Origin of the sequence: Marinobacter gelidimuriae, assembly GCF_000372805.1 — a bacterium.
Lineage (GTDB): Bacteria > Pseudomonadota > Gammaproteobacteria > Pseudomonadales > Oleiphilaceae > Marinobacter > Marinobacter gelidimuriae.
The window spans coordinates 1-52,502 of record NZ_KB889878.1 but is presented as its reverse complement, the minus strand read 5'-3'; the positions used below and the strand labels follow the sequence as shown (position 1 = coordinate 52,502).

At 54.4% G+C, this 52,502-nt stretch carries 61 protein-coding genes and 1 pseudogene; 55 read left to right on the top strand and 7 right to left on the bottom strand.

The annotated features are described in order from the left end of the window. The 29 genes from tuf to rplQ form a co-directional block, all read left to right on the top strand. Positions 1 to 1,196: elongation factor Tu (tuf, locus tag A3OI_RS0107925; RefSeq protein ID WP_018403750.1), on the top strand; the 1,196-nt coding region annotated here is incomplete at its 5' end. A gap of 185 nt (positions 1,197 to 1,381) precedes the next feature. Further along, positions 1,382 to 1,693, top strand: a complete 312-nt coding sequence (gene rpsJ, locus A3OI_RS0107920) for a 30S ribosomal protein S10 (RefSeq protein WP_007350503.1) — start codon at positions 1,382 to 1,384, stop codon at positions 1,691 to 1,693. A 75-nt stretch (positions 1,694 to 1,768) separates the two neighbouring features. Beyond that, positions 1,769 to 2,407, top strand: coding sequence for a 50S ribosomal protein L3 (gene rplC, locus A3OI_RS0107915; protein ID WP_018403749.1), 639 nt, complete (start codon positions 1,769 to 1,771; stop codon positions 2,405 to 2,407). 11 nt (positions 2,408 to 2,418) lie between these two features. Further along, complete coding sequence (gene rplD / locus A3OI_RS0107910) at positions 2,419 to 3,024, top strand: 50S ribosomal protein L4 (RefSeq protein WP_018403748.1); 606 nt, start codon at positions 2,419 to 2,421, stop codon at positions 3,022 to 3,024. Further along, the gene (gene rplW / locus A3OI_RS0107905; RefSeq protein ID WP_007350500.1) at positions 3,021 to 3,314 is read left to right on the top strand and encodes a 50S ribosomal protein L23; all 294 of its coding nucleotides are present in this window, start codon (positions 3,021 to 3,023) and stop codon (positions 3,312 to 3,314) included. Before rplD ends, rplW begins: the two co-directional genes overlap by 4 nt. 17 nt (positions 3,315 to 3,331) lie before the next feature. Next, positions 3,332 to 4,159, top strand: coding sequence for a 50S ribosomal protein L2 (rplB, locus tag A3OI_RS0107900; RefSeq protein ID WP_018403747.1), 828 nt, complete (start codon positions 3,332 to 3,334; stop codon positions 4,157 to 4,159). A 23-nt stretch (positions 4,160 to 4,182) separates the two neighbouring features. Beyond that, positions 4,183 to 4,458 (top strand): 30S ribosomal protein S19, encoded by a 276-nt coding sequence (rpsS, locus tag A3OI_RS0107895; protein WP_007350498.1) that lies wholly within the window; start codon positions 4,183 to 4,185, stop codon positions 4,456 to 4,458. Positions 4,459 to 4,475: 17 nt separating this feature from the next. Next, positions 4,476 to 4,808 (top strand): 50S ribosomal protein L22, encoded by a 333-nt coding sequence (rplV, locus tag A3OI_RS0107890; protein ID WP_007350497.1) that lies wholly within the window; start codon positions 4,476 to 4,478, stop codon positions 4,806 to 4,808. Between the two features lie 11 nt (positions 4,809 to 4,819). Continuing rightward, the gene (rpsC, locus tag A3OI_RS0107885) at positions 4,820 to 5,503 is read left to right on the top strand and encodes a 30S ribosomal protein S3 (protein WP_007350496.1); all 684 of its coding nucleotides are present in this window, start codon (positions 4,820 to 4,822) and stop codon (positions 5,501 to 5,503) included. A 12-nt stretch (positions 5,504 to 5,515) separates the two neighbouring features. After that, positions 5,516 to 5,929: a 50S ribosomal protein L16 gene (gene rplP / locus A3OI_RS0107880; protein ID WP_007350495.1), complete on the top strand. Its 414-nt coding sequence runs from the start codon at positions 5,516 to 5,518 to the stop codon at positions 5,927 to 5,929. Further along, entirely contained in the window at positions 5,929 to 6,120 is a 192-nt protein-coding gene (rpmC, locus tag A3OI_RS0107875; protein ID WP_007350494.1) for a 50S ribosomal protein L29, read from the top strand. Before rplP ends, rpmC begins: the two co-directional genes overlap by 1 nt. Position 6,121: 1 nt before the next feature. Further along, the gene (gene rpsQ / locus A3OI_RS0107870; RefSeq protein ID WP_007350493.1) at positions 6,122 to 6,388 is read left to right on the top strand and encodes a 30S ribosomal protein S17; all 267 of its coding nucleotides are present in this window, start codon (positions 6,122 to 6,124) and stop codon (positions 6,386 to 6,388) included. Positions 6,389 to 6,406: 18 nt separating this feature from the next. Further along, positions 6,407 to 6,775 carry a 50S ribosomal protein L14 gene (gene rplN / locus A3OI_RS0107865; RefSeq protein WP_007350492.1) on the top strand — a complete coding sequence of 123 codons (369 nt, stop codon included), beginning with the start codon at positions 6,407 to 6,409 and terminating at the stop codon, positions 6,773 to 6,775. 17 nt (positions 6,776 to 6,792) lie between these two features. Continuing rightward, on the top strand, positions 6,793 to 7,113 hold the full coding sequence (rplX, locus tag A3OI_RS0107860; RefSeq protein WP_018403746.1) for a 50S ribosomal protein L24: 321 nt from the start codon (positions 6,793 to 6,795) through the stop codon (positions 7,111 to 7,113). A gap of 15 nt (positions 7,114 to 7,128) precedes the next feature. Then, positions 7,129 to 7,668, top strand: coding sequence for a 50S ribosomal protein L5 (rplE, locus tag A3OI_RS0107855; RefSeq protein ID WP_018403745.1), 540 nt, complete (start codon positions 7,129 to 7,131; stop codon positions 7,666 to 7,668). Positions 7,669 to 7,680: 12 nt separating this feature from the next. After that, positions 7,681 to 7,986, top strand: a complete 306-nt coding sequence (rpsN, locus tag A3OI_RS0107850; protein ID WP_018403744.1) for a 30S ribosomal protein S14 — start codon at positions 7,681 to 7,683, stop codon at positions 7,984 to 7,986. 88 nt (positions 7,987 to 8,074) lie between these two features. Continuing rightward, positions 8,075 to 8,467: a 30S ribosomal protein S8 gene (rpsH, locus tag A3OI_RS0107845; protein ID WP_018403743.1), complete on the top strand. Its 393-nt coding sequence runs from the start codon at positions 8,075 to 8,077 to the stop codon at positions 8,465 to 8,467. 9 nt (positions 8,468 to 8,476) lie between these two features. Continuing rightward, on the top strand, positions 8,477 to 9,010 hold the full coding sequence (gene rplF, locus A3OI_RS0107840) for a 50S ribosomal protein L6 (protein WP_018403742.1): 534 nt from the start codon (positions 8,477 to 8,479) through the stop codon (positions 9,008 to 9,010). Positions 9,011 to 9,019: 9 nt separating this feature from the next. Beyond that, positions 9,020 to 9,367, top strand: coding sequence for a 50S ribosomal protein L18 (rplR, locus tag A3OI_RS0107835; RefSeq protein ID WP_007350486.1), 348 nt, complete (start codon positions 9,020 to 9,022; stop codon positions 9,365 to 9,367). 12 nt (positions 9,368 to 9,379) lie between these two features. After that, positions 9,380 to 9,880, top strand: a complete 501-nt coding sequence (gene rpsE, locus A3OI_RS0107830) for a 30S ribosomal protein S5 (RefSeq protein ID WP_018403741.1) — start codon at positions 9,380 to 9,382, stop codon at positions 9,878 to 9,880. Between the two features lie 4 nt (positions 9,881 to 9,884). Next, a complete protein-coding gene (rpmD, locus tag A3OI_RS0107825) occupies positions 9,885 to 10,073 on the top strand; it encodes a 50S ribosomal protein L30 (protein WP_007350484.1) in 189 nt (62 codons plus the stop codon). Between the two features lies 1 nt (position 10,074). Further along, positions 10,075 to 10,509: a 50S ribosomal protein L15 gene (gene rplO, locus A3OI_RS0107820; protein ID WP_018403740.1), complete on the top strand. Its 435-nt coding sequence runs from the start codon at positions 10,075 to 10,077 to the stop codon at positions 10,507 to 10,509. A 17-nt stretch (positions 10,510 to 10,526) separates the two neighbouring features. Next, positions 10,527 to 11,849, top strand: coding sequence for a preprotein translocase subunit SecY (secY, locus tag A3OI_RS0107815; protein WP_018403739.1), 1,323 nt, complete (start codon positions 10,527 to 10,529; stop codon positions 11,847 to 11,849). 30 nt (positions 11,850 to 11,879) lie between these two features. Continuing rightward, on the top strand, positions 11,880 to 11,993 hold the full coding sequence (gene rpmJ, locus A3OI_RS21760; RefSeq protein ID WP_007350481.1) for a 50S ribosomal protein L36: 114 nt from the start codon (positions 11,880 to 11,882) through the stop codon (positions 11,991 to 11,993). Positions 11,994 to 12,132: 139 nt separating this feature from the next. After that, positions 12,133 to 12,489 (top strand): 30S ribosomal protein S13, encoded by a 357-nt coding sequence (gene rpsM / locus A3OI_RS0107810; protein ID WP_018403738.1) that lies wholly within the window; start codon positions 12,133 to 12,135, stop codon positions 12,487 to 12,489. Between the two features lie 13 nt (positions 12,490 to 12,502). After that, on the top strand, positions 12,503 to 12,892 hold the full coding sequence (rpsK, locus tag A3OI_RS0107805; RefSeq protein WP_018403737.1) for a 30S ribosomal protein S11: 390 nt from the start codon (positions 12,503 to 12,505) through the stop codon (positions 12,890 to 12,892). Positions 12,893 to 12,909: 17 nt separating this feature from the next. After that, on the top strand, positions 12,910 to 13,530 hold the full coding sequence (rpsD, locus tag A3OI_RS0107800; RefSeq protein WP_018403736.1) for a 30S ribosomal protein S4: 621 nt from the start codon (positions 12,910 to 12,912) through the stop codon (positions 13,528 to 13,530). A 35-nt stretch (positions 13,531 to 13,565) separates the two neighbouring features. Continuing rightward, positions 13,566 to 14,570, top strand: a complete 1,005-nt coding sequence (locus A3OI_RS0107795; protein WP_018403735.1) for a DNA-directed RNA polymerase subunit alpha — start codon at positions 13,566 to 13,568, stop codon at positions 14,568 to 14,570. 32 nt (positions 14,571 to 14,602) lie between these two features. Then, the gene (gene rplQ / locus A3OI_RS0107790) at positions 14,603 to 14,992 is read left to right on the top strand and encodes a 50S ribosomal protein L17 (RefSeq protein WP_018403734.1); all 390 of its coding nucleotides are present in this window, start codon (positions 14,603 to 14,605) and stop codon (positions 14,990 to 14,992) included. 206 nt (positions 14,993 to 15,198) lie between these two features. Here rplQ and uvrA read toward each other — a convergent pair whose 3' ends face one another. After that, positions 15,199 to 18,042 (bottom strand): excinuclease ABC subunit UvrA, encoded by a 2,844-nt coding sequence (gene uvrA, locus A3OI_RS0107785; RefSeq protein ID WP_018403733.1) that lies wholly within the window; start codon positions 18,040 to 18,042, stop codon positions 15,199 to 15,201. Between the two features lie 153 nt (positions 18,043 to 18,195). Here uvrA and A3OI_RS0107780 point away from each other — a divergent pair, with 153 nt between their 5' ends. The 19 genes from A3OI_RS0107780 (at position 18,196) to A3OI_RS0107685 (ending at position 37,793) form a co-directional block, all read left to right on the top strand. Next, a complete protein-coding gene (locus tag A3OI_RS0107780; protein WP_018403732.1) occupies positions 18,196 to 19,566 on the top strand; it encodes an MFS transporter in 1,371 nt (456 codons plus the stop codon). Between the two features lie 58 nt (positions 19,567 to 19,624). Then, on the top strand, positions 19,625 to 20,206 hold the full coding sequence (gene ssb / locus A3OI_RS0107775; protein WP_026224070.1) for a single-stranded DNA-binding protein: 582 nt from the start codon (positions 19,625 to 19,627) through the stop codon (positions 20,204 to 20,206). Next, the gene (locus tag A3OI_RS23765; RefSeq protein WP_018403730.1) at positions 20,206 to 21,720 is read left to right on the top strand and encodes a PilN domain-containing protein; all 1,515 of its coding nucleotides are present in this window, start codon (positions 20,206 to 20,208) and stop codon (positions 21,718 to 21,720) included. Before ssb ends, A3OI_RS23765 begins: the two co-directional genes overlap by 1 nt. Then, positions 21,717 to 22,427 (top strand): type II secretion system protein GspM, encoded by a 711-nt coding sequence (gene gspM, locus A3OI_RS0107760; protein ID WP_018403729.1) that lies wholly within the window; start codon positions 21,717 to 21,719, stop codon positions 22,425 to 22,427. The genes A3OI_RS23765 and gspM overlap by 4 nt, the downstream gene beginning before the upstream one ends. Before the next feature lie 15 nt (positions 22,428 to 22,442). Further along, positions 22,443 to 22,757: a hypothetical protein gene (locus A3OI_RS0107755; RefSeq protein WP_018403728.1), complete on the top strand. Its 315-nt coding sequence runs from the start codon at positions 22,443 to 22,445 to the stop codon at positions 22,755 to 22,757. Between the two features lie 17 nt (positions 22,758 to 22,774). After that, complete coding sequence (mshL, locus tag A3OI_RS0107750; RefSeq protein ID WP_018403727.1) at positions 22,775 to 24,484, top strand: pilus (MSHA type) biogenesis protein MshL; 1,710 nt, start codon at positions 22,775 to 22,777, stop codon at positions 24,482 to 24,484. Position 24,485: 1 nt separating this feature from the next. Continuing rightward, positions 24,486 to 25,325, top strand: coding sequence for an ExeA family protein (locus A3OI_RS0107745; protein ID WP_018403726.1), 840 nt, complete (start codon positions 24,486 to 24,488; stop codon positions 25,323 to 25,325). After that, complete coding sequence (locus tag A3OI_RS0107740) at positions 25,322 to 26,374, top strand: tetratricopeptide repeat protein (RefSeq protein ID WP_018403725.1); 1,053 nt, start codon at positions 25,322 to 25,324, stop codon at positions 26,372 to 26,374. The genes A3OI_RS0107745 and A3OI_RS0107740 overlap by 4 nt, the downstream gene beginning before the upstream one ends. A gap of 3 nt (positions 26,375 to 26,377) precedes the next feature. Continuing rightward, complete coding sequence (locus A3OI_RS0107735; protein ID WP_018403724.1) at positions 26,378 to 28,171, top strand: GspE/PulE family protein; 1,794 nt, start codon at positions 26,378 to 26,380, stop codon at positions 28,169 to 28,171. Next, positions 28,171 to 29,400, top strand: coding sequence for a type II secretion system F family protein (locus A3OI_RS0107730; RefSeq protein ID WP_018403723.1), 1,230 nt, complete (start codon positions 28,171 to 28,173; stop codon positions 29,398 to 29,400). Before A3OI_RS0107735 ends, A3OI_RS0107730 begins: the two co-directional genes overlap by 1 nt. A gap of 32 nt (positions 29,401 to 29,432) precedes the next feature. Continuing rightward, the gene (locus tag A3OI_RS0107725) at positions 29,433 to 29,939 is read left to right on the top strand and encodes a type II secretion system protein (protein ID WP_018403722.1); all 507 of its coding nucleotides are present in this window, start codon (positions 29,433 to 29,435) and stop codon (positions 29,937 to 29,939) included. A 43-nt stretch (positions 29,940 to 29,982) separates the two neighbouring features. Further along, complete coding sequence (locus A3OI_RS24425) at positions 29,983 to 30,429, top strand: prepilin-type N-terminal cleavage/methylation domain-containing protein (RefSeq protein WP_040474973.1); 447 nt, start codon at positions 29,983 to 29,985, stop codon at positions 30,427 to 30,429. Positions 30,430 to 30,577: 148 nt separating this feature from the next. After that, positions 30,578 to 31,066, top strand: a complete 489-nt coding sequence (locus A3OI_RS0107715) for a type IV pilin protein (RefSeq protein ID WP_018403720.1) — start codon at positions 30,578 to 30,580, stop codon at positions 31,064 to 31,066. Beyond that, positions 31,059 to 31,526 (top strand): type IV pilus modification PilV family protein, encoded by a 468-nt coding sequence (locus A3OI_RS0107710; protein ID WP_018403719.1) that lies wholly within the window; start codon positions 31,059 to 31,061, stop codon positions 31,524 to 31,526. Before A3OI_RS0107715 ends, A3OI_RS0107710 begins: the two co-directional genes overlap by 8 nt. Then, positions 31,526 to 32,335, top strand: coding sequence for a PulJ/GspJ family protein (locus A3OI_RS0107705; RefSeq protein ID WP_018403718.1), 810 nt, complete (start codon positions 31,526 to 31,528; stop codon positions 32,333 to 32,335). Before A3OI_RS0107710 ends, A3OI_RS0107705 begins: the two co-directional genes overlap by 1 nt. Then, positions 32,325 to 32,741, top strand: a complete 417-nt coding sequence (locus A3OI_RS0107700) for a pilus assembly PilX N-terminal domain-containing protein (RefSeq protein ID WP_018403717.1) — start codon at positions 32,325 to 32,327, stop codon at positions 32,739 to 32,741. Before A3OI_RS0107705 ends, A3OI_RS0107700 begins: the two co-directional genes overlap by 11 nt. Then, positions 32,738 to 33,253 (top strand): ice-binding family protein, encoded by a 516-nt coding sequence (locus tag A3OI_RS0107695; RefSeq protein WP_018403716.1) that lies wholly within the window; start codon positions 32,738 to 32,740, stop codon positions 33,251 to 33,253. The genes A3OI_RS0107700 and A3OI_RS0107695 overlap by 4 nt, the downstream gene beginning before the upstream one ends. Further along, positions 33,190 to 33,882 (top strand): DUF6701 domain-containing protein, encoded by a 693-nt coding sequence (locus A3OI_RS0107690; protein WP_177313691.1) that lies wholly within the window; start codon positions 33,190 to 33,192, stop codon positions 33,880 to 33,882. The genes A3OI_RS0107695 and A3OI_RS0107690 overlap by 64 nt, the downstream gene beginning before the upstream one ends. A gap of 407 nt (positions 33,883 to 34,289) precedes the next feature. Continuing rightward, positions 34,290 to 37,793: a DUF6701 domain-containing protein gene (locus A3OI_RS0107685; protein WP_018403714.1), complete on the top strand. Its 3,504-nt coding sequence runs from the start codon at positions 34,290 to 34,292 to the stop codon at positions 37,791 to 37,793. Positions 37,794 to 38,364: 571 nt separating this feature from the next. On the opposite strand, the gene glnG is transcribed toward A3OI_RS0107685, so the two are convergent. From glnG to glnA, 4 genes are all read right to left on the bottom strand, one after another. After that, positions 38,365 to 39,810, bottom strand: coding sequence for a nitrogen regulation protein NR(I) (glnG, locus tag A3OI_RS0107670; protein WP_018403711.1), 1,446 nt, complete (start codon positions 39,808 to 39,810; stop codon positions 38,365 to 38,367). Next, positions 39,807 to 40,949: a nitrogen regulation protein NR(II) gene (gene glnL / locus A3OI_RS0107665; RefSeq protein ID WP_018403710.1), complete on the bottom strand. Its 1,143-nt coding sequence runs from the start codon at positions 40,947 to 40,949 to the stop codon at positions 39,807 to 39,809. The genes glnG and glnL overlap by 4 nt, the downstream gene beginning before the upstream one ends. A gap of 117 nt (positions 40,950 to 41,066) precedes the next feature. Next, on the bottom strand, positions 41,067 to 41,588 hold the full coding sequence (locus A3OI_RS0107660; protein ID WP_018403709.1) for a DUF4124 domain-containing protein: 522 nt from the start codon (positions 41,586 to 41,588) through the stop codon (positions 41,067 to 41,069). A 294-nt stretch (positions 41,589 to 41,882) separates the two neighbouring features. Next, positions 41,883 to 43,286, bottom strand: a complete 1,404-nt coding sequence (glnA, locus tag A3OI_RS0107655; protein WP_018403708.1) for a glutamate--ammonia ligase — start codon at positions 43,284 to 43,286, stop codon at positions 41,883 to 41,885. A gap of 522 nt (positions 43,287 to 43,808) precedes the next feature. Between glnA and typA the strand changes: the two genes are divergently transcribed. The 5 genes and pseudogenes from typA to A3OI_RS0107630 all read left to right on the top strand — a co-directional run bounded on the left by typA (position 43,809) and on the right by A3OI_RS0107630 (position 49,243). After that, positions 43,809 to 45,620 (top strand): translational GTPase TypA, encoded by a 1,812-nt coding sequence (gene typA / locus A3OI_RS0107650; protein WP_018403707.1) that lies wholly within the window; start codon positions 43,809 to 43,811, stop codon positions 45,618 to 45,620. A 135-nt stretch (positions 45,621 to 45,755) separates the two neighbouring features. After that, positions 45,756 to 46,715: a prolyl aminopeptidase gene (gene pip / locus A3OI_RS0107645; RefSeq protein WP_018403706.1), complete on the top strand. Its 960-nt coding sequence runs from the start codon at positions 45,756 to 45,758 to the stop codon at positions 46,713 to 46,715. Positions 46,716 to 46,842: 127 nt separating this feature from the next. Continuing rightward, positions 46,843 to 47,082: pseudogene (locus A3OI_RS19590) on the top strand (D-aminoacyl-tRNA deacylase); the annotation flags it as partial. Between the two features lie 376 nt (positions 47,083 to 47,458). Beyond that, complete coding sequence (locus A3OI_RS19585) at positions 47,459 to 48,598, top strand: porin (RefSeq protein WP_081622896.1); 1,140 nt, start codon at positions 47,459 to 47,461, stop codon at positions 48,596 to 48,598. A 345-nt stretch (positions 48,599 to 48,943) separates the two neighbouring features. Then, on the top strand, positions 48,944 to 49,243 hold the full coding sequence (locus A3OI_RS0107630; protein ID WP_018403703.1) for a CYTH domain-containing protein: 300 nt from the start codon (positions 48,944 to 48,946) through the stop codon (positions 49,241 to 49,243). Here A3OI_RS0107630 and A3OI_RS0107625 read toward each other — a convergent pair. Next, positions 49,235 to 50,569 (bottom strand): ATP-binding protein, encoded by a 1,335-nt coding sequence (locus tag A3OI_RS0107625; protein WP_018403702.1) that lies wholly within the window; start codon positions 50,567 to 50,569, stop codon positions 49,235 to 49,237. The two genes, A3OI_RS0107630 and A3OI_RS0107625, sit on opposite strands and share 9 nt — an antisense overlap. Further along, the gene (locus A3OI_RS0107620) at positions 50,556 to 51,221 is read right to left on the bottom strand and encodes a response regulator transcription factor (protein WP_018403701.1); all 666 of its coding nucleotides are present in this window, start codon (positions 51,219 to 51,221) and stop codon (positions 50,556 to 50,558) included. The genes A3OI_RS0107625 and A3OI_RS0107620 overlap by 14 nt, the downstream gene beginning before the upstream one ends. 207 nt (positions 51,222 to 51,428) lie before the next feature. On the opposite strand from A3OI_RS0107620, the gene A3OI_RS0107615 reads away from it, so the two are divergent. Both A3OI_RS0107615 and A3OI_RS19580 read left to right on the top strand, forming a co-directional pair. Next, positions 51,429 to 51,992, top strand: coding sequence for a cupredoxin domain-containing protein (locus tag A3OI_RS0107615; protein ID WP_018403700.1), 564 nt, complete (start codon positions 51,429 to 51,431; stop codon positions 51,990 to 51,992). Positions 51,993 to 52,080: 88 nt separating this feature from the next. Beyond that, positions 52,081 to 52,502: multicopper oxidase domain-containing protein (locus tag A3OI_RS19580; RefSeq protein ID WP_040474970.1), on the top strand; the 422-nt coding region annotated here is incomplete at its 3' end.

The window sequence follows — 52,502 nt, the reverse complement described above, 5'->3', positions numbered from 1 at the left end:
TGTCTAAATCTAAATTCGAACGTAAGAAGCCACACTTGAACGTGGGCACCATTGGTCACGTTGACCATGGTAAGACCACTCTGACAGCTGCCCTGACGCGTGTATGTCACGACGTATGGGGAACAGGTTCTGCGAGCGCCTTCGATTCGATCGATAACGCTCCGGAAGAACGGGCGCGTGGTATTACCATCGCCACGTCTCACGTTGAGTACGATTCCCCGAACCGTCACTACGCACACGTAGATTGCCCGGGCCACGCTGACTATGTGAAAAACATGATCACCGGTGCGGCGCAGATGGACGGCGCTATCCTGGTTTGCTCCGCTGCTGACGGCCCCATGCCGCAGACCCGCGAGCACATCCTGCTGTCACGTCAGGTAGGCGTTCCTTACATCGTTGTGTTCCTGAACAAAGCGGACATGGTTGACGATGAAGAGCTGCTTGAGCTGGTAGAAATGGAAGTACGCGATCTGCTGGAAATGTACGACTTCCCGGCTGACGACACTCCGATCATCACCGGTTCTGCGTTGATGGCTCTGGAAGGTCGTGATGACAACGAAATGGGCACTACCGCTGTTCGTAAGCTGGTAGAAGCGCTGGATTCGTACATCCCCGAGCCTGAGCGTGCGATTAATCTGCCGTTCCTGATGCCTATCGAAGACGTATTCTCTATCTCTGGCCGTGGTACAGTTGTAACCGGTCGTGTAGAGCGTGGTGTTGTCAAGATTGGCGGAGAAGTGGAAATCGTTGGTCTCAAAGACACGGTCAAAACGGTTTGCACCGGCGTTGAAATGTTCCGCAAGCTGCTCGACGAAGGTCGTGCAGGCGAGAACGTTGGCGTACTGTTGCGCGGCACCAAGCGTGACGACGTTGAGCGTGGTCAGGTTCTGTGTAAGCCAGGCAGCATGAAGCCGCACACCAAGTTTGAGTGCGAAGTGTACGTACTGAGCAAAAACGAAGGCGGTCGTCATACGCCGTTCTTCAAGGGCTATCGCCCGCAGTTCTACTTCCGTACCACCGATGTCACCGGTGCTTGTGAGTTGCCAGAAGGCGTAGAAATGGTTATGCCAGGTGATAACGTGAAGATGGAAGTGACGTTGATTGCTCCGATCGCCATGGAAGATGGTCTGCGCTTCGCGATTCGCGAAGGCGGCCGTACCGTAGGCGCCGGTGTTGTTGCCAAGATTCTCGAGTAATCTACTCGTAGGGTCTGGAAAAGGGGCTGACTTGATCAGCCCCTTTTCCTATTTCAGTTGCAATGTATGCGTCGGCCGAGCCAATCAGCATAGCTGTTGACAGGGTTGTTTATTATGCATACAATGCGGCTCCTTTTTTGAAGGTCAGCGACGGGTTCGCTGCTACGAGTGGAGTTTGGTGCAACATGCAAAGCCAAAAGATTCGGATTCGGTTGAAGGCGTTCGATTACCGCCTGATCGACCAGTCTACGCAAGAGATTGTCGACACCGCTAAGCGGACCGGCGCTCAGGTGCGCGGACCTATTCCATTGCCTACGCGCAAGGAAAAGTTCACGATTCTGGTTTCACCGCACGTCAACAAAGACGCGCGCGACCAGTATGAAATTCGTACCCATAAGCGTTTGCTCGACATTGTTGAGCCGACGGAAAAGACAGTAGATGCTTTGATGAAACTAGACCTGGCAGCAGGTGTAGACGTTCAGATCAGCCTCGGTTAATACCGCCCGGTATTAACCTGTGTAACTGTCATAAGGCCATAGAGGGTGCAAGCCCCGTACACTTAGAGGTGAAACATGGCAATTGGTATCGTCGGTCGTAAGGCCGGTATGACCCGTATATTTACGGAAGACGGGCAAGCGTTGCCCGTAACGGTGATCGAGGTTGATTCTAACCGCATCACCCAACTTAAAACTCTTGAAAACGACGGCTACCGTGCGGTTCAGATAACCGTGGGTTCGCGTCGTTCCTCTCGTGTTAACAAGAGTGCGGCAGGCCATTTCGCAAAAGCCGGTGTAGAAGCGGGCCGTAGCGTATGGGAATTTCGTTTGGCAGACGGCGAAGGTGAAGACCTGGTTGCCGGCGGCGAAATTACTGCGTCAGTCTTTGAAGACGGTCAGGCCGTTGACACCACAGGTACATCTAAAGGTAAAGGTTTCCAGGGTGGCGTAAAGCGCTGGAACTTCGCCATGCAGGATGCTACCCACGGTAACTCCCTGTCTCACCGTGCTCCGGGTTCCATTGGTCAAAACCAGACTCCGGGCAAGGTATTCAAAGGCAAAAAGATGGCGGGCCAGATGGGTAATGCGCAGGTTACTGTGCAGAACCTGAAAATTGTCCGTGTCGACGCTGAGCGCAATCTTCTGCTGGTTAGTGGTGCCGTCCCCGGCGCGACTGGTGGCGATGTTGTCATCAAGCCTGCTGTTAAAGCCTGAGGAGCGGTTCGATGGAATTGACAATTACAGGTAGCGGTCAGGGAATTACGGTTTCCGAGGCTACTTTCGCAAAAGATTTTAATGAAGCACTGGTTCACCAGGTAGTTGTAGCCTATATGGCTGCTGGCCGTCAGGGTACCAAGGCTCAGAAGACCCGTTCAGAAGTCAGGGGTGGTGGTAAGAAGCCTTGGCGTCAGAAGGGTACTGGTCGTGCCCGTGCTGGTACTATCCGCAGCCCAATTTGGCGCTCCGGTGGTGTTACCTTTGCAGCGAAGCCTCGCAGCTACGCGCAAAAGGTAAACCGTAAAATGTACCGCGCTGCAATGCGCTCCATTTTGTCCGAGCTGGTCCGTCAGGAGCGCCTGATTGTGGTTGACGATTTTTCAATCGACACCCCCAAGACCAAGGCCTTTACTGCCAAATTGGCTGACATGGGTTTAAGCAACGTGCTGATCCTGTCGGAAAATCTTGATCAGAACCTGCACCTGGCCTCGCGCAACGTGCCTCACGTCGATGTGCGTGATGTTGCTGGTCTGGATCCGGTTAGCCTGGTTGCTCACGAGAAAATCGTGGTGACTGTTCCCGCTCTGAAGAAAATCGAGGAGATGCTGGGATGAATCAGGAACGTATCTATAAGGTTCTTTTAGGGCCTCACGTATCGGAGAAAGCATCTCGTGTGGCCGAACACGGTCAGGTAGTGTTTCGGGTCGCCCCGGACGCCACCAAGCCCGAGATAAAAAAAGCCGTTGAGCAATTGTTCAACGTCACCGTCGAAGGTGTTCAGGTTCTGAATCGTAAGGGCAAGCTTAAACGCACAGCTCGCGGGTTCGGCAAGCGTAATGACATTCGTAAGGCTTATGTAAAGCTGGCTGAAGGTCAGGACATCGATTTTCTGGATGTGGAATAAGGTAAAGGGGTCGTAATATGCCGATCGTCAAAACCAAGCCAACATCTCCCGGACGCCGTCACGTTGTAAAGCTGTACAACCCGGATTTACACAAAGGGCGCCCTTACGAACCGTTGGTCGAATCGCAAAGCAAGTCGGGTGGCCGTAATAATAATGGCCGTATCACTACCCGTCACATCGGTGGTGGCCATAAACAGCACTACCGCATAATAGACTTCAAGCGGATTAAAGATGGTATTCCTGCGACAATCGAGCGCATTGAATACGATCCTAACCGCTCGGCGCACATCGCGCTGATCAAGTACGCCGATGGCGAGCGCCGTTACATTATCGCTCCCAAGGGCATGCAGATCGGTGAGCCTGTGCGCTCAGGAATCGACGCGCCTATCAAGGTGGGAAGTACATTGCCGCTGCGGAATATCCCGGTTGGTTCTGTGATCCATTGCGTTGAGCTCAAGCCTGGTAAAGGTGCACAGTTGGCTCGCTCTGCGGGCGCATCCGTACAGCTGGTTGCTCGGGAAGGCGCTTACGCGACTATCCGCCTGCGCTCAGGTGAAATGCGAAAGGTGCTTGTTGATTGCCGTGCTACGTTGGGTGAAGTATCCAACAGTGAACACAGTCTCAAGCGGCTTGGTAAAGCGGGTGCATCACGTTGGCGCGGAAAGCGTCCAACGGTACGCGGTGTGGCTATGAACCCAGTTGACCACCCACACGGTGGTGGTGAAGGGCGTACCTCTGGCGGGCGTCACCCAGTTACTCCATGGGGTGTTCCGACCAAAGGGCATAAGACTCGTAAGAACAAGCGTACTGATAAGATGATAGTACGTCGTCGTTCAGCCAAGTAAACGACTACATAGAGGTAAATGCTGTGCCACGTTCTTTAAAGAAAGGTCCTTTCATAGACCTGCATCTGTTGAAGAAGGTCGAGGCAGCTCTGGAAGTGAACGACAAGCGACCAATTAAGACCTGGTCGCGCCGTTCCACGATTTTCCCAGAGTTCGTAGGCTTGACCATCGCAGTCCACAACGGTAAGCAACACGTGCCGGTTTATGTCACCGAAGATATGGTCGGTCATAAACTAGGTGAGTTCGCAGCAACGCGTACTTATCGTGGCCATTCGGCCGACAAGAAAGCGAAACGCTGATTGTGAGGGGAAATGAAATGGAAGTAGCAGCCAAGTATAAGGGCGCTCGCCTCTCAGCTCAGAAAGCTCGTCTTGTTGCCGATCAGGTTCGCGGCAAGGCTGTTGAGGACGCTCTGAATATTTTGACTTTCAGCCCTAAGAAAGCAGCTGGGATTCTCAAGAAAGCTCTTGAGTCCGCAATTGCTAACGCTGAGCATAACGAAGGTCTGGACGTAGATGATCTGCGGGTCTCCACTGTTATGGTGGATGAGGGCCCAACGCTCAAGCGAATTAAAGCTCGAGCCAAGGGGCGCGCTGACAGAATTATGAAGCGCACCTGCCATATCACCGTCAAGGTCGCCGACAAGTAGGAGATGCTCAGATGGGTCATAAAGTAAATCCGATCGGCTTTCGCCTGGGTGTGATCAAAGAGCACAACTCAGTATGGTACGCCGATAAAAAGGACTACGCGAAAAACCTGTTGAACGACATTCAGGTTCGTGAATTCCTCGACAAGCGTCTGGTAAAGGCGTCTGTCAGCAAGATTGTGATCGAGCGCCCTGCTCAGAACGCCCGTATCACGATCCATACCGCCCGCCCGGGTATTGTTATCGGGAAGAAGGGTGAAGATGTTGACCGTCTTCGTCGTGAAGTCAGCGACATGATGGGTGTGCCTGTGCACATCAACATCGAAGAAGTCCGCAAGCCGGACCTGGATGCCCGTTTGGTAGCGCAAAACGTTGCCGGTCAGCTGGAGCGCCGTGTGATGTTCCGTCGTGCTATGAAGCGCGCGGTACAGAACGCTATGCGTCAAGGCGCCAAGGGTATCAAGATTCAGGTTGGCGGTCGTCTCGGGGGAGCTGAAATTGCCCGTTCCGAGTGGTATCGCGAAGGTCGTGTTCCGCTGCACACATTACGTGCAGATATTGATTACGGAACCTACGAAGCGCATACCACTTACGGCGTAATCGGCGTCAAGGTATGGATCTTCAAAGGTGAGATTCTTGGTGGTATGGAACAGGTCCGTGCTGACAAGAAAGCCTCTGGGAAGAAAGGTTCTAAGTAAAGGGGCACTCTTATGCTGCAACCAAAACGCACCAAATTTCGCAAGGTAATGAAGGGCCGCAACACCGGCCTTGCTCACCGCGCTAACAAGGTGAGCTTCGGTGAATACGGATTGAAGGCGGTTACTCGCGGGCGTATAACTGCTCGCCAGATTGAAGCCGCACGTCGTACCATGACCCGTAAGATCAAGCGGGGTGGTAAGATTTGGATTCGCGTCTTCCCGGACAAGCCGATTACTGGCAAGCCGCTGGAAGTTCGTATGGGTAAAGGTAAAGGTTCTGTCGAGTACTGGGTGGCTGAAATTCAGCCGGGCCGTATGCTCTATGAGATGGAAGGTGTGACTGAAGAAATCGCACGCGAAGCTTTCACTCTGGCGGCTGCGAAGCTGCCGGTACAGACCACCTTCGTAACGAGGACGGTGATGTGATGAAAGCAACAGAGCTGCGTGCAAAGTCAGCCGAGGAGCTGAACAAAGAGCTGATCGGTCTCCTGAAGGAGCAGTTTAACCTGCGCATGCGTAAGGCGACAGGTCAGCTGAATCAGTCTCATCTTCTCCCTGGGGTGAAGCGTGATATTGCTCGCGTGAAAACAGTATTGAACGAAAAGGCAGGACAGTGACATGACCGAAACTACCCAAACTGCCAGAACTCTGAGCGGCAAGGTCGTGAGCAACAAGATGGAGAAGTCCATCGTGGTGTTGGTCGAGCGTCAGGTAAAGCACCCTCTGTACGGTAAGTACATGAAGCGTTCAACCAAGATCCATGCTCACGATGAGAGCAACCAGTGCAATATCGGTGACACTGTGATCATTAAGGAAACCCGCCCGGTCTCCAAGACCAAAAGCTGGGCCTTAGTGGAAGTCACTGAACATGCATCCAAGGTGTAAATCGCCCGGAGAACAACCATGATTCAGACTCAAACAATGCTTGAAGTCGCGGATAACAGCGGTGCGCGTCAGGTGATGTGCATCAAGGTCCTGGGCGGTTCACACAGGCGTTATGCTGCAATCGGGGACATTATAAAGGTAACCGTTAAGGAAGCCATTCCCCGCGGTAAAGTAAAAAAAGGCCAGGTACTGAAGGCTGTCGTAGTGCGCACCCGTAAAGGTGTGCGTCGTCCAGATGGATCTCTGATCCGTTTTGACGGCAACGCGGCCGTACTTCTGAACGCCCAGGACGCACCCATTGGTACCCGTATCTTCGGACCGGTTACCCGTGAACTGCGAAATGAGAAGTTCATGAAGATTATCTCACTGGCACCCGAAGTACTTTAAAGGACCAGAGGCCGGACATGAAAAAGATCAAACGAGATGACGAAGTAATCGTCACTACGGGGAAAGACAAAGGCAAACGTGGTAAAGTCCTGAAAGTTCAGGACGATGGTAAGGTGGTTGTTTCTGGCATCAACATGATGAAGAAGCACACCAAACCAAACCCGGCGCTGAGCACCCCTGGTGGCATCGTCGAAAAAGAAGCGCCTATCCAGGCTTCTAACGTGGCTATTTTTAATCCGCAGACCGGCAAAGCCGATCGTGTTGGCTTCCAGATTAAGGAAGACGGCGCAAAACAGCGGATCTTCAAAGCGACGAAAGAAGCTGTCGATAACCAGTAAGCGGTGGTGGTTACGATGCTGAACATGAAAGAGCAGTACAGTACGGAAGTGATACCCGCCCTGCAGCAGGAGTTCGGCTACAAGAACATCATGCAGGTGCCGCGTATTCAGAAAATCACCCTGAACATGGGTGTTGGTGAAGCTATCGGTGACAAAAAGCTGATTGATAACGCAGTCGCTGATCTTGAGCGCCTGGCGGGTCAGAAAGTGGTTGTGACCAAGGCGCGCAAATCGGTTGCGGGTTTTAAAGTCCGTGAAGGTTGGCCAATTGGTTGCAAGGTTACTCTGCGTGGCGAGCGTATGTGGGAATTTTTTGATCGTCTGGTGCACATTGCGGTTCCCCGCATTCGTGACTTCCGCGGTCTGAACCCAAAGTCGTTCGACGGCCGTGGTAACTACAGCATGGGTGTGCGTGAGCAGATCATCTTCCCTGAGATTGAATACGACAGGGTTGATAAGATTCGTGGTCTGGATATTACCATTACCACCTCTGCCGGTACCGACGATGAAGGTCGTGAACTGTTGAAAGCGTTTGGCTTTCCGTTCAAGAAATAAGGAACGAGAGTAATGGCAAAGGTTTCCATGAAAAACCGTGAGCTCAAGCGCGAGCTAACCGTTGCGAAATATGCAGCGAAGCGTGCTGGGATCAAGGCAATTATCAAGAACCCCAATACCAGCGATGATGACCGCTGGAATGCACAGATGAAGCTACAACAGCTTCCTCGCGATGCATCTCCTTCGCGTCTTCGTAATCGTTGCCAGATAACGGGTCGCCCACACGGCGTCTTGCGTAAGTTCGAACTTTCACGGATTAAACTCCGCGAGTACGGCATGCGCGGTGACGTTCCGGGTCTGACCAAAGCAAGCTGGTAAGATAGGCTTCCTGACTGCGGTCGGGAGCCTGTTGGTAAGCGGTGCGGCGCGCCGCTGCACAACTAAAAAGATCAGGAGCCTCATACCAATGAGCATGCAAGACACGCTTGCGGATATGTTCACACGTATCCGTAATGCCCAGATGGCATTGAAAGCAGACGTTAAGATGCCGTCCTCGAAGATGAAAATCTCCGTGGCACAAGTCCTGAAGGACGAAGGTTACGTTGCAGATTTTGTTGTTACGGCTGACATCAAGCCTGAGCTGACGATTACTCTGAAGTACTTTGGTGGCAAGCCGGTTATTGAATCTATCGACCGTGTTAGCCGTCCGAGTTTGCGCCAGTACAAAGGCGCTGCGAAGCTACCGAAAGTATCCGGTGGTTTGGGAGTCGCGATTGTTTCTACGTCTCAGGGCGTAATGACAGACCGCGCCGCACGTGCTGCCGGCGTAGGTGGCGAAGTCATCTGCACCGTATTCTAGGAGAAACACATGTCCAGGGTTGCCAATAATCCTGTCGTGCTGCCTCCCGGTGTTGAAGTGGAGCTGAACGGTCAGGAAATCAACGTAAAGGGCTCCAAAGGAGCGCTTCAGTTTTCAATCCACCAAGCGGTTGAAGTAAAGCAGGAAGAAAATCTCCTACGCTTTGCAGCCCGTGATGGTGCTAAACAGTCCCGCGCTCTTGCTGGTACAACCCGCGCTTTGGTCAGTAATATGGTGACCGGCGTTACCGCAGGCTTCGAGCGTAAGCTCCAGCTGATCGGTGTGGGTTACCGGGCTCAGGCGCAAGGTACGAAGCTCAATCTGACACTGGGTTTTTCTCACCCCGTTGCGTACGAGCTGCCCGAGGGAATTACCGTTGAAACTCCGTCAAACACGGAAGTGATTATTCGCGGTATCGACAAGCAACAGGTTGGCCAAGTCGCCGCTGAAATCCGCGCCTTCCGTCCGCCCGAGCCTTATAAAGGCAAAGGTGTACGTTATGCGGATGAGCAGGTAAGACGCAAAGAAGCCAAGAAGAAATAGGGCGGGACTATGAGCGCGAATAACGAAAGATTACGTCGCGCACGTAAAGTGCGCATGAAAATTCGTGAGCTGGGTACAAACCGTCTGTGCGTTCACCGCACACCGCGTCATATGTACGCCCAGGTTACGACAGCAGATGGCAGCCAAGTGCTGGCCACTGCCTCCACGTTGGATAAGGAACTGCGCCAGGGTGCGACCGGTAACGTGGATGCTGCTAAAAAGGTCGGTCAGCTGATTGCTGAACGCGCCAAGGCGGCGGGTGTTGAGCAGGTTGCTTTTGACCGCTCCGGTTACCGTTATCACGGCCGTGTGCAGGCTCTGGCCGACGCAGCCCGCGAAGCTGGCTTGCAATTCTAAGAGGTGGGGAAGATGAGCGTTAACGAACAGAAGGCGCCTGAGCTCCAGGAAAAGCTGGTTCAGGTAAACCGCGTTGCCAAGGTAGTAAAAGGCGGGCGCGTTTTTGCTTTTACCGCATTGACTGTAGTGGGTGATGGTAAAGGGCGTGTTGGTTTTGGTCGTGGCAAGGCGCGTGAAGTGCCGGTTGCGATACAGAAAGCCATGGAAGCTGCGCGCAGAAATATGGTTGACGTGCCGCTGGACGGCACCACCCTGCAGTACCCGGTTCGGGCACAGCACGGTGGTTCACGGGTGTTCATGAAGCCTGCGTCCGATGGTACCGGCATTATTGCTGGTGGCGCCATGCGCGCTGTGTTGGAAGTGGCTGGTGTCCATAACGTACTGTCTAAGTGCTATGGCTCTACCAACCCGGTGAACGTGATACGTTCCACCATCAAGGGTCTTCAGGCAATGCAAGCGCCAGAAGATATTGCAGCCAAGCGCGGTAAATCCGTCGAAGACATTCTGGGTTGAAGTCATGGCGAACGCAAAAACGATCACAGTTACACTGATCCGCAGCCCAATCGGCTGCCAGCCCAAGCACAAGCTTTGTGTGAAGGGCCTGGGTCTTCGTAAAATTGGCCAGTCCGTAGTCTTGGAAGATACTCCTTCCATTCGCGGTATGGCTAACCGGGTAGATTACCTGGTTCGGGTTGAGGAGAACTAAGATGCGTCTGAACGAACTAGCTCCAGAACCCGGTTCACGTCCCAACGCAAGGCGCGTTGGTCGTGGTATCGGTTGTGGTTTCGGCAAAACTTGTGGCCGCGGCCACAAGGGTCTGAAAGCCCGTTCCGGCGGCAGCGTTGCCCCCGGTTTTGAGGGCGGTCAGCAGCCGTTGGCCCGTCGTTTGCCGAAGTTCGGCTTCACGTCTCGTCAGCAGCGTTACGTTGCTGAAATTCGCCTGAATGAACTGGCGAAGGTAGAAGGCGATGTTGTCGACCTCGACGCTTTGAAAAAAGCAGACATCATTCGCGACGAAATTCGCGAAGCAAAGGTCATGTTGTCCGGTGAAATTGACCGCGCAGTGACTGTGCAGGGTTTGCGAGTGACCAAAGGCGCACGCGAGGCGATTATCGCCGCGGGCGGCAAAGTAGAAGACTAACGCGAGTCGAGGACTAAATGGCCAAGACAGCATCATTGCCTGCGGGCGCGGGTAAAGGACTGGCAGAGCTGCGTTCGCGGCTCTGGTTTGTCTTTCTGGCATTGCTTGTGTACCGAATTGGTGCCCACATTCCGGTGCCTGGTATAAACCCCGACCGCTTGGCGGCACTGTTTGAGCAGAATCAGGGCACAATCCTGAGCATGTTCAACATGTTTTCCGGTGGTGCACTTGAGCGCATGAGTATCTTTGCGCTGGGTATCATGCCGTATATATCGGCTTCTATTATCATGCAGCTCATGACAGCGGTCAGCCCGACGCTGGAGCAGTTGAAAAAAGAAGGCGAGGCAGGTCGTCGTAAGATGAGCCAATATACGCGGTACGGTACCGTAATCCTGGCCCTGCTTCAGGGTACTGGTATTTCTGTCGGTTTGGCGTCGCAGGGCGTCACCTTCAATGACACTCTCAGCTTCCACTTTGTGGCGGTTGTATCGTTTGTTAGTGGTGCAGTCTTCATGATGTGGCTGGGCGAGCAGATCACCGAGCGGGGTGTCGGTAACGGCATTTCACTGTTGATTTTCGCCGGTATCGTTGCCGGGTTACCCGGCGCGATCGGTCAGACCCTGGAGCAGGCCCGTAACGGTGAAATGAGCTTGTTGTTGGTACTTGGTATCGGTGTTCTGGCAATTGCCGTCATCGGTTTTGTGGTGTTCATGGAGCGCGGTCAGCGCCGATTGACGATTAACTACGCCAAGAGGCAGCAGGGCGGCCGGGTATTTGCCCAGCAGTCCAGCCATTTGCCCTTGAAAGTGAATATGGCCGGTGTTATTCCGCCCATCTTTGCATCGTCCATTCTGTTGTTCCCGGCATCGCTGGGCCAGTGGTTTGGTCAGGGTGAAGGCATGGAGTGGTTGAGCGATATTTCCCAGGCACTTGCGCCCAGTCAGCCCTTGTATATTATTCTGTTCGCGGCAGCAGTGGTATTTTTCTGCTTCTTCTATACGGCTCTGATGTACAACCCACGGGAAGTCGCGGATAACCTCAAGCGCTCAGGCGCTTTTATTCCGGGCATTCGTCCGGGTGAGCAAACAGCCAAGTACATTGATGGCGTTCTTACCCGTTTGACATTGTTCGGAGCAATGTACATTGCAGCAGTTTCCCTGTTCCCTCAGTTCCTGATGGTAGCCGGGAACGTACCCTTCTATTTGGGCGGTACGTCTCTGCTGATTGTTGTAGTCGTAGTGATGGACTTCATGGCCCAGGTTCAGTCGCACCTGATGTCTCACCAGTATGAATCGCTGATGAAGAAGTCCAATCTCAAGGGCTATGGTCGGAACGGGTAAACCCGTTCCCCTTGAAAACTGGAGTCGACAATGAAAGTACGCGCTTCGGTAAAGAAAATTTGCCGTAACTGCAAAGTAATTCGTCGCAATGGCGCCGTAAGGGTCATTTGCTCGGAGCCTCGCCACAAGCAACGTCAGGGTTAATACCTTCGGGAAAAATCCTTGCTTGTAAAAGGTGTACGATGATAGCGCTTGACTCGATGCCGGGTCAGGCGTTATTGTTTCGCGCCCTTTTAGTGGCGGACAATTCACACAGCATAGCTTTGAACGCGGAGTAATTTGGATGGCACGTATAGCCGGTGTCAATATACCCGATCACAAACATGTTGTTGTATCGCTCACCTATATTTTTGGTGTAGGCAAAACAACAGCTCAAAAGCTTTGCGATGCAACCGGCGTCAAGCCGGACGTCAAAGTCAAAGACTTGACTGACGAACAGCTGGAATCACTTCGTACTGATGTGACTAAAGGCACCGTCGAAGGCGATCTGCGTCGTGAAGTACAGATGAACATCAAGCGTTTGAAGGATCTCGGATGTCATCGTGGTCTGCGTCACCGTCACGGGCTTCCAGTCCGCGGCCAGCGCACCAAGACCAACGCTCGCACCCGTAAAGGTCCGCGCAAACCTATTCGTAAGTAACAGGTAGGCAAACATGGCAAAGCCAGGTACACGTACCCGTAAAAAGGTGAAAAAAACGGTTGTTGATGGCGTCGCGCACATTCACGCTTCCTTCAACAACACTATCGTGACCATTTCGGACCGCCAGGGCAACGTATTGTCCTGGGCCACTGCTGGTGGTTCTGGTTTCCGCGGTTCACGTAAGAGTACACCTTTTGCTGCGCAGGTAGCAGCTGAAAGAGCCGGTAATGCGGCTGCTGAATACGGCCTTAAAAACCTGGATGTTGAAGTCAAGGGCCCCGGCCCTGGTCGTGAATCTGCAGTTCGTGCGCTTAACTCGTGCGGCTACAAGATCAGCAACATCACAGATGTGACGCCGATTCCCCATAATGGATGTCGCCCGCCTAAAAAGCGCCGCGTCTAACACAGGAGACAGTAATTATGGCTCGTTACATAGGCCCGAAGTGCAAACTGTCTCGTCGTGAAGGGACAGATCTTTTTCTGAAAAGCGGTGTTCGCGCTCTCGACACCAAGTGCAACCTTGAAACCCCCCCGGGTATGCACGGTGCGCGTCGCGGTCGTCTGTCGGAATACGGCGTCCAGCTGCGGGAAAAACAGAAAGTTCGTCGTATTTACGGCGTACTGGAAAAGCAGTTCCGCAACTATTATAAAGAAGCGGCTCGCCTGAAAGGCGCAACGGGTGAAAATCTGCTGCAACTTCTGGAAGCGCGTCTTGATAACGTTGCTTACCGTATGGGTTTTGGTTCAACCCGCGCGGAGTGCCGCCAGCTCGTTTCTCACAAGGCAATTCTGGTCAACGACAAGGTTGTGAATATTCCTTCCTACCAGGTTAAGCCGGGTGATGTTCTGAGCGTGCGTGAAAAAGCCAAAAACCAGTTGCGCGTTAAAGGCGCTCTGGACTTGGCCTCCGGTCGCGCAGCGGTGAGCTGGGTAGATGTCGACGCCACTAAGATGTCCGGCGTTTACAGTTCAGTGCCAACACGGATTGAATTGCCGGCCGACATCAACGAGAACCTCATCGTCGAGCTTTACTCTAAGTAAAGCCCAGTTAGCAACGATAGCAGATAGGGGCGTCTATGCAGCGTTCAGTACATGAGTTATTGACACCTCGTACCATTGACGTGAAGGAATCCGGTTCCACGCGTGCCAAGGTCACCCTGGAGCCTCTTGAAAGAGGTTTCGGTCACACTCTGGGCAGTGCGTTACGCCGTATTCTCTTGTCTTCGATGCCGGGCTGCGCTGTTACTGAAGCGCAGATTGACGGTGTGTTGCACGAGTACAGCGCCATTGACGGTGTCCAGGAAGACGTCATAGAGATTCTTTTGAATCTTAAGGGCGTTGCTGTAAAAATGCACGGCCGTGACGATGCCGAGCTTATGCTCAGCAAGAAGGGTCCGGGTGTTGTTACAGCCGGAGATATAAAGTTGGATCATGATGTCGAGATCACCAATCCGGAACACGTTATCTGTCACCTGAGCGAAAATGGTGAAATTAACATGCGTCTGAGCATTGCCCGGGGTCGCGGCTATGAACCCGCTGATCAGCGCGGTCTGGATGAGGACGAAACTCGTGCCATCGGACGTCTGCAGCTGGATGCTACGTTCAGCCCGGTTCGACGCGTTGCTTATTCTGTGGAAAGTGCACGGGTAGAGCAGCGTACCGACCTCGACAAGCTGGTTATTGATCTGGAGACTAATGGTACTATCGATCCGGAAGAAGCCATTCGCCGGGCCGCTACCATTCTCCAGCAGCAATTGGCCGTGTTTGTTGATTTTGATCATGAAAAAGAACCAGAGCGTGTTGAGGAAGAGGAAGAAATTGATCCGATTCTGCTGCGCCCGGTTGATGATCTGGAGCTGACAGTACGTTCCGCCAACTGCTTGAAGGCTGAGAACATTTACTACATCGGCGATTTGATTCAGCGCACAGAAGTTGAGCTGTTGAAGACGCCTAACCTGGGTAAAAAGTCGCTGACAGAGATCAAGGACGTATTAGCGTCCCGTGGTTTGTCTCTGGGAATGCGTCTTGATAACTGGCCGCCGGCAAGCCTTCGTGGTGATGACCGGGTTTTGGGCGGTTAATCGCCGATTAGTTAAGCTAAGGAATCAGAGCAATGCGTCATCGTAAGAGTGGTCGTAAGTTCAACAGGACCAGTGCGCATCGCAAGGCCATGTTTCGGAACATGTCTGCGTCACTGGTTGAGCACGAGTTGATCAAAACAACGTTGCCGAAGGCTAAAGAGCTTCGTCGGGTAGCGGAACCTTTGATTACTCTGGCTAAAATCGATTCGGTCGCGAATCGTCGTCTGGCGTTTGCGCGTCTGCGTGACGATGCAGCGGTTGCCAAGCTGTTTACTCAGCTGGGCCCCCGTTACAACGAGCGTCCGGGTGGATATCTTCGTATCCTGAAGTGCGGTTTCCGCGCAGGCGACAGTGCCCCTATGGCATATGTCGAGCTGATCGGTCGTCCGCTGGATATTGAAGCGGAAGAAGTTGACGAGTAGTAGAGTGTTATAGCTCTGTATTTGTCTGAAAAAAGCCGGGTACCTTTGGGTAGCCGGTTTTTTTTGTCTGGGGGAAAGTGTGTGAATTTCTGCTTGGCTGGGTGATATGGGGGGTTAAAACTAAGGGGACGGATTTCAAATCCGTCCCCGATCTCGTGTCACCCAAGGGACAGATTTCAAATCTGTCCCTATCTGCTATCTGCTATCTAAGATCGTTGGGCCTCTTTTTGCTTTTCTAGCAAGGGTTTTAGGTAGCGACCAGTGTGGCTGGCTTTGTTTTCTGCTACTTGCTCTGGCGTCCCTTCCGCGACGATCAGGCCCCCGCCGGACCCGCCTTCGGGGCCCAGGTCGACTATCCAGTCTGCGGTTTTAATGACGTCCAGATTGTGTTCTATGACCACGATGGTGTTGCCGTGGTCGCGTAGGTGCTGCAATACGGTTAACAACTGCTGAATGTCATAGAAGTGTAGGCCGGTGGTGGGTTCGTCCAGAATGTACAGGGTTTGGCCGGTGTCGCGTTTGGACAGCTCTTTGGCGAGTTTCACCCGTTGGGCTTCGCCGCCGGATAGCGTAACAGCGCTCTGGCCCAGGCGGATGTACGACAAGCCCACGTCCACTAGGGTCTGCAGTTTTCGCGCCAGGAAGGGCACCGCGTCGAAAAATTCGCGGCCTTCTTCTACGGTCATAGACAGCACTTCATGGATGTTCTTGCCTTTATAGCGCACTTCCAGCGTTTCGCGGTTGTAGCGTTTGCTCTTGCAGACGTCGCAGGGCACGTAGATGTCTGGCAGGAAGTGCATTTCTACTTTGATGACGCCGTCGCCCTGGCAGGCTTCGCAGCGTCCACCCTTGACGTTGAAGGAAAAACGGCCGGGCTTGTAACCTCTTGACCGTGCTTCCTGGGTACCGGAAAACAGTTCGCGGATGGGGGTGAAAAGTCCTGTGTACGTGGCTGGGTTCGATCTTGGTGTACGGCCGATGGGGCTTTGGTCGATGTCGATGACTTTGTCTAGCAGGTCTATCCCTTCAATGCTGGTGTAAGGCCCGTGGCTTAGAGTTGTGGCTTTGTTCAATGCCGTGGCGGCTATTGGGTAAAGGGTGCCGTTGATTAGGGTCGATTTACCAGAGCCGGAAACACCGGTTATGCACGTCATCACGCCAAGGGGTATCGCTAAGTCAACGCTAGTCAGGTTGTTGCCGGTAGCCCCGGTCAGTTTGAGGTACTTACCAGATCCGGGGTTACGTTTTTCGGGTATAGCGATGCACTTGGTGCCGTTGAGGTACTGGCCGGTTAGTGAATTAGGGTTAGCGAGTATGTCTGCGGGCTTGCCTTGAGCAATAATTTGACCGCCGTGTACGCCGGCGCCCGGGCCTATGTCGATAACGTGGTCTGCCGCCAGTATGGCTTCTTCGTCGTGCTCGACCACAATCACGGTGTTACCCAAGTCACGGAGGTGGTAAAGGGTTTCCAGCAGGCGGTCGTTGTCACGCTGGTGCAGGCCGATAGACGGTTCGTCCAGTATGTACATCACGCCCACCAGGCCGGCGCCAATCTGGCTCGCCAGACGTATCCGCTGGGCTTCGCCGCCGGAGAGTGTATCGGCGCTGCGTTCAAGGGACAGGTATTCCAACCCCACGTTTACCAGGAACTGCAGGCGTTGGCGGACTTCTTTCAGAACTTTTTCGGCAATTTCGCCTCTGGCGCCCGGTAGTGTCAGTTGGCTAACGTACCGGTGCGCCTCCCCAATCGGCAGGTGGGCAATGGCTGGAAGGTTTCGATTGTCGATAAACACGTTGCGCGCTGAACGGCGCAGGCGTGTGCCGCCGCAGTCTTTGCACGTCTGGGTGCTAAGGTTGCGGGCCAGTTCTTCCCGTACACTTTGGGAATCGGTTTCGCGGTAGCGCCGTTCCAGGTTGGGTAATATGCCCTCGAACGAATGCAGCCGTTCCATGATGTGGCCGCGGCTGTTTACGTAGCGGAAGCTAATGTCCTCGCTGCCGGAGCCATGCAGCATCACCTGTTGCACCGGTTCGGGCAGGTCGCACCAGGGAGTGTCCAGATCAATATTGTAGTGTTCGGCCACGCTGCTAAGAAGCTGGAAGTAATACACCGCGCGGCGGTCCCAGCCCTTGATGGCGCCGGAGGCAAGATTGGCCTCCGGGTGCTGGATAATTTTGTCGGAGTCGAAAAATTGCTTTACGCCAAGCCCGTCGCAGGTAGGGCAGGCGCCTGCCGGGTTGTTGAACGAGAACAGCCGCGGCTCTAGCTCGCTGATGGCATAACCGCACTGGTTGCAGGCATAGCGAGCTGACAGTGTGGTGTCTTCGCCGCTGCCATCCATAGCGGCTACTAGCGCGATGCCGTCTGCCAGGGCCAAAGCGGTTTCAAAGCTCTCGGCCAGGCGTTGTTCCAGGCCGGGTTTGACCTTGAAACGGTCGACCACCACATCAATATGGTGTTTACGCTTTTTGTCCAGAGCCGGAAGGTCATCAATGTCGTAAACAGTGCCGTCTATCCGCAGGCGAATAAAGCCTTGGCTGCGCATGGTTTCAACCACTTGCAGATGCTCGCCCTTGCGGTCACGAATCACCGGGGCCAGAATCATCAACCGCGAATCTTTTTCCATCGCTAAAACCTGATCCACCATTTGGCTCACGGTTTGCGCTTCCAGCGGCTGGCCGTGGTCGGGGCAGCGGGGTTCGCCGGCGCGGGCAAACAACAGGCGCAGGTAATCGTATATCTCGGTAATTGTACCAACGGTAGAGCGCGGGTTATGGGATGTGGATTTTTGCTCGATGGAAATGGCCGGCGACAGGCCTTCAATATGGTCCACGTCGGGTTTTTCCATCATCGACAGAAACTGGCGGGCATAAGTCGACAGCGATTCCACATAGCGCCGCTGGCCTTCGGCGTAAAGAGTGTCGAACGCCAGTGATGACTTGCCAGAGCCCGACAAACCGGTAATCACAATCAGTTTGTCCCGGGGTATATCCAGGTCGATGTTCTTCAAATTGTGGGTGCGGGCACCCTTGATCTGGATCTGGTCCATATAACCTCGCGAGGAAAAAGTGATAAGTATACCGCGTTCTGCCGCTGCCTTGTGAGCGCTGCGGCTGTGTAATACGGCTTCGCGCAGGCTGTGGCGGTTCTGTTACACTACGGCGCTTGATTTTAGTCTCTGCTAACGTCTGAGGAACTGTTCATGAACGCCCTTGAAAAACGCTCGGTTTCCGCTCTGGCGTCGGTGTACGCCATTCGTATGCTTGGGCTGTTCATGGTTATGCCGGTGTTTGTGCTGCTGGGCGGCGAGCTTGAAGGCGCAACCCCCGCGCTGCTGGGCCTGGCCATTGGTGCCTATGGGCTAAGCCAGGCGCTGCTGCAAATTCCGTTCGGCTTATTGTCTGACCGGGTCGGGCGCAAGCGCATGATCTACCTTGGCTTGATTCTATTTGCGGCGGGCAGCCTGCTTGCCGGCTCAGCCGACTCCATATACGTTGTGATTCTGGGGCGGATTCTTCAAGGTGCTGGTGCCATTGCCAGCGTGCTGATGGCATTGCTGAGTGACCTGACCCGCGAAGAGCAACGCACCAGGGCCATGGCCACGGTGGGTATCTCCATCGGTATTTCGTTTTCCGTGTCTTTGGTACTCGGGCCGCTCCTGGGCGCGCAATGGGGCCTATCTGGCATTTTTTACCTGACTGCCGCACTGGCATTGATCGCGCTCCTGGTTGTGTGGCGCCTGGTGCCTACGCCCCACCAACGAAAAGTCAGTGCCGAGCAGCAACCGGCCCGAGCCATGGTGGGTCGGGTGTTGAAAGATCAACGCCTGTTGCGGCTGGACTTTGGTATTTTTGCCCTGCACCTGGTGCTTACCGCGCTGTTTCTGGTTTTTCCCTCATTGCTGCAAGATCGCCTGGGTCTGCCCAGCAGCTCACACTGGTGGTTTTACCTGAGCGTGATGCTCACATCGTTTGTTGCCATGGTGCCGTTCATCATTATTGGCGAAAAAAAACGCAAAATGAAGCCGGTGTTGTGCGGCGCAGTGGCCTTGCTGGCGCTGTCTTGCGCGGCCCTGTCGGGAGTGGGCGAAAGCCTGCTGGCTGGCTGGTTTATGCTATTTTTCTTTTTTATGGCGTTCAATTTGCTGGAAGCCAGTTTGCCGTCGCTGCTCAGTAAAGAGGCGCCGGCGGCCAGCAAAGGCACGGCGATGGGGGTGTATTCTACCTCCCAGTTTATGGGCGCCTTTCTGGGCGGAGCGTTGGGCGGCTACCTGCTGCAACAGATCGGCGTAACCGGCGTGCTGGGGTTGATGGTGGCTGTACTGGTGGTGTGGCTGCTGGTGGCGCTGACCATGCCGGCGCCCGGGTATACCAGTGGTTTTGTGCTAAAGTTAGAGCCAGATGCAACGCTCAGCTATCGCGATGTAGACAGTTTTCTGCGCGCCCTGCCGGGCGTAAAAGATGTGGTTATAATGGAAGAAGCAGCGACTGCCTATCTGAAGATAGATCGGCAGTTTTTTGATGAGGCCTTGCTTGCCGACACGGAATTTGTGCAGCAAACTGACAGGCCGTGAAATTCTGGCGGCGCGCAAGGAGCGCGAGCCGCCACGACACTTTATTCAGGAGCAGAACATGGCACGAGGCATCAACAAAGTCATTCTAATCGGTAACCTGGGGCAAGACCCAGACACCCGTTATACCCCAAACGGCAACGCCGTGGTTAATCTGAGTATAGCCACCGACGAAAGCTATAAAGACCGCCAAACCGGTCAAATGGTGCCAAAAACCGAATGGCACAAAATTGTCATGTTCGGCAAAGTGGCGGAAATAGCGGGCCAGTACCTGCGCAAAGGTTCGAAGATTTATGTTGAAGGCAAACTGCAAACCCGCAAATGGCAGAACAAGGACGGCCAAGACGTTTACACCACCGAAGTAGTTGTGGATATCAGCGGCCAGATGCAGATGCTGGACAGCCGCAATAGTGACGGCGGTGGCATGAGTCAGGGTCAGCAGGGCCAAGGCCAGCCGCAAAATCGCCCGCAGCAGGCGCCTGCGCGTCCGCAAAATGCCAATCAGCCACAGCAAGACGGCGGCTACAATCAGGGCCAGCAGAACGAAAACTACAAACAACAACCGGCCAATGCGCCGTCATCGCCGCAGAAAAACACCGTGCCGGATCCGGTGGATGATTTTGACGATGATATCCCGTTCTAATGGTCCAGCGCTTCATTGCAAAAATCCTGCGCCGCCCAGGTAGACGCAAGCGCGTCTACCTGGAAGTTCGCCCAAGCGGTATCGCCTGGGCGGAGTCTGCGGGCTCCGCTGGTTTTGTGGATTGCTCACCGGCAAAGCGGAGCAGCGTTCTTGGCGCTCTTGCCAGCGAGCGCCGCTGGGTGGGCGCAGACGCCACCCTCATTTTGCCGCTTGATCAGTACCAGGTATTCCAGCTGGAGCGCCCGGAAGGCGTTGACGAATCAGAGCTGGGCGACGCTCTGAAGTGGAAGCTCAAGGACGTTCTCGACTTTAACCCCTCCGACGCCGTATCCGACGTGTTTCCCTTTCCAGAAGACGCTTCCCGCGGGCGAGGAAATCTGCTGAACGTGGTCGCCGCGCGCAAGTCTTTGGTGAGCGAGCTGGTTGAGCTGGTTAAAAATAGCAGCCTTACGTTGGTTTCGATAGATATCGCCGAGCTGGCGCTGCGCAATCTGGTGCCCTACATTGACCCTGATCGCCGCGGAACGGCGCTGGTTCACATGCGTGAACGCTTCGGACAAATGATCGTCTGCAAGGGAAACACGCTGTATCTGTCGCGCAAGCTGGACGTAGCGTCTGACGATCTGCGCGATGCTTCCAGCCAGGAGAGCGCGGTGCAATCACTGGGGCTAGAAATGCAGCGCTCCCTGGACTACTACGAAAGCCAGTTAGGGCAGGTGCCGCCCGCCGTCATCAAACTGGTCGCCAGCGACAACGTTCTGCCACTGTCCTCCATGCTGGCAAGCTACGTGGCTGCCACGGTTAAAACGCTGGACTGGTCATCTTTTGATGTGGATGCGCCCCCGGATAGCCGCTGCCTGACCGCCTGGGGCGCCAGCCTGGCCGTTGCCGGGAAAACCAATGGCGTTCTTCAGCAGGTAGACCTTTACACCGACGAACTGCGCCCGCGCCGGGAAAAACTGCAGGCCGGCGCGGCCCTGTCCGCTCTGGTGCTGGCGCTGGTTGTGATTGCAACGGCGGCGGGGGTGGTGCGCTATCAGCAGCCCCAGTTGCAGGCAGAAGCAGACCTTCTGCAGCGCCAGAATGAACAGCTCCAGAGCGCCGTGGAGCAGCTGACCCGCAATATTGAGACGCGCCAGCCCGATCCCGACATCGAAGCGGCCCTTGAGCGCGTGACGGCAACGCTGGTGCGCCGCCAGCAATTGCTGGCCCGGGTGGAAAACCTGATTGCCGCAGAAACCCGCGGGTTTGCCGCGCCGCTATCGGCTCTGGCGCGCCAGGTGCCGCCGGGCCTGTGGCTAACGCAAATCCGACTTGACGCCCGCCAGGGCAACGTTGGCCTGGCGGGCAAGGCGCAGGCGGGCCGGCTGGTGCCGGTGTATCTTGAAAAGCTGGGCGCCGAGCCGGCCTTTGCGGGGAAAACCTTTGCCAGTTTTCAGCTTGGCCGCGAAGAAAGCGGAGCCATGATTGAGTTTCAGGTAGCCTCAGGCTCCACCCTGGAGGCCGCGCAATGACACCGGCGCTTCGCCTGCAGTTTGACAAAGTCGCAGCCTGGTTCAACGAACGGCCAGTGCGCGAACGGGCCTTACTCACCGTTACCGCCTGCGTGGTGGTTCTGTTTGCCGGCTGGGAACTTGCGATTGCTCCGTTTATGGCGAACAACGAACAGCTTCGGTCCCGTCAGGCAGCCTTGTCGGCCAGCCACGCATCCTTGCTGGAGCAGCAAACGCAGCTGACAGAACAGTTGGCGTTTGACCCGTCACAGGTGTTAAGAAGCCAACTCGCGGCGCGGCAGCAAAGGCTGGAACGGCTGAATAACGAACTTGCCGAAACCACCGGGCGGTTGATTGCTCCCCAGGCGATGGTTGTGCTGCTGCGGGATATGCTCGCGGCTCAGGCCCCATTGGAGCTGCTGGGCCTGAACCTGCTGGCGCCGGTGCCGGTATTCGACCGGCAACGCGAAAGCACCGGGGACAGTGACGGCAATAGCGCCGACGGTGACACCGGCGAGCCGGCAGAGCCGCTGCTGTTTGCTCACGACGCGGAAATTGTTCTGCGCGGCGGCTACATGAATGTGCTTGCGTATCTGAATACGCTCGAAGCCATGGACGTCCGCCTGGGCTGGGTGCTGCTGGAATACGATGCCAGCAACTATCCGGACAGCGAAGTCCGGATTCGCGTTCGAACCCTGAGCATGGATCGCGCATGGCTGGGAGTATGACATGGAGCGTGTGATATGAGGTTGTTATTGATCATCATGCTGGCGCTGACAGCCTCAAATGCCTTGGCCCTGAAAGATCCAACCCGCCCCAATGGCTTTGGTGCCACGCCGCAGGCTCAGGTACCGCAAAAAGAATTTTCGCTAGCGTCGATATTTATTGGTAATGATCGCAGGGTGGCGGTTATCGACGGTGTGGCCCGCCAGGAAGGGCAGGCATTCGACGGCGTTCGCATTCAGCGAATCCACCCGGACCGGGTAGAGCTGGTCGACCAGGGAAGCGTGCGCGTTTTACGCTTTGAACCCCTTCCGCAGGTGCGGAGTTTGCAATAACAGGCAAACGAGCTGCTATGACATTGAACCGAACGTTTCTGATATTGCTGCCGGCCATACTTCTGAGTGCCTGCAGCAACAATCCGTTGATGCGTACCAGTCAGGCCACCTCGACAGATACCGCCGCCGCGATTGATGCGGCCATGGCCCAGGCCGAGACTGGTCAGACAGAACACGGTGAAGCGGAACAGCGGCCGGCCGGCGTACCCGAAAACGTCAGCGCCGCACTGATGCCTTCCTTGTCCTCCGTGGCAGATGACGAAGACCGGTTCAACGTCAATGCGAGCGGGCTTGATGCCGGTCCCTTTTTTGAAGCGTTGGTGGTAGAAAGTCGTTACAACGTGGTGATTCACCCCGATGTTGACGCCATTATTGATCTGCGCCTGCGCGACGTCACCGTGCCCGAGGTCATGGACATCACCGGCGACCTCTACGGCCTGGATATCCAGCGCAATGGCCGCCTGTTTCAGGTAAGGGCAGACAGTATTCAGACACAGCTATTCTCGATTGACTATCTGAACTTCAAGCGCAGCGGCGGTTCCGAAACCCGTGTCAGTTCCGGCCAGGTCAGCAGCTCGCGAGACAACTCAAACGACGCCGGTTCCAACTCGGGCGGCTCGAGCGACAGCAGCACAGCCAACCTGGTGGGGACGCGGATTTCCACAGAGACCGAATCTGATTTCTGGCAGGGTATCGAGCGTTCCCTGAAGATGATCATCGGAACCGATAACGGTAGCCAGGTGATCGTCAACGCAGGTTCGGGCCTGGTTATGGTACGTGCCAGCGGTGAGTCCCTCAGGCAGGTGGGCGAGTACCTGCGCCGCACCCAGCTGATCATACAGCGGCAAGTTGTTCTGGAGGCCAAGATTCTGGAGATTGGCCTGAACGAGGGGTATCAGCAGGGAATCAACTGGTCTGATATCCAGAGTGCCTCTTCGGTAACGGCGAGCGACGGTTTGCCGGCCGAATTTACCGCTCAATCACTGGCCGGGCAGGCGATAAAAACCGCCGATATTGGCGGATTGTTCTCCGCCACCTTCCAGGAAGGCACCTTTACCGGGCTTATCCAACTGTTGGGCGAGCAAGGCAATGTGCAGATACTCTCCAGCCCGCGAATTTCTACCGTAAACAACCAGAAAGCCGTGATCAAGGTGGGCACTGACGAGTTCTTCGTGACCGATATTGACTTCGATGACAACAATACGGCGGGCGCGACGACGGACCGGACATCTACTTCCGTTGAACTGACACCGTTTTTCTCCGGTATTTCCCTGGACGTGACCCCCCAGATTGCCGAAGACGGCGCGATTACCTTGCACGTTCATCCGTCGGTTAGCGAAGTCAGCGACCAGCAAAAAATCATCACTGTCGGCGACCGTGACGTAGTCCTGCCCCTGGCGCGCAGCACCGTGCGCGAGACCGACAGTGTGATCCGTGCCGAAAGCGGCCAGATTGTGGTGATCGGCGGGCTGATCCAGGACTCCAGCGAAGACAGCAATTCGGCCGTGCCTTTTCTCAGCGACATCCCGCTGTTTGGGGAGCTGTTCAAACAGCGCAGCTTTCAGTCCCGCAAAAGCGAGCTGGTTATTCTGCTGCGGCCGGTGGTTACAGGTAGCGAGCAGATGAGAGCTGACGTGTCGTCCAGCCGTGAGCGAATGCAGGTTCTGCGGGAACTACTGGAGTCGTCCCAGTCTGTCAAACCCCAACCGGAGAAAGCCTCGCGCTAGCATGTATGAATCCCATTTCGGTCTGCAAGAAGCACCGTTTGCACTAACGCCCAACACTCGCTATTTCCTGCGGGCCCGCAGTCATAGCGACGCGTTGGAGTTGCTGTTGGTGGCGTTGCGTGAGCGCGAAGGCTTTATCAAAATTACCGGTGAGGTCGGCACGGGCAAAACACTCTTATGCCGCCTATTGCTCAATGAACTGCAGCGGAACGCACATACGGCCTATATACCCAACCCGCACCTGACACCAGACACCCTCTATGAAACGGTGGCCGAAGAGCTGGGTGTGGATGTGGCCCGCTGTGCCAACACCCACCAGATACTCAAAGCGCTGAACAAGCGTCTGATTGCGCTGGCCACGGAGCAACGGCAAGCGGTGCTGGTGATCGATGAAGCCCAGGCGATGCCTGAGGAAACCATTGAGGCCCTGCGCTTACTGACCAATCTGGAAACCGAAAGTACACGGCTGTTGCAGGTGGTACTGTTCGGCCAGCCCGAGCTGGATGAACTGCTGCAGCGGCAAAGCCTGAGGCAGCTGCAACAGCGAATCGTCTTCCAGTACCGCCTGGCACCATTGGACAAGGCATCTGTGGCACAGTATCTGAGGCACCGGCTGGCACTGGCCGGGTACAACGGCGGTAACCTGTTTTCCCCCCCGGCTCTGCGGTTGATTTCCCGCTCCTCCGGTGGCATTCCACGGCTGGTCAACATCATCGCCCACAAGGCCCTGTTGTCTGCATGGGGGCAGGGCGACCGGCAGGTCAGTCGGTGGCACGTGATGCAGGCGATCCGTGACACCGACAGTGCCCGCTTGCCCAACCTGCTGACGAGGTGGTTATGAGCCTGCTCAATGAAGCCCTGCGCGCAGCCGAGCAGCGGCAGAACCGGCCAGCGGCGACAAGCGCCTATGTGGGTGAACAGCAACCGCCCCACAACGGCAAACCTTTGCTGTTGATCGCAGTGGTGATGTGGGTGTTACTCATCGCCGTCATGGGCGGCTATTGGATGCTTGCAGACAGTTCATCAGCGGAGCCGCTGGTTGTGGAGAGTGAGCCAACACCGAATCACCGTATTCAGAGAACGGCCGCGATTGCCGTGGATCAAAGGCCAGAAAACGAACCTGTGAAAGCGCTGGCATCCGCTTCTCAGCCTGAGCCTTCAGCCGCACGATCACCTCCTGCTTCAGCCGTACCCTCACCCTCATCCACTGCGCAAGAGGCTCCTGCCAGGCAGAAAACAATAGCCGCCAAAATAGCCGTCAAAGCAGAAGAAACACCGCCTGAAGAGGTCTCCACCGCCGGCGTCAAATACGTGCCGGAGACCCCGGCCGTTGCAGACAGAAGCCGCGCAAGGAAGCTGGAGCGCCTGGTAGCACAGGGCAACATCACCGCCGCCGAGCGTGGCCTTGCGGCACTGACACAAGTGCAAACCGCACCCCGCAGTCGCTATGTGGTGGCCAGAGCGCTTCTGGTGGACGGTAAGCCGAATCAGGCCCTTGGCTGGCTGCCTGAAGACGTGACGGCCGAGTATTCCAGATTACGGCTTCTGAAAGCCCGGGCATTGCACGCCAACAACGACCTGGCGACGGCCGTCGACACGCTCAACTCAAACCTGCCGCCGGTGCAAGACCATGCAGAATACCGGGTTACCCTTGCGACGCTGCTGCAGCAGCAAGGAGAAAATACCAAAGCCGCTCGTTACTGGGCCGAATTGATTGCCTGGGATGACAGCCAGGCCCCCTGGTGGGTCGGGCTGGCGATTTCTCTGGAAGCCCAGGGTGAGCGGGCCGACGCGGCCACGGCTTACCGGCAGGCAGCTGAACTACCGGGGCTGCCCCGTTCGCTGGCGGACTATGTGCGTCAGCGGCTACAGGCATTGGGAGCAGGATGATTCATGGCTGAAGCAAAGAAAAAAATCCGTATAGGTGACCTGTTGTTTCAGAACGACGTCATCACCGAGCAACAGTTGACGACCGCACTGAGTGAGCAGGAGGACACAGGGAAGAAGCTGGGTCATACCTTGATAGACCTGGGTTATGTTGAAGAAGACAACCTCCTCAACATCCTTTCGCGTCAGTTGGACGTGCCCTTTGTGCAGCTGCGCCATTTCCAGTTCAACAACGATCTGGTCAAGAAACTGCCAGAAGCCCTGGCCCGCCGTTTCCGCAGCATTGTGCTGTCCGAAAAAAGGGGTGAACTTCTGGTGGGCATGGCGGACCCGCTGGATATTTTTGCCTACGACGAGCTGGTACGGGTGCTCAAACAGCCGGTCAAGCAGGCCGTTGTGCGGGAAAGCGAATTGCTGAATACCCTCGACCTGATTTACCGCCGCACCGCCGAGATAGCCTCGCTGGCAGAAGATTTGGACGACGAACTGGGCAACGATGCCTTCGATCTGGCCGGTCTCAGTGCTGAATCCGAAAGCGCTGAGGCGCCGGTGGTCAAGTTGCTACAAACCCTGTTTGAGGACGCGATACAGGCTCGCAGTTCCGATATTCATATCGAGCCTGATGAGGCGGTGGTGCGCATCCGCCAGCGCATAGATGGCGTGCTGCAGGAACAGGTAATGAAGGAGAAGCGGGTGAACTCCGCCTTGGTGCTGCGCCTGAAATTGATGGCCGGACTGAACATTTCCGAGAAACGAATTCCCCAAGACGGCCGTTTCAACGTTCGGGTCAAGGGCCGCAGTATTGACGTGCGGGTGTCCACCATGCCCGGTCAGTTCGGCGAATCTGTGGTTATGCGTTTGCTGGACCAGAGTCAGGGCATACTCAACCTGGACAATACCGGCATGCCGCCAGCGCTGCTCGAAAATTTCCGCCGCCTGATCAAAAAGCCCCACGGCATGATTCTGGTCACCGGCCCCACGGGCAGTGGTAAAACCACCACTCTGTATGGCGCGCTGACGGAACTGAACCGCCCGGAAGTGAAGATCATCACCGCGGAAGATCCGGTGGAATACCGACTGCCGCGTATCACCCAGGTACAGGTCAATCCGAAAATCGGCCTTGAATTCGCCAACGTGCTGCGCTCGGCCCTGCGTCAAGACCCGGACATCATTTTGATAGGCGAAATGCGCGACCACGAAACCGCGGAAATCGGCCTGCGCGCGGCCATGACCGGCCACCTGGTGCTTTCTACCCTGCACACCAACGATTCCATCAGCAGTGCCATGCGCCTGATCGACATGGGCGTGGAACCCTTCCTGGTGGCCAGCTCGCTTCTGGGCGTGGTAGCCCAGCGCCTGGTACGTAAGGTGTGTGGGACTTGCCGCGAGCCTTATCAGCCTACCGGTCAGGAAAAAGTCTGGCTGAGCCAGTTTGATCTGGCCCCACTGGATTTGGAGGGGGGCTTTGTTCAGGGTCGCGGTTGCTATCAATGTGGCAACAGCGGCTACTTTGGGCGGCTGGGTGTGTACGAAATGCTGGAAATGAATGAAAACATGCTGGATGCCCTGCGGCGCAAAGACCTGTCCGGATTTACCCGCGAAGCCCGCAAAAGCCGCCTGTACCGCCCGCTTGGCCTGTGTGCCATGGACTTTGCCCTGCAAGGCATTACCACCCTGGAAGAAGTGGCCAAAGTAGCCGCGACCTCCGAGGGCGACATCTCCCTGGAGGAAGCGCCTTTGCTTTCGCCCGCTCGCGACACACCCGTGCAGGCTGATGGGCAAAGTGGGGGCGGCACCTGATGCAGTTCAGTTACCGGGGTAAGGACAGCAGCGGGGGCGTGCACCAGGGCGATCTGTCAGCGCCGAGCCCAGAAGCTGCGGCGTCCGAGCTTATGCGACGGGATATTACGCCTTTGTCTATTCGCGAACAGGAGCAGAGCGAATCCCTGATTGCGCAGCTAAACAACCTGCCCATTTTTCGCAAAAAAGTCACCCTGGACGAGCTGATCGTATTCTGCCGCCAGATGCACGCGCTCACCAAGGCCGGCATCCCGCTGATACAAACCCTGCGCGGCCTGGCGGATACCTCCCGCTCTGAGGTGTTCAGTGACGTGCTGAACGACGTGACCGACCGGCTGGAAGGGGGCTCCACCATGGCCACCTCCATGCAGGCCCATCCGAAGGTGTTTTCCGAATTGTTTATCGCCATGATTCACGTGGGCGAGAATACCGGACAACTGGATGACGCCTTCAAACGCCTGTCTAGCATTCTGGAGCTGGAGCGCGACACCAAGCGCCGCCTCACACAGGCAATGCGTTATCCCACATTTGTAATGATTGCATTACTTGGGGCTTTAATGGTGGTAAACTTTTTGGTAATCCCAAAGTTTGCCTCTGTGTTCAGTAAACTGGGCGCAGACCTGCCGTTTCTTACCCAAGTGCTGGTAGGCACCTCTAATTTTCTTCTGAGCTACTGGTACATCATGTTGTTTAGCATTGCCGCAGCCACGGTGTTAATACGCCGGTGGAAGCAGACAAAGCAAGGCGAGCTAATCTGGGACCGGTACAAACTGAAGATGCCCATTATCGGCCCGCTGCTGGAACTCATCACCCTGAGCCGATTCGCCCGCAACTTCGCCAGTATGCTGTCGGCGGGTATGCCCGTGACCATTGCGCTCACCGTGGTGTCAGGCGCCACAGACAATGCCTGGATATCCAAACACCTGAAAGAGATGCGGGCCAGTATTGAACGTGGCGAAAGCCTGTTGCGCGCAGCCCGCCAAAGCGACATGTTCACGCCGCTGATTCTGCAGATGATTGCCGTTGGCGAAGAAACCGGCGCCGTAGACGACATGCTGGTTAACGTGGCAGACTTTTACGATGAAGACGTGGATTACAGCCTCAAGCGGCTGGCGGAATCGATCGAACCGATACTGATTGTGGCCATGGGCGTGCTGGTTCTGATTCTGGCATTGGGTGTGTTTCTGCCTATATGGGATCTGGGAGGCGCTGCCATGGGAAGAGGGTAAGGCAGCGCGTAAAGCGGAAAAGAAGCTAATTTATGGGACAAGACAACGAAATGAAAAAACAGCAGGGCTTTACCCTGATTGAACTGGTGGTGGTGATAACCATTCTGGCCATCCTCGCCGCTTTTGCATTGCCAAAATTCGCGCAGCTTTCAGAGCAAGCGCATCGGTCCAGTGTCCGGGCGACAGCGGGTGCTTTGGCGGCCGGTGTGGCGCTAACCAAGGTTCAGTGGGTCTCCAAGGGATTTACGGTGGCAACAACAGATTTAAAGGGATTCGGTAATGGCGATGTTGATGTCAGTGCAGATGGCCGGCCTACCGCAACGAGTGGCAGTAGCGATACCAATATGACCGCGACTCGCTGCGAGGAGGTCTGGGCCGGTGTTTTGCAGTCAAACGCACCCAAAATCACGGGCGCAGAGGCAGATTACGCTGTGACGACTTCGGGTGGAGACTGTGTCTTTACGTACCAGATGGACGGACTGGGCAGCACCATTGGTTATAACGCCGATACCGGCGAAATCGCAACAGTGATTAACTGAAAAAAACCAAAACGAATTATTAAGGAGCATTGCTGTGAATGCAATGGCATCAAGAAAAGAAAAAGGCTTCACCCTGATCGAATTGGTCATGGTAATTGTCATTCTGGGCGTTCTGGCGGCGTTTGCTTTGCCGCGGTTTGCGGATTTGGGGGGTGATGCCAGGCTGTCGACGCTAGCTGGTGCGAAGGGGGCAGTGAACTCAGCAGCTGCCATTGCTCACTCCAAGTGGTTGGCCGATGGCAGCCCCGCTGGTTCTGTAACAATAACGCTCGAAGGCTCCGGCGTGAACATGTCCGATGAAGGCTATCCGAAAGGAGGTGATGGAGGCATTGGAGTTGCAGCCCAGATATCAGACGACTTTGATGTCACACGAGATGGCACAACAGGTACGATTTCTGTTTTGGATGGTGCAACAGCGCGTGATAATTGTAATTTCACCTACGATGAGACAACTGGTTCTACCGCTGATGGGACTGTGAGCGGCTGTTAAAGATTGGTTGTGAGTCTGGTAGGTCGGATTAGCGAAAGCGTAATCCGACAAATCTGATCGCCGGTCTCACCTGGTGTCGGGTTACGCTTTGCTAACCCGACCTACGATTTTACGTTTCATGGGTGGCCGGGAATAGGGGGAGAGGGGCATGACAATACAAATCGCCCCGATGTCATCGGGGTTCACCCTTGTCGAACTGGTCATGGTCATCATCCTGATCGGCGTATTGTCTGCGCTTGGCATCGGGCTGTTCACCAGAAGCTCCGCCTTCTCTCCTTTGCTGGCTACCCAGCAACTTGCCTCAGCCACGCTGCTTGCTCAGCAGGCAGCGCTGGCGGGCAAACTGGAATCTTCCGTTCTTGTAGATGATGCAGGTGATATATCATTCAAAGCTCAATATAAGGAGAGTGAGAGCGACAGCGACTTCATTACACTTCAAAACTTTTCCCTTGATCGAAGTGATTTTACTGTCAGTGTTAATCCTTCCGGAAGAATATATTTCAGTAACTTGGGCGCTCTAACGGACCGAGTGAACAGAGCAATTACTGTTTCAGGTGACAACACTAGTTTCATTTTTTGTGTGAGTTCATTGGGTGCCGTGTATCAACTCCCTCCATTAGGAAATTGTGATGGTTAGAAACCACACACACTGTCCGCGCCAAAAAGGCACCACCCTGATCGAATTGGTCATGACCATCGTGATCATCAGTGTGGCCATCGCCGGTGTGGTGGGTGCTTTTTCCCTGATTGTCGGCCGCAGCGCTGACCCGCTGAATCAAGTCCGGGCAGTGGCTCTGGCCCAGCTTTATTACGATGAGCTGGTATCTGTCTATTACGACCTGGAAACTCCTCTTGGTGGCGGCGTGGTTAATGTTGATGTTGTTATCTGTGATGACCTGCATCGCCAGCCCAGCATAGAAAACCCTTATAAGTCTCAAGGGTTTGTTGCCGGATACGAGATTGTGGATTGTGCTGGCAATGATGCTGCCTTTAAGGATCTTGAGCTTGAACCGAAAGACGTTAAGCAAATCAGAATTACCATCACCGATCCCACCGGCCAGAAATACCTATTCAGCGCCTATAGGGGAAACTTCTGATGCTCCGGCAGCGTGGTTTCACTCTGGTAGAATTGGTGATGGTGATCGTGCTTCTAGGCATAGTTGCCACTATTTCAACGCAGTTTGTAAGCCTGTCTGTTCGAGGTGCGATTGATTTGGGTGATCGTCAACAACGAGCTTTACAGGGTGTGGTTATCAGTGAGCAGATAACCCGCGAAATTCGGGAAGCCTTTCCTTTATCTGTTAGAGCAGAGCCACTGGGCTGCTTGGAGTGGTTGCCGATTTTGGGCGGCACAACTTACGAGTCATTGCCTTTCGACGAGGAAAAGACAACTTTCTCTATAACATCTTTTTCAGATGACGCTCGCGAGGCAATCAATGATGATGATCAAGAGGCTCGGTTGGTTGTTTATGGATATGGCGTTCCCAAAAACGAGTTGTATAACTATGACAGTGACCCGGGGCCCGTGTCTCCAAAAGTTATTTCGATTAACGACGGCAAAGTAACGTTGTCATCAGGTCACCGCTTCACCCAGCGCTCACCCCAGAAACGCATTTACGCGATTGGCCAGCCGATCAGTATTTGCCAGAAACAGAACGGAGTATCAAAGCGGCTCGTTCGATTCAGTGCTTATCCTGCTACCACTCAGCCATCATTCAGAGATTTATCGAGTGAAGAATCGGGAGTGATGAGCGCAAACCTTTGGCCTGACAGTCTCCGGTTCAATGTCAGACCAGCTTCATTGCAAAGATCTGCACTGGTCGATTTTGCTTTTGAGTTGGTAGCCCCGAACAGTGATGAAAGAACCCGCGTCAGCCAAGAGGTACAAATCCGCAATGTACCCTGAAAACAGCTACAAACAACAAGCCGGCGCCGGCCTGCCCATCGCCATATTCATCGTCACGGTGCTGTCGCTGATGGTGCTGGGCATGAGCCAGCTGCAGGAAAGCTCCGGCAAAGCCATCAGCCTGCAAATTCAGTCCCAGCGAGCTTTTTTTGCGGCGGAAAGTGGGGCACAGGTGGTCATAGCCGGCATGATGCCGGCGGACCCGGTAGCCTGTCCTGAAAAACCTCCTGAGTTTATTGAAGTTCCTTTTGCTGTGGAGGGGCTGGCAAATTGCACCGCCAAAGTCTTGGTTTCAAGCAATAAGTGCACGCCTGATAGTGGGGTTGTTACTGTTAAAAGCCTGGGTGTCTGCGGCATCGACACACCTGAAGAAGCCCGAAGAACCGTCGAGATCAGGTTGCGATGAGAATCTCGCTGTTTTTGACATCCATGCTCCTGGTCGGGCTTACCTTTGCGGCAAATCAACGCCTTACGTCGATGACCGAAAGCACAACGCTCGAAGCTGGCGACTATCATACAACGGCTCTAACGACGACTGCGGGCATAACCCTCACGTTTGATGGCAAAGGCGAGGAAGGCCATTGGGTTATCAATAGCGATACCTACATTGTCTTTGGTGCGAGCACGGAAATGGTACTAGAGAACGTAACTCCTAACAGCACGATTACCTGGAATGCCGGGACCTACACATCCGCAGGTGCAAACTCGGATCTGATCGGTACCTTTTTTGCGGAGACGTATATCACAACCGGAGCAAACACCACACTAAAAGGTATTGATGGTGCTTGTGGTGGTCTGTATGCCACTACCGGGGCTGTCACATTAGGTGCAAATAGCACAATTGGCGCGGTTGATTGCACAGCTCAGCCAACCGCACCCATAAACCTACCCATAAAGCAGGTAAAGATTTTGATTTAAGCATCAGCGCCTACAATAGCCTTGGCGAGATCACGTCGAACTATTCACCTGGAAACATCCAGCTTAAGCTCACTCGCAGCGGTCCTACCACTCATGGTGTGGATGGTACGTTAACTTACGGTAGCGGTGGCAGTATAATGAGTGCACTCGAGTCGGAGCCACTCGAGTTGGATCGACCAAAATTTAAAACGCTGGATCCTACGCTTAGCAACTTTCTTTCGGGAGTGTCTACTAATACTGCGCACTATTCAGAAGTAGGTTTGCTTAATGTAGATGTTCAAGACAGCAATTATGGCGATGATAACTCTGTTATTTCGGCTACGGCGATTGATATTGGTCGCTTTACCCCTGATCACTTTACGCAAAAAGTAGTAGATTCTGGTAGTTTTAAAGCGACATCTGGTGCGAGTTTCGCCTATAGCGGTGAAATGGACGGCGCGACTAAGGGTGCCATTTCATACTCATTACTCAAGCCGATATTGGAAATTACAGCCCGCAATGCACAAGGGAATATTACCCGAAACTATTATGAGGATAGTCAAGGTAGCGCTAATGATTACATGAAACTCAGCGCGTCAGATATTAAAATAAACCCGACCTCCTCCCTTGTTCTTACCAAAAAGCGCTAGTCCTTTACGTAAAACTGCAAAAACCGCACTGATCCTCTTAGTCGCGGAATTCTCAATATATTGACACGTTTTAATATTCCGCAATGAATCTCGGCCGACATGGCTTGCCCACAGAAAGCGTCTTGATTATCAGCAATCACAGACGTTTTTTATGAGTTTGTTCAGGTGGCATTAATAAAATTCACTTTTTATATGCGGTTTCATGTAGCATGTTAGTTATTATTTTTATTATGGGAGCGTTTCGCTATTTAAAATTGTTCAAGTAAGAACACATCAGCATCGTATGTATCAAATTGATACTCCTGCCAAGCGAAGCCGTATTTATTGAGTTCCCAGCTTAAAAAACGCGTTAAATGGTTCCAAATTACCAATTTCATCCTTTAGCAGCTAGCAGCGGGTATTTAAAAATGAAACAACCTAAAACCATACAGCGTGATGGCATTTTGCCAAACACCACGGCCATTCGTTGGCTGCTGTTACCTTTAGTTGCGCTGTTGCTGCTGGCTGGGATGCCCGCGCAGGCGGCGACTGCCTACAACTTTTCCATAGATGGAAGAGGCTTGCCTACTGGCTGTAGCCTCGATGCATCAAGCACTGATGCCTACACCTGCGGTGCGCTCACTCTCGTCGATGGAGACACCATCACGGTCACGCCGGTCACGGGTACACCGGGTACACCAGCCACGCCGGCCCGTCCGGTCACTGTTACTTTCACGGGTGCCTTCACAACAGCTCCGAGCAATGAGATTAATGCAGCGGGCGCTACCTCTGACTTGAATCTTATCACTCAGGCCGCACTCACATTGGGTGCTGACACCATTTTAAACGCCCACGTGACGGGCACCGCCGCCATTAACATGGGGGCTGGAAGTACGGTTCGCGGCAATCTCACAGCGAGTACCACCACGGGCGTCGTGACCCTCGCTGTGAATAGCACTGTGGGTGGTTTTATTCACACGATTGAAGGCGCAGTCAATGTCAATGGTTCGAATACTATCGGTGGTGATATTGCCACCCACGCCGGTGTTGTCACACTACTGGAGGATATAACCGTTAGTGGTGGCATCAGTACCGTTGCCGGTGGTATCAACATTGGGGATAGAAGTAAGATTGGCGGTGATATTGTCACCGAAGCCGGTGTTGTTGTACTACTGGAGGATATAACCGTTGGCGGTGGCATCAGCACCATCGCAGGCGGCATCAACATTGGGGATAGAAGTACGATTGGCGGTGATATTGTCACCGAAGCCGGTGTTGTTGTACTACTGGAGGATATAACCGTTGACGGTGGCATCAGCACCGTCGCAGGCGGCATCACCATTGGGGATCACAGTTCGACGTGCGGCAATGTTATCAGCACGGGGGCCGGTGTCGTCACGCTAACCACCAATATACATATAGGCGGGGATGTTAGCACCGTTGCCGGCGCCATTACAATTGGTAGTGGCAGCAAGGTCGGAGGCAATATCAGCCCCACGGGTGCGGGTGTCGTGACGCTAACAGGCGTCCAAGTCGGCGGTAACGTCGCCACGGGCGCCGGTGCCGTAACGGCCACCAACTCATTCTTCGGTGGTAATGTAGATATATCCGGTGCAGGGGTTTTGATACTCACAGGCGTCGAGGTAGGCGGCTACGTCGCCACTAACACCGGCTCCCTAACGTTAACGGACTCACACGTCGGTGGCAGTGTAACGTCGTCTGCGGCTATCACCCTAAGTGGCAGCAGCTCGACTAACGACACGAATGTGTCGGTTGCTGAGTTACCCGTGTCACCCGCCTGCGCCTCGGTAACACCTGCGGTCGATCATTATCAAATAATTCATGACGGCCAGGGCCTCACCTGTAACCCCGAGACGGTCACCATTAAAGCCTGTACCAATGAATATGACGGTTCTTGCACGCTCAGTGATGAAGCCGTAACGCTGGATGTTACAGCAGAGGGGGATTCCGGTTCGGTCACTGCTACTATCAGTTTTACCGGTTTAGGTACCGCCAGCATTCCTTATAGATTTGCTGAACTAGCCACTTTATTGCTAGCAAATGCATCCATAGCCGCAGCGAACCCAACGGTCTGTTTTGATGGCAGTAACGTCAGTTGTGACCTGGTTTTTGCTGAATCCGGCTTCTTTTTGGAGATTGATAATCATATCTCCGGCAAGGAGATTGAGGCGTCTATCCTGGCTGTGAAAACCGGCGAAGAAGACCCTGGCCAGTGTGTGCCAGCGTTTACGGGTGAAAAAAATATCGAGTTCACCACTGAATACCAGAACCCGGCAACAGGAACGCTAGCGGTTGAAAGCGGCGGCGATTTGCTAAACGGCTATAGCCTGACGCTGGATTTTGATGACTCAGGCGCCGCCAGTTTTCCGATTCAGTACAAAGATGTGGGCCGTGTTGTGTTGAAGGCCAGGTATGAAGGTACTGACGAAGACGAAGACGAAGACGAAGACGAAGACGCGAAGCTGGTGATGCTCGGCGAAGGTACGTTTGTGGCTCGCCCTGACCATTTCGAGCTGGCCACCATACCGAGGAATCCTGAAGCAACCTCTGTGCAGGATGACAATGTTTTTGTGGCTGCCGGTGCGAATTTTGAAGTTCGGGTATCGTCAATCAATAACCTTGGTGATGTAACCCCTAATTTTGGTCGGGAAACTCCGGCGGAATCTGTCCAGCTGAAGACAGCGCTGGTGGCCCCTGCCGACGGCGATTCACCGCCGTTAGCCGGTACATTTGGTGCGTTCGGTGAAGATTGCAGCGGCAATGCGACCTCCGGAGGCACGGCATGCGGTCAGTTTCAGTGGCCCGAGGTGGGTATTATCAGCATTATGCCATCGCTCTTGAGCGGCAATTATTTGGGAACCGTCGATGTAGCCGGTGATGAAGTTACGCACGTTGGCCGCTTCACCCCGCATCATTTCACTGCACAAGAAAAGTATGTTGGCGATATCGGATCGGCCTGCGGTGCTTCGGATGGTTTCACCTACAGTGGCCAGGAAACCGGTTGGGCTGTGGGGCCAACGGTTAAGATAATTCCGCGAAATGTGGGTGGCGTTGAAACGCAGAATTACCGTTATGGCAAATTTATGCGGTTAAAGCCAAGCCACGTTGGAGTGGATAAAAACAGCCCTAAGAGCGACACCTCGGCCACTCTGGCGGATGGTGGGGCCTATCCTCTCAAATTTGTCCTTGAAACGGGCGTTATTGTTAATCAGGACGGGGAAGACCGGGTAAGTGGGGATGACATCTTCTACCACTTCTCTGATGACGACACCATTTGGTACGTCAAATCAGAAAAAGCCCAAGTAGGTCCGTTTAAGCCTGACCTTACCTTCAAGGTTATCAGCATTGAAGATTCGGATGTACAGCCGGAAAATTTAGAGGCGCCTTTAGATATAAAACCTCACTCCGATGGTGACATTTACTACGGCCGTCTTTTTATGGAAAACGCCTACGGCCCTGAAACCAGTGAACTACCCGTTCCTATGAGAGTTGAATACTTCAAAAACAAAGACTCGGGGTTTGTAATAAATTCAAATGAGAACTGCTGGACTTATAACTTGAAAGAAGACGTCACTCTTGATTTTGGTGAATCAACGTTCGGGAAAGGTGACGGAATCAATGTCGTTGATATTGAACAGTCGGATTTAAGGCTAGACGGAGGTCAGCCTCGGGTGGACGAATCCGAAGATAAGGATTATCGGATCAGATTGACACCTCCTGGCGCGAGCAAGATGGGAAAACCTGATAAACGCGGCATAAAGATCACATTGGACACCGGCAATGACTGGCTAAAAGACTACTGGGACGCAGACAACCCCAACACCCGGGTTGATCCCTACGCCTGGGCCACCTTTGGCGTCTACCGCGGCAACGACCGCATCATCTACTGGCGCGAAGTTTTCACCAACTGAGGGGCTAAGTCCTTCTGTTAATTATCGGGTAAGGGCAAAACACCAAATGGCTAATGTGTTCAGGAGTAAGCTAATGAGAACCTATCATCAGGTCGAATCAATGTTGGGTTTAGCCTCTACACGTGAATACGCGACGGACGCGCTACAGCGCAGCGTTCTGTTTTGCGACGTATTGCGCCAGCGTAGCGATTGACCCGCTCAAACGGCCGCCGCCGTGAGCGCCCAGGCTAATGCAAATGTGACGGAGTGGCTGCATAGGTTAACGCCAGCCGAGTTGCCCTACCACCTATTCTCTGACCGTAATCCGCTGATGGTACCGTTTGCCGGCCTGGCAAAACGCCGGAAAGTATCGCCCGCGTTGAACGTTGCATGGCCGAAAACCACGGGTGCATTGGCGAAGGTGGTGTGCGAGGCCTTATGTATATCGCAATGGGCGGTTGAGGGGCTGAGAGCAAGGCCGGGGACAGATTTCAAATCTGTCCCCAAGGACAAGGATCAAAGTAAGGCGGGGACGGATTTCAAATCCGTCCCCAGGGAAAGGGACAGGAACAAGGAACAGACGGGGACAGATTTAAAATCTGTCCCCAAGACCAACGTCCGGTGAATCCGCCGAATTCAGCTCCAGTTCATTAATTTTGCGGGTTAAAGTGTTGCGGCCCCAGCCCAGTAACAAGGAGGCGTCACGGCGGCGGCCTGCGGTGTGGTGCAGGGCTGCGGTGATCATGATTTTTTCAAACTCCGGCAGCGCGCCGGTCAGCAGGTCACTGCGGCCGCGCTTGAACTCCTGTTCCGCCCAAAGGCCAAGGGCCTCCTGCCAGGTTTTGCCGGTGGCGCTGCTGGCAGCCTGCTGGCGCAGCTCTGGCGGCAGATCGTCCACGTGAACTTCACGGCCGCTGGCCATCACCGTTAACCAGCGGCAGGTGTTTTCCAGCTGGCGCACATTGCCGGGCCAGGGCAGGGTAGACAAGTAAGCCTCGGCGTCCGGGCGCAGCAGCTTGGCGTCTACATTCAGCTCTTTTGCCGCACGTTTGAGAAAATAGTTCAGCAGTTGCGGTATGTCTTCGCGGCGCTCGGTCAGCCGCGGCAAGTGTATGCGTATCACGTTCAGGCGGTGGAACAGGTCTTCGCGAAAGCTGCCGGCCTGCACCAGGGTTTCCAGGTTTTGATGAGTGGCGGCAATAATGCGCACCTCCACCTTGACCGATGTGGTACCACCCACTCGGTAGAATTCGCCGTCTGCCAATACTCGCAGCAGGCGGGTCTGGCTGTCTGCGGGCATGTCACCAATTTCGTCCAGAAACAGGGTGCCGCCGTCGGCTTGCTCGAAGCGCCCCTGGCGCGTAGATGCAGCACCGGTGAACGCGCCTTTCTCGTGGCCGAACAGTTCTGACTCCACCAGGTCTTTTGGAATCGCGGCCATATTTAGCGCGATAAACGGCTGTCCGGTGCAGGGGCTATGGTTGTGCAGGGCCTGTGCCACCAGCTCTTTGCCTGTGCCGCTTTCGCCGTTAATCAGCACAGTAATATTAGAGTGCGACAGTCGGCCTATGGCGCGAAACACCTCTTGCATGGCCGGTGCTTCGCCAATAATTTCGGCGCTGACCGCTGTTTTGTCATGAACGCTGTCGGTTTTTGCGCGACGTTCGCGGCTGTGGCCGGCGGCGCGCCGAACCAGGGCCACGGCGTCGTCCAGGTCAAACGGTTTTGGCAGGTAATCAAACGCGCCTGTCTGGTAGCTGCTCACGGCGCTTTCCAGGTCAGAATGGGCGGTCATGATAATCACCGGCAGGCCGGGGTGGCTCTCGGTAATGCGCGCCAACAGGCTCAGGCCGTCTATGCCCGGCATGCGAATGTCGCTGATGATGACGTCGGGCTGCTCGTGCTCGAGCTGGCGCATGATGTTGTCACCGTTGTCGAAGCTGCGGGTGCGAAGCCCGGCCTGGGTCAGCGCTCGGTCCAGTACCCAGCGGATGCTGCGATCGTCATCAATAATCCAGGCCACTGTCGACGTACTCATGTGCACTCCTCGAGGGGCAGATAAATAACAAAGTTGGTGTGTCCGGGCTCGCTGTTGCATTCCACCAGTCCATGGTGGCGGCCAATAATGCTCTGGGTAATGGCCAGCCCGAGGCCATTACCGCTGGCGCGCCCGCTGATCATCGGGTAAAAAATATTCTGTTGCAGCTGTGGGCTGATGCCCGGGCCGTTGTCGATAACGTCTACCCGGCACACCAAACGGTGACGGACCGGGCCTATGGTGAACTGGCGCAGGGCACGGGTGCGGAAGGTTATGGTGGCCGGCTCGCTGGTATTGCTCGAAGGGTTGCCATTGCTTTGAAGGCTGTTAAGGCTATCAGAGTTGCCAGGACCGTCAGGGCTCTCCAGGCAAGCTTCCATCGCGTTGCGGGCAATGTTCAAAAATGCCTGAATCAGCTGTTCTCGGTCAGCGCAGAACTCCGGCAGGCTGGGGTCGTAATCCCGCTTGAACGTCAGTTTGCCGTGGCTTTCGGCCTCTAACAGCGCGCGCACCCGTTCCAGAACCTCGTGGACGTTGGTGCGGATGAGTCTGGGCGCTTTGTTGGGCCCCAACATGCGGTCAACCAGGCTACGCAGCCTATCGGCTTCGTCGATGATCACCTGGGTGTATTCGCGCAGTTCGGCGCTCTTCAACTCGCGGTCCAGCAGTTGCGCGGCGCCGCGTATACCGCCCAGGGGATTTTTGATTTCGTGCGCCATACCGCGCACCAGCACCCGATTGGTTTCCTGCTGCGACAGTATGTCTTCTTCACGGTTAATGCGCAGCAGCTGGTCGCGGCGCCAGATTTCCAGCAGCAAATCACCTTCCGAGTTAATCGGCGTTACCGTGTAATCCACGATCATGCGCGCACCGTTCATCAACATGTACTCAGCTTCATGCTGGCTGAAAGACCGCCCGTGATCCGCTGCTGCTTTCAGCCGGCGTTCGGTGTCGCCGGCAACCAGCACAATAGCGCTGAAAGCCATGCCATGGCTGCGGGTTGCGCTCACCGCCAGCAGATTTTCAGCGGCCGGGTTCATATAGCGAATAAGCAGATTGCGGTCCATCACCAGCAGCGCGGTACTCAGGCTGTCAACAATGTGTGGGTAACCGGTCACCGGGTTTGAAGCGTTAGACATAACAAGCGGGTTCGCTGTATTTGAGTGGGTCTGGTTTTGGCAGACGGCCTGGGTCTAAAAAAGCAAGAACCGGGCCAGGCTAAGAGCCATCAGCGCTAATCACACCGGGGCGAACGCTCAGTTCAGGCGGGAAGGGCGGTGGATGGTGAAGGTAATGCCAGTGCCCGAGCCAACCTGAATACCACTGCGGTTCACGATGTTGACGCCGGCCTGATGGGTGCCACGGTCAATCTGCTGCACCAAAATGGTGCCTGACGTGCTTTGGCCAACGGGCTGGCTGTCCAGGGTGACTTCGTACTTGTGCCCATCGCGCAGTTGCGGGCTGCTGATTACGCTGAACTCTACGTCGCCATTGCCGCTGTTAAACGCCTCGTTATTTCGCGGGTAAACAAACCTCACCAGCTCATAAAGAGGGCTTGGCGGCTGTTCCTGCTGCGGTTGCTCAAGCTGTTCCAAATCCTGCATTTTCGGCAGCGTAATGGTGGTTACCGGCCTTACCTGTATGGCTTCGGCACCCGAAGAGGGCTGGTCAGAAAAGGTCACATTGCCTTGAGCGTCTACCTGGCGATACACCTCGGCCTGCGCCGCTCCGTTGATCAATAACAGGGTTGCAGCAGCAAGTATAATAGCCGGTTTCATACGCTTTCCTCGATACCGTAGTTGAGCTTGATTATCAGCGCCCGGGCGCTTAATTTCAACGCCGCTCGATGGCCATGCAGACATAAAAAATCGCAGACACAAAAAAACCGGAGGGGCTGGTGGGCAGCCGCTCCGGTTTTTTTGTGGTGTTGCCAAGGGGGGGCTTTGTGCGGGGACAGATTTGAAATCTGTCCCCGGCCTGTCCCCAGTTTGGGGTTGTGGGGACAGATTTCAAATCTGTCCCCGATTTGTCCCCGGTCTGTCCCCGGTCTGTCCCCGGTCTGTCCCTGGTCCTTAGCAGGAGTAGTAAAGTTCGAATTCAACCGGGTGAGTGGTCATGTTCATACGCTCTACGTCGGCACGCTTAAGGTCAATGTAAGCGCGAATCATATCTTCAGTGAATACACCGCCGCGGGTCAGAAACTCGTGGTCGGCTTCCAGGCACTGCAGCGCTTCCTGCAGGGTCTCGGCCACTTTCGGGATGTTCAGCGCTTCTTCTTTTGGCAGATCGTAAAGATCTTTGTCCATGGCGTCGCCAGGATGAATTTTGTTCTGGATGCCGTCCAGGCCAGCCATCATCAGCGCTGAAAATGCCAGGTAAGGGTTAGCCGCCGGGTCTGGGAAGCGCACTTCAACGCGGCGCGCCTTCGGGCTGTTCACGTAGGGAATCCGGATAGAAGCCGAGCGGTTGCGAGCAGAATAGGCCAGCATCACCGGGGCTTCGTAATGCGGCACCAAGCGCTTGTAGCTGTTGGTGGCGGGGTTGGTGAACGCATTGATCGCTTTGGCGTGCTTGATGATGCCGCCAACGTAATGCAGTGCCATCTCGCTCAGGCCCGCATAGCTGTCGCCGGCAAACAGGTTCTTGCCATCTTTGCTCAACGACATGTGCACGTGCATGCCCGAGCCGTTATCACCCACAACGGGCTTGGGCATAAAGGTCGCGGTTTTGCCGTAGGCATGGGCCACGTTGTGCACACAGTATTTCAAAATCTGCACTTCATCGGCTTTTCGGGTCAGGGTAGCCGGGCCAACACCAATTTCACACTGGCCAGCGGTGCCCACTTCGTGGTGGTGCACTTCAATGACCAGGCCCATAGACGCCATAGCGCCGCACATGGCACCGCGCAAATCGTGCAGGCTGTCTACCGGAGGCACCGGGAAGTAGCCGCCTTTTACCCGTGGGCGATGGCCAGTGTTATTGCCATCAAAATCGTTGCCGGACGACCAGGCGGCCTCTTCGGAGTGAATTTCGTACATAGAGCCCTGCATATCGGTCTTCCATTTGACCGAATCAAACACAAAAAACTCGGGCTCAGGGCCAAACAAAGCGCTGTCTGCAATGCCGGTAGACTTCAGATATTCCTCGGTCCGGCGTGCGACTGAACGAGGGTCGCGCTCGTAGCCTTGCATGGTGGTGGGTTCCACAATGTCGCAGCTGATGTTAACGGTGGATTCTTCGGTGAAGGGGTCAACCACGGCGCTGCTGTCATCCGGCATCAGAATCATGTCGGATTCGTTAATGCCTTTCCAGCCAGCAATCGAAGAACCATCGAACATTTTGCCGTCGATGAAAAAGTCTTCAGACGCTTCGGTGGCCGGCATGGTGACGTGGTGTTCTTTGCCATGGGTATCGGTAAAGCGCAAGTCGATCCACTTCGCATCGTGCTGGGTGATCAGATCAATGGTTTTGGACATCTGCATGCTCCGTTGGGGGATATGAAAGCCAATCTAATTCAGGATTTGCGCAGCTTAGCAAATGCCTGTGTGAGTTACCTGCCTTTTAGGCCGCCGCTATTTGCCTTGTCACGGGCTCTGTTTCGGCCTTTGCACAATGCCAAGCAAACAGCTTGCCAGTTTCAATGTGGCTAGGCTGATGGGCCTGAACCCTACACAATGGCGGGTTGGCGCGCAGAGTGTAAGCGCTACCCAGTGCCTGTAAATGGGCGCCCTTGCATCATATTGGTGCGGCTTTCGGTTTTTCGCCCAACATTGGTGCGCAAACTGTTTAAGAAATAAACATTCACGCGCATATTATCGAAACCGACTTTTCGCTATAATGCGCGACCCTCATTGCTCTGGCGATTACCTTGTGCCGGAGCCTGGCCACGCCCAGTGCCAGCGAATGGGTTCATTTTATAGATTTGAGACGGCCCGGGTGAGGCCCAGCCTTCTTAACGCCCTCTCAGGTCATTGTAAGCATGCCGCAGGACTAAAGTTGTGATTGAGAAGCTTCGTAATATCGCCATTATTGCCCACGTTGACCATGGTAAAACCACGCTGGTCGACAAACTGCTGCGCCTTTCTGGCACCCTGGACCGTAAAGAGCTCGAAAGCGAGCGCGTTATGGATTCCAACGATCAGGAAAAAGAACGTGGCATCACCATTCTGGCCAAAAACACCGCGCTGAAATGGAACGGCTACGACATTAACATCGTAGACACCCCGGGGCACGCCGATTTTGGCGGCGAAGTGGAACGTGTAATGAGCATGGTCGATTGCGTGCTGCTGGTGGTAGATTCCATCGACGGCCCCATGCCGCAAACCCGCTTTGTAACCCAGAAAGCCTTTGCTGCGGGTTTGCGTCCGATTGTCATCGTCAACAAAATTGACCGCCCGGGCGCCCGCCCGGACTGGGTTGTAGAGCAGGTATTTGACCTGTTTGACAGTCTGGGCGCTACCGATGAGCAGCTGGATTTCCCGATTGTTTACGCCAGTGCGCTTAACGGTTTTTCCGGTTTGGAGCATGAAAACCTGGTCGACAACATGGATCCGGTATTCCAGGCCATCGTTGACCACGTACCAGCGCCTTCAGTGGATAGGGAAGGCCCCTTCCAGATGCAGATCTCGCAGCTGGACTACAGCAGCTTTCTGGGCGTTATCGGCATTGGCCGAATTGCCCGCGGCAAGATAAAAACCAACACACCGGTGATTGCCATCGGCGCCGACGGCAAAAAGCGTCAGGGCCGTATTCTGAAAATCATGGGCCACTCCGGCCTGCATCGGGTTGAAGTGAACGAAGCCCAGGCTGGCGATATTATCTGTATCAGCGGTTTGGACCAGATTCACATCTCCGACACTCTGTGCGACATCAATAATGTAGAGGCCTTGCCGCCGCTGACGGTTGACGAGCCCACCGTATCCATGACGTTCCAGGTCAACGATTCGCCCTTCTGCGGTAGAGAAGGCAAGTTCGTGACCAGCCGTAACATCAAAGACCGCCTTGAAAAAGAGCTGCTGTACAACGTAGCGCTGCGGGTTGAAGACGGCGACACCATGGACAAGTTCAAGGTCTCTGGCCGTGGCGAGCTGCACCTGTCGGTGTTGATTGAAAACATGCGTCGGGAAAACTTCGAGCTGGCCGTAGGCCGCCCGGAAGTGGTCATCAAGGTAGTGGATGGCGTAAAGCACGAGCCCTATGAAAATGTCATCATTGACATTGAAGAGCAGCACCAAGGCCCTTTGATGGAGCAGTTTGGATTGCGCAGGGGCGAGCTCACCAACATGGTTCCCGATGGTAAAGGCCGCATGCGCCTGGAATACACCATTCCGGCCCGTGGCTTGATTGGCTTCCGTAACGGCTTCCTGACCATGACATCCGGTACCGGTATTCTGACCTCAACCTTCAGCCATTACGGCCCGGTCAAGGCCGGTGATGTGACCAGTCGCCAGAACGGCGTATTGGTTTCCATGGCCACAGGCACAGCGCTGACGTATTCGCTGGAAACCCTGCAAAGCCGCGGCAAGCTGTTCCTTGACCCGGGCCAGGCCATTTATGAAGGCCAGTTGTGTGGTACTCACAGCCGCGACAACGATCTGGTGATTAACCCGACCAAGGGTAAGAAGCTGGATAACATGCGCGCGTCTGGCAAAGACGAAGTGATTCCTTTGGTTCCGCCCATCAAGCACACCCTGGAGCAGGCGTTGGAGTTTATTGACGACGACGAGCTGGTGGAAGTAACGCCCAAGTCGATCCGTTTGCGCAAGAAGCACCTGACCGAAAACGATCGTAAGCGCGCCGGCAAGAAGTAACACTGGCAGCGTAGAAAAAAACCGGCCGCTGGAAACAGCGGCCGGTTTTTTTGGCGTGCCGTTCATCAATCGTGCCCCCGCTGTGCGGTAACTTCGCTACACTACCGTTATCATTCCTATGACTGTGGAGCCGCCATGCGCACCTTGTTCCCCGATATAAAGCCCTACGCCACACACCGGCTGGCGGTTGAAGAGCCCCATCAACTTTACGTTGAAGAAAGTGGTAACCCTGAGGGCATACCGGTGCTGTTTATACACGGCGGCCCCGGTGCAGGTTGCGAGGATTACCACCGGCGTTTTTTTGATGCCGAACGGTTCCGCATTATTCTGATGGACCAGCGCGGCGCAGGGCGCTCAACGCCGCTGGCGGAGCTTGCCAGCAACAGTACCGACCGTTTGATAGCGGATATAGAAACCCTGCGTGAGTTTTTGGGTATTGACCAGTGGCTGCTGTTCGGTGGCAGCTGGGGCTCCACCTTAAGCCTGGTGTACGCGCAGGCCCATCCGCAGCGGGTAACGGGCATGGTGTTGCGGGGCATTTTCCTGTGCCGGCCCGAAGATATTCACTGGTTCTACCAAAACGGCGCCAGCCGGGTGTTCCCTGACTACTGGGAAGATTACCTGGCGCAGATTCCAGAACACGAGCGTGGCGATATGGTGTCGGCCTACTACAAGCGCCTGACCAGTCGCAATGAGCTGGAACAGATTCAGGCCGCAAAGGCCTGGTCTATTTGGGAAGGGCGCTGCGCCACCTTGCACCCCAATCCAGACGTGGTCGAACACTTTGGCCACCCCCACGTGGCGATCGCCTTGGCACGTATCGAATGTCACTACTTTATGAATCAGTCGTTTCTTGAACCCGATCAAATCGTGCGCGATGCCCACAAACTGGCAAACATCCCTGCGGTCATTGTGCATGGCCGCTACGACATGGTATGCCCGCTAGACAACGCGCTGGCTCTTAGCCGCGCCTGGCCACAAGCGGATTTGCAGATTATTCGCGATGCCGGCCACAGCGCGTCAGAGCCCGCTATTGTAGACGCCCTAATGCGTGCGGTGGAAAACCTAGCCACAAAAGTTGAGCGGGCGAGCTGACAAGAAAACCCACAAAAAAATGACAAAGTCAGGTACCGGCCCCCGTGGGGTTGCCATCCTGAGCCAGCATGGATAAACTCTTGCCGGTTGGTAATAAACGGTCGACTCCCACCTACGGGGATTTCGAATGAAAGCACTGCTCCAGCGTGTGACAGAAGCCAAGGTCACTGTCGACGGCAATACCATCGCGAGTATTGGCCGCGGTGTTCTATTGTTGCTGGGAATTGAGCAGTCTGACACGCCGCAGCAGGCAAAAGACCTGTGCCGACGAACTGTCAATTACCGTATTTTTCCCGATCAGCAAGGCCGCATGAATCTGAGTCTGAAAAGTCTTGGTGGCAGCCTGCTGGTTGTTCCCCAGTTTACAAACGATGGCCCTGTCACATTTTTACTGCAGTCGAAGGCGGCATAAATAGCCGAAAAATTGTGAAGATTGAGTTTTTGATTATTAAATATGCAAAGAAATCGCTAAAAAAGCCGATAAATGCACATTAAGAATTTGCAAAATATTGGTTGGTGCATTAAAAAGGGCATGTAATGCGAAGCATGAAAAACGTTCGCTAACTCATTGAGAGTCAAACCGGACAATAAGCAATATGTAGAGAGTTACAACGTCAGTCAGTGTGTGTCACGAAAGTGACGTAGAGTTTATGAATGATTTAGTCCACTCAAGCTGACAAGCGGTACCGAAAATCGGGATTCATCTCGACGTTAAAACCTGAGTTAACTCAAAAAAGGAAAAAATGATGAAAAAGAACCCTATTACGTTAGGTTTACTTTCAGCTGTGTTCGCTCTGCCAGCAATAGGCGCAAATGTTGAAGGCACTTCTGGTGACAAGGCGTCCGAGTTGGCCGCGAGGCTGGATATCATGCCGGATGTGTACGGTAACGTACAGATGATTTATCGAAACCGGGATCATGAGGGTTTTGGAGGTAGCGATAGCCAGTTGACAGATTTTAGTTATTCGACGTTGGGCATCCAGAATTCCCACGAAATTATGCCGGGTGTCGAAGCATTCGGGCGGCTGGAACTAGAGGGTTTTTCCCCCACGGAAGGTCAGTACGGTGACGCAAAGGCAAATGAAGGAATAGAAGTTGACGAAGCATACATTGGCCTCCGTGGTAACTTTGGTGAAGTCTGGATCGGTTCCGACGACTCCCAGTATGAAGTGTTGATTGGCGACTATGGCGACTGGTATTACGAGATTGGACAGGCGAACTTGTTCGCAAACTTTCTCACCGGCGAAGATGATCTGATTCAGTATATATCGCCGAATTTCAGTGGCCTGACTCTGCACGCAGTGGTCCAGGTTGACGGTCAGGCCGAGCGGGCAGATGGAAACTCAAAGTATCCATTCCAGCTGGGCGCCAAATATGTCATGGGAGACCTGACCTTTGCCGTGGCGATGGATTCCAATGACGCGGCCGCGAGCAATGAGAACACCTACGGCGCCCGGGTGGATTGGGTGGTGAACGATAACCTGTCCTTTAACACCTTTTACTCGGGCCAAAAGGGTGACCAAAATCTCGCACTTGGCTATGAGACCGGGCAAACGGCTGCAGAATACGATCCCGTGGATTCCTTCGAGTCATTTTTCACCGTTGCAGATGAAACCGGCCTGGGTGAGCAGTTGGTCGGCGTTATGGGTATCTACACGCTCGGCGCTAACCGGTTTACGCTCTCCTATGAAATGGAAGAGGATGATGTCAAGGGCGCGGATGGCGCCAAACGAAAGTCAGATGCCGTGACGATTCAGGCTATGCACAATGTGTCGGACAGCATGTACGTCTACGTAGAAGGTCTGCGTCGTACTGACGAGGAAGGCAGCACTTATGATTCTGACTACAACGAGCTGAGTTTGGGCGGTGTCTACCTGTTCTGATGCGAAGCTGCTGATTAGCATGTTGTTGTTTTGATAATAGCCAGCCCACCGGTTTTCGGTGAGGCTGGTTTTTTTTGCCCGGAGAAGCCTGACTTCACTCCTTCTGGAGGGTGAGAGGTTCAAGGTGGGGAGGTGGCAGATGATGCCGTCAGCGTAAGTGCTAAAAATCCTTAATTGCCAGAATGATTGTCCTTGATATCGTCTTTCCGTGAGGATGACCAAGCCGGACGGGGGTGAACACATGCTGACGTCGTTGGTGGGCAGAAGGTTGCTCTGATAGAGATTGAAAATTATTTTTTTCAGATTAACATGCTATGAAATCATTGACTCAATAACTGACATGTTATGGCGGAAGAACTGGAAATCAAACTGACTGACACTGCCTGGCTGGGGCCGGTGTTCGAGACCAACTTTGAACGTCGGGTTTTTGTGCTCAATGATGGCCAGGCGGTCATCGAATGTGCCCTGGACCGGGGCTCCATTATTGCCAGAGAACACCGGCAGCCCCTGAATGAGGTGGAATTTGAGCTCAAGTCTGGTGACCCCTCCCGGTTAACGGTGTGGGCAACGACCCTCCTTCCTCTACCCGGTTACGCCAAAGTGCTGCGATTATTATCTGAATTCAGGAGAAAAGCATCAAATTGAGATTTCGATCAGTACTTTCAAGCCTCCTTTTGACCCATTTGAAAAACAGGTCTCACCTCCATACCGAGCGACTATTTCGCGAACGATAGCAAGACCAAGCCCATGCCCTGGAGTTTGTTCATCGAGACGTCGCCCTCTCTGACCCAAGTGCACCTGATCACTTTCTGATACCCCAGACCCATCATCTGTGACGACAATCTGCGCTAAACCACTACGCTGCTCTAAAGAGAGTTCAACGCATCCTTTAGACCATTTGCCGGCATTATCGAGCAAATTTCCCAATATTTCGTTCAGATCATGCTCCTCAATCGGCCAGCGAAATTCCTCGGTGAGTGAGGTGGACAGTTCGAACGACTTTTCGGGGTAAAGCCGGCCCAGCATCCACAAAAGATCCCGGGCTTGCTTTACGGGGTAAGCACTTTTACCAACCTGGGGCCCGGCAAACCGACTGCGCCGCATCTCCGCCTCTAATTGCCTGTCAATATCGCTCAGGCGTGATCCCATCTCATGCCTTAGGCTTTCATCCAGCGGCCGGCTGGTATCCTCAAGAACCTGTCTAACGGCCGCAATGGGCGTTTTAACGCTGTGAGACAGGTTCGCCAGCGCTTCCCGGGAGCGCTCAAGCCGTTGATCCAGGGAATCGAGGAGTTGATTGAGCTGTTGCACCAATGGTTGAAACTCTTCCGGGGCGTCTGCGTCGATCCGCGATATTTCGCCGCTCTGTAGTCGTTTGAGAGCGGCCTGAAGCGAGACAACGGGCCGCATTGACAGGTTAATGCCAAACCAGATGACTCCCACCAGCAAAAAGATCAGCAAGATCGATACGATTGCCGTCCACGCATGCAGTTCTGCCTGGCTGTTTTGCAGCGCTCCCATGTCTTCTGAAACGATGACCGTAATAGGGGTGTCTTTTACAAAAAATGATTTTTGATAGGCGAGAATGTCGGAAGGCAAGTCGGGTACTTTCGCATTGTGTACCTCGATACCTTGCTGTTCGCCAGACTGCAGCAACGGGCCTAGCAGTGGGTGCCACGATTGCGGAGAGATGACCGTTTGAGACGGGGACTGGATAGCAAAGGCATGGTGAAATACCTCCTCAAAATAGTCACCGGTCTGAAGCATGTCTATTTGGCCTTCGGCTTGGCGAATGTGGTGTTCCAGGAAGACCACTTCGTCTTTCAGACGGCTTTCGACAAACTCCCGGGACATCCTTTCCAGAAGCAGCCCGTGTACAAGCCATGCGATAGCCATCAGGCCAACGCCGGCTGGTAACAGCAGGAGCAGAAGCGCACCTTTTACAGAAACCGGCTTTTTAAACAGCGTCATTGAATACGTACCCCTGACCGCGACGCGTTGCGATGGTCTCTGCGCCCACTAATTTTCGCAGGCGCCGGATATACGCTTCGATGACGTTTTCATTGGGGCTCTCATTAAGATTGTAGAGCTGCTCCATGAGTTGTTCTTTGGAAAAAATGTGCCCGGGGTGACTCATCAGACACCTGAGCAGCCGGAACTCGGTGCCGGTCAAACTGTGTTCTGTACCGTCGTCGATTTTCAGGCATTGCCGGTTTTCGTCAAGCTCAAAATGTCCCACTTTTACTGAGGAGAGAACGCGCCCTTCGCTGCGGCGCACGATGGCATTCAGCCTGGCAATCAGTTCCTCAGCCTGAAAGGGTTTGGCGAGATAATCGTCCGCGCCGGCTTTCAGGCCGCTGACTTTGTCTTGCCAGTCGCCTCGCGCCGTTAGAATTAAAACCGCAAAGTTTGCGTTATCCCGGCGCCATTTTCGTAACACGTCCAAACCATTCCCGTCGGGCAGTCCGAGATCCAACACCGCTGCCCGGTAGTCTTCCTGCACGCCCAAAAGCATCGCTTCTTTGGCCGTGCCGGTGACATCGACACTGAAGCCGGCCTTCTCAAGTTGGCTGGCAAGCCCGTCGGCCAACAAACGGTCATCCTCTACAAGCAGTAATCTCATCTGTTGTTCCTTTCCTTAGGCCAAACCGGCTGATGCAGTGTCCGCTAGTAACCTGAATTCAGCCTGAACGAAAAATATTTCAGCATTTTCAGAAAGAATTCAGGTTGATGAGCGATGGTATCAAGTGTTTTAGCCGAATGCTCACGTTGCCGGATAAACCCAGTGGGTTTTGAACGCACGCCATGACATATCACAGGAGAAAGTTTGATGAGCGTATCAAAGTTCGTAGTCGCAGCATTAGCCATGTCAGTTTCAGCAGCCGCTTTTGCGGGTGGTGCTCACGGAGACGGGCACGGTCAGGGCGCCAAGAGTGGTGAAGCGGGGAAGGCGTCCGAGGCAAGCCGGACGATTACCGTAGAAATGTACGATAATTATTATGAGCCGGAATCGATCGCTGTTGAGCCGGGGGAAACCGTGCGGTTTGTCGTGGAGAACAAGGGTAGTCTGGTGCATGAGTTCAATATCGGTACGCCGGCCACGCATGAAGGCCATCAGAAAGAAATGATGAAGATGGTCGAGCATGGTGTTATTCAAGGCGGCAAACTCAACCGAGAGATGATGAGCATGGACATGGGTGACGGCCAGTCCATGAAGCATGATGATCCCAACAGCATTCTGCTTGAGCCGGGTAAGAGCGAAGAATTGGTGTGGAAGTTCAGTGACAAAGCCGACATCGAGTTCGCCTGCAATGTTCCCGGACATTACCAATCCGGAATGTATGGAGAGGTGATTTTCGAAGGCCCTGTGGACAGCAAGGCTGATACCCAGTAACCATTGAGCAAGAATCACTTCGTGATGGCCAGCCAAGTTGCTTCGGTTGGCCAGAGCCCGTTTTTATCTGCATTAATCGGAGTTTTATATGAAAGCAAGCCGTCTAGTGTTGGCGTTAGGCCTGTTGCTGCCGGTCGTGGGTTTGGCTGGCGAGTACAATCTGAGCGTTGACCGGGTACAAATTGATACCGGTGACTTCGTCAAAGAAGGCATTGGTTACAACGGTGCCTCTCCGGGGCCGGTTATGCGCTTCAAGGAAGGCGAAGAGGTCTCGATTAACGTGACCAACAACCTGAATGAAATGACGTCCATTCACTGGCATGGCATGATCCTGCCTTTTACTCAGGACGGCGTGCCCGGTATCAGCTTTCCGGGTATCGAGCCCGGAGAGACCTTCACCTATAAGTTTCCCATCACTCAGTCGGGCACCTTCTGGTATCACAGTCACGCTGGTTTTCAGGAGCCCGATGGCGCCTACGGTGCCATTGTGATTGAACCCGAAGGCCGCGA

What these genes read in the sequence shown, in the direction of transcription:
- A3OI_RS0107615 (WP_018403700.1), top strand. Translation starts at nt 51,429, where the DNA reads ATGAGCGTATCAAAGTTCGTAGTCGCAGCATTAGCCATGTCAGTTTCA.
- rpmC (WP_007350494.1), top strand. Translation starts at nt 5,929, where the DNA reads ATGAAAGCAACAGAGCTGCGTGCAAAGTCAGCCGAGGAGCTGAACAAA.
- A3OI_RS24425 (WP_040474973.1), top strand. Translation starts at nt 29,983, where the DNA reads ATGGCATCAAGAAAAGAAAAAGGCTTCACCCTGATCGAATTGGTCATG.
- mshL (WP_018403727.1), top strand. Translation starts at nt 22,775, where the DNA reads ATGACATTGAACCGAACGTTTCTGATATTGCTGCCGGCCATACTTCTG.
- A3OI_RS0107700 (WP_018403717.1), top strand. Translation starts at nt 32,325, where the DNA reads ATGTACCCTGAAAACAGCTACAAACAACAAGCCGGCGCCGGCCTGCCC.
- A3OI_RS0107715 (WP_018403720.1), top strand. Translation starts at nt 30,578, where the DNA reads ATGACAATACAAATCGCCCCGATGTCATCGGGGTTCACCCTTGTCGAA.
- rpmD (WP_007350484.1), top strand. Translation starts at nt 9,885, where the DNA reads ATGGCGAACGCAAAAACGATCACAGTTACACTGATCCGCAGCCCAATC.
- rpsJ (WP_007350503.1), top strand. Translation starts at nt 1,382, where the DNA reads ATGCAAAGCCAAAAGATTCGGATTCGGTTGAAGGCGTTCGATTACCGC.
- A3OI_RS0107695 (WP_018403716.1), top strand. Translation starts at nt 32,738, where the DNA reads ATGAGAATCTCGCTGTTTTTGACATCCATGCTCCTGGTCGGGCTTACC.
- rplV (WP_007350497.1), top strand. Translation starts at nt 4,476, where the DNA reads ATGGAAGTAGCAGCCAAGTATAAGGGCGCTCGCCTCTCAGCTCAGAAA.
- rplN (WP_007350492.1), top strand. Translation starts at nt 6,407, where the DNA reads ATGATTCAGACTCAAACAATGCTTGAAGTCGCGGATAACAGCGGTGCG.
- glnG (WP_018403711.1), bottom strand. Translation starts at nt 39,810, where the DNA reads ATGAGTACGTCGACAGTGGCCTGGATTATTGATGACGATCGCAGCATC.
- rplB (WP_018403747.1), top strand. Translation starts at nt 3,332, where the DNA reads ATGCCGATCGTCAAAACCAAGCCAACATCTCCCGGACGCCGTCACGTT.
- A3OI_RS0107630 (WP_018403703.1), top strand. Translation starts at nt 48,944, where the DNA reads ATGGCGGAAGAACTGGAAATCAAACTGACTGACACTGCCTGGCTGGGG.
- secY (WP_018403739.1), top strand. Translation starts at nt 10,527, where the DNA reads ATGGCCAAGACAGCATCATTGCCTGCGGGCGCGGGTAAAGGACTGGCA.
- rpsQ (WP_007350493.1), top strand. Translation starts at nt 6,122, where the DNA reads ATGACCGAAACTACCCAAACTGCCAGAACTCTGAGCGGCAAGGTCGTG.
- rplF (WP_018403742.1), top strand. Translation starts at nt 8,477, where the DNA reads ATGTCCAGGGTTGCCAATAATCCTGTCGTGCTGCCTCCCGGTGTTGAA.
- rplO (WP_018403740.1), top strand. Translation starts at nt 10,075, where the DNA reads ATGCGTCTGAACGAACTAGCTCCAGAACCCGGTTCACGTCCCAACGCA.
- glnA (WP_018403708.1), bottom strand. Translation starts at nt 43,286, where the DNA reads ATGTCCAAAACCATTGATCTGATCACCCAGCACGATGCGAAGTGGATC.
- rplE (WP_018403745.1), top strand. Translation starts at nt 7,129, where the DNA reads ATGCTGAACATGAAAGAGCAGTACAGTACGGAAGTGATACCCGCCCTG.
- A3OI_RS0107735 (WP_018403724.1), top strand. Translation starts at nt 26,378, where the DNA reads ATGGCTGAAGCAAAGAAAAAAATCCGTATAGGTGACCTGTTGTTTCAG.
- rplX (WP_018403746.1), top strand. Translation starts at nt 6,793, where the DNA reads ATGAAAAAGATCAAACGAGATGACGAAGTAATCGTCACTACGGGGAAA.
- A3OI_RS19585 (WP_081622896.1), top strand. Translation starts at nt 47,459, where the DNA reads ATGATGAAAAAGAACCCTATTACGTTAGGTTTACTTTCAGCTGTGTTC.
- rplP (WP_007350495.1), top strand. Translation starts at nt 5,516, where the DNA reads ATGCTGCAACCAAAACGCACCAAATTTCGCAAGGTAATGAAGGGCCGC.
- gspM (WP_018403729.1), top strand. Translation starts at nt 21,717, where the DNA reads ATGACACCGGCGCTTCGCCTGCAGTTTGACAAAGTCGCAGCCTGGTTC.
- A3OI_RS0107730 (WP_018403723.1), top strand. Translation starts at nt 28,171, where the DNA reads ATGCAGTTCAGTTACCGGGGTAAGGACAGCAGCGGGGGCGTGCACCAG.
- A3OI_RS0107660 (WP_018403709.1), bottom strand. Translation starts at nt 41,588, where the DNA reads ATGAAACCGGCTATTATACTTGCTGCTGCAACCCTGTTATTGATCAAC.
- A3OI_RS0107620 (WP_018403701.1), bottom strand. Translation starts at nt 51,221, where the DNA reads ATGAGATTACTGCTTGTAGAGGATGACCGTTTGTTGGCCGACGGGCTT.
- A3OI_RS0107795 (WP_018403735.1), top strand. Translation starts at nt 13,566, where the DNA reads ATGCAGCGTTCAGTACATGAGTTATTGACACCTCGTACCATTGACGTG.
- A3OI_RS0107710 (WP_018403719.1), top strand. Translation starts at nt 31,059, where the DNA reads ATGGTTAGAAACCACACACACTGTCCGCGCCAAAAAGGCACCACCCTG.
- rpsC (WP_007350496.1), top strand. Translation starts at nt 4,820, where the DNA reads ATGGGTCATAAAGTAAATCCGATCGGCTTTCGCCTGGGTGTGATCAAA.
- uvrA (WP_018403733.1), bottom strand. Translation starts at nt 18,042, where the DNA reads ATGGACCAGATCCAGATCAAGGGTGCCCGCACCCACAATTTGAAGAAC.
- pip (WP_018403706.1), top strand. Translation starts at nt 45,756, where the DNA reads ATGCGCACCTTGTTCCCCGATATAAAGCCCTACGCCACACACCGGCTG.
- A3OI_RS0107705 (WP_018403718.1), top strand. Translation starts at nt 31,526, where the DNA reads ATGCTCCGGCAGCGTGGTTTCACTCTGGTAGAATTGGTGATGGTGATC.
- rpsH (WP_018403743.1), top strand. Translation starts at nt 8,075, where the DNA reads ATGAGCATGCAAGACACGCTTGCGGATATGTTCACACGTATCCGTAAT.
- A3OI_RS0107740 (WP_018403725.1), top strand. Translation starts at nt 25,322, where the DNA reads ATGAGCCTGCTCAATGAAGCCCTGCGCGCAGCCGAGCAGCGGCAGAAC.
- A3OI_RS0107625 (WP_018403702.1), bottom strand. Translation starts at nt 50,569, where the DNA reads ATGACGCTGTTTAAAAAGCCGGTTTCTGTAAAAGGTGCGCTTCTGCTC.
- rpsD (WP_018403736.1), top strand. Translation starts at nt 12,910, where the DNA reads ATGGCTCGTTACATAGGCCCGAAGTGCAAACTGTCTCGTCGTGAAGGG.
- A3OI_RS23765 (WP_018403730.1), top strand. Translation starts at nt 20,206, where the DNA reads ATGGTCCAGCGCTTCATTGCAAAAATCCTGCGCCGCCCAGGTAGACGC.
- ssb (WP_026224070.1), top strand. Translation starts at nt 19,625, where the DNA reads ATGGCACGAGGCATCAACAAAGTCATTCTAATCGGTAACCTGGGGCAA.
- A3OI_RS0107745 (WP_018403726.1), top strand. Translation starts at nt 24,486, where the DNA reads ATGTATGAATCCCATTTCGGTCTGCAAGAAGCACCGTTTGCACTAACG.
- rpsM (WP_018403738.1), top strand. Translation starts at nt 12,133, where the DNA reads ATGGCACGTATAGCCGGTGTCAATATACCCGATCACAAACATGTTGTT.
- A3OI_RS0107725 (WP_018403722.1), top strand. Translation starts at nt 29,433, where the DNA reads ATGGGACAAGACAACGAAATGAAAAAACAGCAGGGCTTTACCCTGATT.
- rpsN (WP_018403744.1), top strand. Translation starts at nt 7,681, where the DNA reads ATGGCAAAGGTTTCCATGAAAAACCGTGAGCTCAAGCGCGAGCTAACC.
- glnL (WP_018403710.1), bottom strand. Translation starts at nt 40,949, where the DNA reads ATGTCTAACGCTTCAAACCCGGTGACCGGTTACCCACACATTGTTGAC.
- rpsE (WP_018403741.1), top strand. Translation starts at nt 9,380, where the DNA reads ATGAGCGTTAACGAACAGAAGGCGCCTGAGCTCCAGGAAAAGCTGGTT.
- rpsK (WP_018403737.1), top strand. Translation starts at nt 12,503, where the DNA reads ATGGCAAAGCCAGGTACACGTACCCGTAAAAAGGTGAAAAAAACGGTT.
- A3OI_RS0107685 (WP_018403714.1), top strand. Translation starts at nt 34,290, where the DNA reads ATGAAACAACCTAAAACCATACAGCGTGATGGCATTTTGCCAAACACC.
- rpmJ (WP_007350481.1), top strand. Translation starts at nt 11,880, where the DNA reads ATGAAAGTACGCGCTTCGGTAAAGAAAATTTGCCGTAACTGCAAAGTA.
- A3OI_RS0107755 (WP_018403728.1), top strand. Translation starts at nt 22,443, where the DNA reads ATGAGGTTGTTATTGATCATCATGCTGGCGCTGACAGCCTCAAATGCC.
- rplR (WP_007350486.1), top strand. Translation starts at nt 9,020, where the DNA reads ATGAGCGCGAATAACGAAAGATTACGTCGCGCACGTAAAGTGCGCATG.
- rplC (WP_018403749.1), top strand. Translation starts at nt 1,769, where the DNA reads ATGGCAATTGGTATCGTCGGTCGTAAGGCCGGTATGACCCGTATATTT.
- rplQ (WP_018403734.1), top strand. Translation starts at nt 14,603, where the DNA reads ATGCGTCATCGTAAGAGTGGTCGTAAGTTCAACAGGACCAGTGCGCAT.
- rplW (WP_007350500.1), top strand. Translation starts at nt 3,021, where the DNA reads ATGAATCAGGAACGTATCTATAAGGTTCTTTTAGGGCCTCACGTATCG.
- rplD (WP_018403748.1), top strand. Translation starts at nt 2,419, where the DNA reads ATGGAATTGACAATTACAGGTAGCGGTCAGGGAATTACGGTTTCCGAG.
- A3OI_RS0107780 (WP_018403732.1), top strand. Translation starts at nt 18,196, where the DNA reads ATGAACGCCCTTGAAAAACGCTCGGTTTCCGCTCTGGCGTCGGTGTAC.